This is a genomic window from Caulobacter sp. Root1472 (assembly GCF_001426985.1).
Lineage (GTDB): Bacteria > Pseudomonadota > Alphaproteobacteria > Caulobacterales > Caulobacteraceae > Caulobacter > Caulobacter rhizosphaerae.
The window spans coordinates 1-53,585 of the sequence record NZ_LMFX01000015.1 but is presented as its reverse complement, the minus strand read 5'-3'; the positions used below and the strand labels follow the sequence as shown (position 1 = coordinate 53,585).

Sequence of the window (53,585 nt, the reverse complement as noted above, 5' to 3'; positions counted from 1 at the left end):
GTCAAGTTCGACGTCGAGACCGAGACCCCGGTTCGCGGCCCCAACGGCTGCTGCATCGAGGCCGCGCCCGGCGAGATCGGCGAGTGCATCGGCCATATCGCCAGCGACGCCCGCTCGAACTTCACCGGCTACGCCGACAAGGCGGCCACCGAGAAGAAGATCCTGCACGACGTGTTCGACAAGGGCGACGCCTGGTTCCGCACCGGCGACCTGATGCGCGCCGACGGCGACGGCTACCTCTATTTCGTCGACCGCATCGGCGACACGTTCCGCTGGAAGGGCGAGAACGTCGCCACCAGCGAGGTGTCCGAGCGCCTGTCGGCGGTGGCCGGGGTCAAGGAGGTCAATGTCTACGGCGTGCCCGTGGGCGAGCTGGACGGCAAGGCGGGCATGGCCTCGCTGGTGGTCGGCCCCGAATTCGAGATCGCCGCCCTGGCCGAATATGTCGATCGCGAGCTGCCGGCCTACGCCCGGCCGATCTTCGTGCGCCTGCAGCCCGAGATCGAGACGACCGGCACCTTCAAGTACCGCAAGATCGACCTGGTCCAGGAAGGTTTCGACCCGGCCCGGATCAAGGATCCGCTGTATTTCCGCGATCCGGCCAAGGGCTATGTGAAGCTGACCAAGGCCGTGCACGCCAAGATCCTGGCCGGCGGCTACCGGCTGTAGGGCCTCTTCGGGAAGGCCTGGTCGCCACTTTCCGGCGATCCCCGGCCGGCGCCTATCCAGGGCTGCGGGGCAACGACACGAAAGGCGCCTCAGGGGCTCGTCCATGGTGTGATTAACCTTGGGCGTTCCGGTCGCCAGGCGTAGGATCGGGGTCCTTTCGCGTCTCAGGGCCGAACAGGTGTGACCACGGCCCGGCCGCGCTATGCGCCGATGATCGGAGGTCATCATGCTTGGACAATCCCCACCCACCGACCCCGCAGGGCCGCTTCCGCAGCCCCGTCCGGGCGCGCTCGACGATTTCATGGGCAAGATGGTCGGCGACATGGGAGCGGCGATGTCGGCCGCCCTGGTGCTGCTGGGCGACCATCTGGGGCTCTATCGCGCCCTGGCGGACGGCGGTCCGGCCACCTCGGCGCAACTGGCGGCCCGCACCGGGACGACCGAGCGGTACGTGCGCGAATGGCTGGCCGGCCAGGCCGCCGCCGGCTACGTGACCTATGACGAGGACGAACACCGGTTCTTCCTGGATCCGGTGCAGACCCTGGTGTTCGCCGACGAAGGTGGGCCGGTGTTCCTGGCCGGCGGCTTCGACGTGATCGCCGCCATGTTCCGCGACGAACCGAAGATCGCCGACGCCTTCAGGTCCGGCGAGGGCGTCGGATGGCACGAGCACAACGCCTGCCTCTTCCGCGGGACCGAACGGTTCTTCCGGCCGGGCTACAACGCCAACCTGCTCTCCAGCTGGATACCGGCGCTGGACGGCGTCGAGGCCAAGCTGAGGCAGGGCGCGGTGGTCGCCGACGTGGGCTGCGGCCACGGCGCGTCGACCCTCCTGATGGCCCAGGCCTTCCCCAATTCCCGGTTCTTCGGCTTCGACTATCACGCCGCCTCGGTCGAGCGGGCCCGCGAGACCGCGGAAGCCGCGGGGCTGGGGAGCCGCGCCGTGTTCCAGACCGCCATGGCCAAGACCTTCCCCGGTGATCACTACGACCTGATCTGCATCTTCGACGCGCTGCACGACATGGGCGACCCGGTGGGCGCGGCGGCCCACATCCGCGCCTGCCTCAACCCCGACGGCACGTGGATGCTGGTCGAGCCGTTCGCCAACGACGACCTGACCGACAACCTCAATCCGGTCGGCCGGATGTTCTACGCCGCCTCGACCATGCTGTGCACGCCGGCCTCGCTGAGCCAGGAGGTGGGCCTGGGCCTGGGCGCCCAGGCGGGCGAGGCGCGCCTGCGCGGGGTCTGCCAGGAGGCCGGCTTCACCCGCTTCCGCCGCGTGGCCCAGACCCCGTTCAACCTGGTGTTCGAGGTCCGCCCCTGACCCAGGCGTCGTGGAGGGGCGTCCACCCCTCCGCACGTTCCCTGGGTTCGCGTCCGCGATAAGCGTGTCGGGAGCGGCCGCTTTGTCGCACCGCGATTGAACGCCGTCCGCTTCCTGGCTATATGGCCAGGATTGACTGCGGGTCTGTGTGTGGCGACCCGGGAAATCCCGCGATGGTTCAAGAGGATAAGGGGATATCGCCATGCTGCTGACGATGATGAAGGCCAAGCTTCACCGCGCCACCGTCACCCAGGCCGACCTCGACTACGAGGGCTCGATCGCCATCGACACCGACCTGCTCGAGGCCGCCAACATCCTGCCCAACGAGCAGGTCGACGTGCTGAACATCACCACCGGCGCCCGGTTCACCACCTACGCCATCGCCGCGCCGCGCGGCTCCAAGGTGATCGGCGTGAACGGCGCGGCCGCCCGGCTGGTGCAGAAGAACGACACCGTCATCGTCGTCACCTACTGCCAGATGCCGGCCGAGGAGGCGCGCAACTACGCCCCGACCGTCGTGCTGCTGGAAGACGGCAACCGCATCAAGAAGGCCGCCTGAGCGTGCGGGCTTCCGCCGTTCGGCTGATCGTGGCCGGGCTGGTCCTGGCCGCCTTGGCCGCCTGCTCGCCCAAGCTGCCCAAGGGCGTCGACGAGCAGCAGCTGTCGGAGTCCGTCGGCCGCGCCATCGGCGGGCCCAACACCTGCGTGCTGCTGGCGAACAAGACCGGCAAGGTGGTCTGGACCGGCGGCGGCTACATCACCTGCGCCCGCAACCTGCCCACCTGCGGCGGCACGACCACCACGGCTCAGAGCGTGCTGGAAGGCGCGGTCGGCAAGCCGGCCCGCTTCGCCAGCTGTCCGTCCGGCCCTGGCGCCAACACCGTCGGCTGGGCCATGGGACCCGTGCCGGTCGGCGCGGGCAAGCCGGACCTGGGCCTGTCCTATGTCGCGGTGATGGAGGGCGAGCGCGCCCTGCCGGGCCGCGAGGTCCAGGAGCGGGTCGAAGAGGCGTTCGCCAAGGCGGGGCTCTGAACGATCGGGGACAGGCCCATGGGCCTGTCCCCGGCCCAGCTACTTCACCAGCTCATAGGTCGCCGAGACGTCGACCCGCACCTTCAGTTCGCCGGCCGAGACCGGGCTGCTGCTGTCGGCCATCTCGCGCTTGGCCATGGCGTACATCGGCGTCGGCGGGGCGGGCGTGTAGCCGCCGCCTTCGCCCAGGCTGACCAGGCGGACGATCCTGTAGCCGGTGGCGCGGGCATAGAGGTCGGCCTTGGCCTGCAGGGCCTTGACCGCGTCGAGCCGCGCCGCGTCCTCGGCCGCCTTGGGGTCCTGCAGGCCGAAGCTGATCCCGCCCACATTGGTGGCCCCGGCGTTGACCGTGGCGTCGACGGTCTGGCCCAGCTTGCTCAGGTCGCGCACCTGGATCGTCACCTGGTTGCTGGCCTGGTAGCCGTTCAGCCGGGGCGGCTTGTTCTCGACATAGACGTATTGCGGATTGACGTTGAGCGTCGAGGTCTGGATGTCGCGCTCGGCGATCCCGGCCTTCTTCAGGGCCGCGACGACCTTGGTCATCTGGGCGGCGTTGGCCGACAGGGCCTGGGCGGCGGTCGGGCCGTCGGTCTGGACGCCCAGGGTGATGGTCGCCAGGTCGGGCGTGACCTTGCTCTCGCCGAAGGCCGAGAGGTTCAGCGTCGTGGCGCGGAAGGCCGCGTCGGCCGTCTGGGCCTTGGCGGGCAGGGCGGCCGCGGTCGCCAGCAGGGCGGCCGCCAGGGCGAAGGAAGCCGCCAGGGGAATCGAGGGGCGGGCGGCAGTCAGGGCGGTCATGATGGTCGTTCTCCATGCGGCTTGGGGGACAGGCGCCGCGACCTTGATCGTCCCGTCCGCCGGCTCCGACAAGCGGGACCGACGACGGACGGTGGCATTCCTGACAGGCTCAACCTGAACCGGACCTTTAAGCCGCGTGCAGCCCATGCTAATCGACCCGTCCTCCCGAAAGGGCCGCGCGCCCCTTTCGAGTCTTTGGGGGCCTGTAGCTCAATGGTTAGAGCCGACCGCTCATAACGGTCTGGTTGGGGGTTCGAGTCCCTCCAGGCCTACCAAAACCTCTGCGGATTTCCCGGAAAGTAAACTGGGGATACCCCGATGGACCAAGGCGGGTGGGACCGCACATTCTCGCGGCGATCGCCGATCGCCGGGAAGCCGCATGTCCAGCCAGCCGCAGCCGAAGGCCACTCCAACGCCCCGCGCGGATCGAGCTGCCGCCGACGCCGCCTCTGCCGCAGGTGAGCGAGAAGCCCGACATCGCCTCGGCGCAGTACTCGACCCACCGCACCAAGCTCTCGACGTTCCGGACCTCTCTGTCGGAGCACCGGACCGACCTGTCGACCTACCGGACCGATCTCTCGACCCACCGCACCGAGATGTCGATGCGGCGCACGCGAATGAGCGACGACCGAACGTTGACGTCGATGATTTGCACCTCGCTGTCGCTGATCGGGTTTGGCTTCACGGTCTATCAGACGTTCCAGAAGCTGCATGACGCCGGCACGATCGCCAACCCCAACGCGCCGTGTAATTTCGGCATCATCCTGGTGCTGCTGGGGATCGTCATGCTGGTCGTCGGCATGATCCACCACGTGCTGTTCATGCTGGAGCTGCGCCGTACCCGGGCCGGCATGAAGCGCCAGGGACTGGTTCACGCCGACAGCCGGTTCCCCGTCTCGATCACCTTCATGGTCTCGCTGGGCCTGCTGCTGCTGGCTTCGCGGCGATCGCCAACATGGTCTTCAAGGCGGCGGTGTTCGGGTGACCGGGCTGGACGGCCGGCGGATTAGGACGGGCTGTTCGGCTCGGCCCCGAAATCCTCGTTCGTCAGGCCCGAGGTGAAGCGCAGCAAGGCGCGAAGGTCGGCCTGGCGGAAGGTGCGTCGCGGGGCGCCGCACGCGTCGGCCGCCGCGTCGAAGGCGCGCTGGAGACGGGTCACGGCGGTCTTGGCGGCCAGATTGCGGCGCTCCAGCGAGGTGGCGGGCGAGGGCGTCAGGGGAGGGGTCTTCCGGCACCAGGCGCCGTGAACGTAGACGTGCATGTGGTCATGGGTGCGCCAGGCGCTGATCCCGTTGGCGCCCTGTTCGATCCAGATCCGGCATTCCTCGTGATCTAGTCCCGACAGCGTGCCGTCCCGCGCGCACCACACCGAAAACGGACCGACCTGGCGGGTGTTTTCCGCCCGCGCGCCACGATACGCCTTCTCCTCCGCCCGGATCGCGGAGGCGGCGAGCAGGCCTGTCAGCAGGACGGCGGCGGCGAGACGGTGCGATGGGCGGGGCATGGCGCGAGCTTGCCACGGTTAGGCTCGCGGTCAAGTTGAGGCTTACGGGGCGACGATTTTCGGCAGGCTGGTGATCGGCTCCAGGACGATATCGCGGAAGAAGGTCTCGGCCCCCTCCGACTGCAGCTGGATCGCGCCGTGGGTGAGGGGGGCGCCGTCGGCCTTGAGGTCGCGGACCTCCATGACCGGCACGCCGTTGACCACGTGGACGGCGCGGTCGCCCAGCACGTAGAGGTCCAGGGTGTTCCATTCGCCGGCCGGCTTCTCGGCGTCGCTGTAGGCCTCAATGTTCCAGTCGGCCGTGCCGCCCTTCGTCGTCACAGCGCGGCCGGCGGGCGAGAACCGCAGCTTGGGAGCGATCAGGGTCGAGTCGTCGACGGCGGTGGCGGTGGCGCTGATCGCCTCGCCCACCGGCACGACCATGCCGATCGAGCCCGTCATGATCTCGAACTCCACCGCCTGGCTCCAGGTCCCCCAGACCGCGCCGGGCGCGCCGTGCGAGTGGTAGAGCAGGCCGTTATTGGGCGCCTGGGCCTCGCGCGGCGCCCAGCGGCCCTTGCCCCACTTGTACTGGAGCCGCAGGTGGTAGTCGCGGAAGTCGCCCTTGTGGACCAGGCTGCCCCAGATCTTGCCGTTGACATAGAGGGCGGGGCGGCCGTCCTCGACCACAGCCTTGAAGATCTCGGCGCTCCGGGGACCGGCGCCGATCGGCGCGACCGGCGGGCGCTTGTAGGTCAGGGCCGGGTCGGCATAGCCCAGCCAGGCATCCCAGTCCTTCAGGTCCCTGCCGTTGAACAGCGCGACGGCCGGACCGGCGGCCTTGGGGACGTCGGCGAGCGCCAAGGGCGGGTTCGGGGCGGCCTGGGCGGGTGTGGCAAGAGCGGGGGCGGCGACGGCGAGCGCCAGGGTGAAGGCCAGGGTCTTGAGCATGCGTCCTCCCGCGCCCCCTGCCGGGGCTGCGCGCCAGGGTAGCTGACAGCGTTGTCGGTGCAAGGCTCGGATGGTCGTAGATCGACCCTGGGCCGGCTGGGCGTCAGGCCCCAGCGTAGCGCTCCAGCAGGATCGCGATCGCCGACAGGCTGACGCAGGAGACGGCGGTGGTCAGGGCCACGATTCGCGCCCCGCCGCGCTCGAACACGCTGTAGGCCTTGGTCTGGATGAAGACGTTGACCGCGGTCGGGGTGGCGGCTAGCAGGGTCGCGCCCAGGCGGAAGGGCAGGGGGGCGTCGACCAGACCGGTCGCGAACCAGGCCAGGGTCGGCATGACCATCAGCTTGCCGACGGCGGCGACGATGATCGGCCCCCAGCGCGGGATCGGCGAGGGCTCCTCGTCGGTCGGCTCGCAGGGCACGCCGGCCGCCGGCAGGCCGGTCAGACCCAGGGCGATCCCCAGGGCGACCAGGGCGACGGGGCTGCCCGAGGCGGCCGCCGCGCCCACGGCGCGGTCCAGCACGCCGGGCAGGGACAGGCCGGCCAGGGCCATGACCGAGCCGGTGATCGCCGCCAGCACGATGGGGTTGCGCAGGGCCTGCATCAGCGAGCGCCAGGTCGAGCGGCCGCCGGCCCAGCCCAGCAGGCCCACGCCGATGGCCGCCACGACCACGAAGTCCACCGCCACGACGCCGGCAGAAACCCGCGCGGCCTCGGGACCGAGCACGGCCAGGGCGATGGGCAGGCCGAGGAAGGCGCTGTTGCCCAGGCTGGCCGACAGGGCCCCGCCGGCCCGCTCCTCGCGGGTCCAGCGCAGGGCGATGCCGATCGCCACCATCAGGGCCACCACCAGCAGGGCGCAGGCCCCGTAGGTCAGCAGGCCCAGGGTCAGGGCGTGGTCGGGAACGCCCACCCGCGACAGGGAGTGCACCAGCAGGGCCGGAAAGCCGATCCAGTAGACATAGGTCGACAGCCCTGCCGACATCCGGGCGTCGAACAGCCGCAGCCGGGCCAGGGTCACGCCGCCCGCCACCAGCAGGAAGAACGGCACCACCCGCTGCGGCACATCGAGCAACAGGTCGATCACAGGGTCACCGGCATAGGGCGCAAGCGTGGCGGTCTCCGCCCGAAGGGGCCGACCGTCGATAGCATCGGTCGCGGGCGGCGGTCAAAGTTCGGCCGTTTTCCAGATCCTCGGACCGGCCGCGCCTAGCGTTCGTCCACCGGTAGGCGAATGTGCACCAGCCGCCAGGTGAACAGCTTGTCGCGCCGGAAGGTGAAGATCGTGGTCTTGGCCGGCTGGCCCGGCCGCTTGACCGAGATTCGCACCCGATTGGGATCCCAGTAGGCGATGGCGGGATGCGGGCCGGCCACGGCGGCCTTGAGCTGGTCGAGGGCGGCGGCGGGTTTGGCGGGAGCGGGCGGGGCGCCGCCGGGCGCGTAGCCGCGGGTCAGGGCCGCCAGGCCGGGAACGGTCAGGTAGCGGTCGACCTTGGGCTCGGGCGGGGCGATCGGTTCGATGGCGCGCTTGAAGACGCGCAAGGGATCGCGCCAGAGCGACGGCGGTTCGGCCGGCGCGGCGGCGGCCGGGGTCTCGTCCAGCTCGGCCGTCAGGCTCCTGCGCACCGCGGGGAAGTCCACCAGCTCGCCGATCGCCTGCACGTCCTCGTACTGGGCGGCGGCCTTGAGGGCGCGAAAGGCGAACCAGGGGGCAGTGGCGAAGGCGGCGGCGAAGACCGCGATCGCCAGGACGACCAGGTCCCAAAGCCGCTTTTGAAAGGTCATCGCCGCTCCGCGCGAAGGCTCGGGACCGAAGGACACCCCATTCCGCCGCCAGGGACAAGCCGCTTCTTGCCCAGGACTTGGCCTGCCGCTCAACCTGACGGTCCGACGCCACGCGCGTCGCCTGCGAGCGAACGGCCTTGCCTCATTGGGGAAAACGCGCGTTTCTTAGGGCGCAAGACCCCCGGCGGCCAGTGAGGTGTTCGTGTCCGATAAGTTCCTGTTGGTCGATGCGGATGGGGCGTATGCGCGTTTCGCGGTGGTCGAGGCCGGCGAGCCGCCGGCGACGGTCGAGGCCATGCCGGCCAGCTCCCTGGACGAGCTGATCGAGGTCTTGAGCCAGGCGCTGGCGAAGCTGGGCGGGCCGCGTCTGCACGGGGCGGCCTTCTCGGCGCCGGGCCCGATCTTCGGCAAGACCCTGCAGGTGACCCATGCGGACCTGAAGCTGGACGCGGACGTGCTGTCCGAGCGGCTGGGCGTGGCCGAGGTCCGCCTGGTCAACGACTTCACCGCCCGCGCCATGGCGATGCCGCTGCTGGGGCCCGAAGCCCTGGAGCAGATCGGCGGGGCGCCGCCCAAGGGCCAGGCCCCGGCGGCGGCCCTGGGGCCGAGCACCGGCCTCGGCGTGTCGATCCTCAATCCCGACGGTTTCGTGGGCTGGGTGGCCACGGCCAGCGAAGGCGGACACGCCGCCCTGGCGGCGGGCTCCGCCCGCGAATGCGCCGTCATCGAACACCTGCGGCTGGCCAACCCCTATGTCTCGGCCGATCGGGTGCTGTCCGACGGCGGCCTGCTTGAGGTCGCCGCCGCCATCGCCCAGCTGGACGGCCACGCGCCGCCAGGCGGGGATTTCGGGCAGCTGGTGGCGGCGGCGCGCGCCCAGGACCCGATCGCGCGGGAAGCCTTCGCGCTGTTCTCCAGCTGGCTGGGGTCGGTTTCAGGCGACCTGGCGCTGGTGGCGGGAGCCCGCAGCGGCGTCTACATCTTCAGCCCGATGATGCTGGGCTGGACCGATCTGTTCGACCGCGACCTGTGCCGGACCCGCTTCGAGGCCAAGGGACGGATGGACGTCTATATGAGGGACATCCCGCTCTATCTGGTCCTGGAGGCCGATTGCGGTCTCCTGGGCCTTTCCGCCCTCTACGCGGGGAGCGGTCCCTTCTAAACCGCGTGACGGTAGGGGAGGTTCAACGAGGGGCAGGCCGCCTCGCCGTGGAATTTCGCCGAGACCGGCGCGACGATTGGGCCGCTGAGGAAGGGGGCCTTCAGCCGTCGGCAGAGATCCAGCTCGCGCAAGCTCTGGACCCCGGCGATGCCCTGCCAGACCCTCTTGTTTCGATAAGCGGCGGGGTCGCGCAGGAAGCGGGTGATCGCCGCCCCGCGCTGCCGTTCGTCCTCGCCGCTCAGCACCAGGGTGACGCTGTTCACCGCGCCGGCCTGCAGGCTCTCGATCCGGAAACCTGGGTCCGACACGTGCAGGTCCAGCAGCGAGAAGCGGTCGATCAGCAACGAGCGGACCTTGTTGATCGCGCCGTAGCTGGGTTCGCGGGGCACGTCATAGATGTTGGCCGCCAGCCGGGGCCTCAGGGCGCGGGGCAGCTTCTGGAGGGTGGTTTCATAGCTCCGCTGCAGGCTGGGCTTGATCAGGGCCGAAAAGCAGAAGGGCAGGAACAGGTATCCCGACGGGCCGGATTTCGCCTCGACCAGGGCGGCCTCGTGGCAGGCCTGGTCGCGCTCCACCGCCTCGACGAGGTCGATGACCGGGCTGCCGTTGATCTCGGCCCCCCAGCCCACGCCGCCGCCGACGAACCGCTCCTTGGGCAGATAGTAGATGCCCCACCAGCCGGTGCGCGGCGATTCAACCTGCAGCAGGTCGTCGATGTCGCCCGGCGCGGGCGAAAGGGCCGCCAGTTCCTCGGCCGGCGGGGCCCCTTCCGTCGGACCGTCCGGCGGCGTGAGGCTGACCGCGCCCTCCGGCGTGATCTTGCAGACTCGGCCGGTGAAGGCGCGATCGTCCAGGCCGTCCAGCAAGGTCTTGAGCGCCAGGGCGGGCGTTCCCGCGAACCGCATGACCTCGGCCTGGTCGCCCTCGAGCATCAGCAGGGTGACCTCGCCCGCGCCGTTCTCGCCGAACAGCTTGTATTGCAGGTCCCGGGACATGCGGCACAGCTCCTCGGCGTCCAGGCTGGTGGCCCGGGGATCGGCGAGGACAAAGGAGAACGGGGCCACCAGGCCGTAGCGTCGCGGCCAGGTCCAGTGAGTTTCCAGATAGGCCGAAGCAACCTTGGCGACCACGCTGGCCATGGTGTCCGTGTCGGCGAAGACCAGCTCCTCGCCCACGAAGATCTTCAGACATGCGATCGCGGTCATGCGGGGGCCATAGGGCAAACTTCTCGATCGGGCGCGCCACTTCAGGGTCGTGGAACGCGCGGCACGGGGGCGCGGCGCCCAGAAGAGCCAATTTTTGTTTCCTTGGCGAGGGCCCGAACGCAAAACGCCTCCCCCTTGCGGGAGAGGCGTCGCGAAGGTCCAGGCCTTGTAGCTTAGGCCGCGGCCATGGCCTTCTTCAGGTTCTCGTCGATCTTGTCGAGGAAGCCCTCGGTGGTCAGCCAGGACTGCTTGTCGCCGACCAGCAGGGCCAGGTCCTTGGTCATGAAGCCGCTTTCGACGGTGTCGACGCAGACCTTTTCCAGGGTGTGGGCGAAGGCGGCCAGCTCGGTGTTGTCGTCCAGCTTGGCGCGGTGGGCCAGGCCGCGGGTCCAGGCGAAGATCGAGGCGATCGAGTTGGTCGAGGTCGACTCGCCCTTCTGGTGCTGGCGGTAGTGGCGGGTGACGGTGCCGTGGGCGGCCTCGGCTTCCACGGTCTTGCCGTCCGGCGTCATCAGCACCGAGGTCATCAGGCCCAGCGAGCCGAAGCCCTGGGCGACGATGTCGGACTGCACGTCGCCGTCGTAGTTCTTGCAGGCCCAGACATAGCCGCCCGACCACTTCAGGGCCGAGGCGACCATGTCGTCGATCAGGCGGTGCTCGTAGTGAATGCCGGCCGCCTTGAACTTGTCGGCGTATTCGGCGTCGTAGATCTCCTGGAAGATGTCCTTGAAGCGGCCGTCATAGGCCTTGAGGATCGTGTTCTTCGTCGAGAGATAGACCGGATAGCCGCGGCCCAGGCCGTAGGCGAACGAAGCGTGGGCGAAGTCGCGGATCGACTCGTCGAGATTGTACATGCCCATGGCCACGCCGGCCGACGGGCTCTTGAACACTTCGTGCTCGATGGTGGCGCCGTCTTCGCCGACGAACTTGATCGACAGCGTGCCCTTGCCCGGGAACAGGAAGTCGGTGGCCTTGTACTGGTCGCCGAACGCGTGGCGGCCGACGATGATCGGCTGGGTCCAGCCCGGCACCAGGCGCGGCACGTTCTGGCAGATGATCGGCTCGCGGAAGATCACGCCGCCCAGGATGTTGCGGATCGTGCCGTTCGGCGACTTCCACATCTTCTTCAGATTGAATTCGGTGACGCGCTGTTCGTCGGGGGTGATGGTGGCGCACTTGACGGCCACGCCGTGCTTCTTGGTCGCCTCGGCCGCGTCGATCGTGACCTGGTCGTTGGTGGCGTCGCGGTTCTCGACGCTGAGGTCGAAATAGTCGAGCTCCAGGTCCAGGTACGGGAAGATCAGCTTATCCTTGATGAGCTTCCAGATGATCCGGGTCATTTCATCGCCGTCCATGTCGACGACGGGGTTGGCGACTTTGATCTTGGCCATTGCGGGGTCTTTCCTCTCGCGGTGGCGCGCCTGTGACTCTTTGGCGCACAGGGCCAAGGAGCGGCGCGGACGGCGTGCCTATAGACTGTTGCGAGCCGGGGGGAAAGCCGAGGTGGCCTCGAACCGGCGATGAAGCCCTTTGCGCACGCTAAGTGTTTGATCCGCGTGTAAATCCTTGTTGAGGCTTCTTGGGGTACGAACCAGGCGTGAAGAAGCGGGCCGCCATAGCCGACGTCACTTCGCCGCTCGCGCGGCGGCTGCTGGCGATCGTCGCGATCCTGTCCATCGCCGTGACGGGCGTGGCGACGGCCGTGACCTTCGTCTTCGTGCAGCAAGCGGCCACCGACGCCCAGATGCGTCACCTGACCGAGTACGCCGCCGAGCGGGTCAAGACCGAGGACCGACTGTTCTCCGACCTGGTCAAGGTGCATGAGGCCGCGTCCGACTCCCTGGCGCGCCGGCTGCAGGCGCTGGATCCTCGCACGGTCGAGCGCGCGTTCGACGCCCAGTTTCCCCGGCGCAGCGACGGCACCCGGCGCACGGCCGATGCGCTCTATGACGGCGGGGTGGTCGACGGCGACTATACCTACGGCGTCGGCGGCTACCTGCGGAACGCCGACAAGCTGACCCCCGCGGAGAAGGCCCTGTTCCTGGCCGCGACCCAGGTGGTGTCGCACACCGGCGAGGCCGAACTGAACCGCTACGACAACTTCTACTTCTTCACGCCCAACACCCGGCTGGTGATGTTCGCGCCCCGGCGGCCGGATCGGTTGACCTACTACCGCCACAAGGCCCCGCCGACCTTCGACGTCAGCGGCGAGGAGATGACCCTGCTGACCCTGCCCCAGCAGAACCGCGAGCGGGTGATGAAGTGCACCAAGCTGCGCAAGCTGCTGTCGGACCCCAGCGGCCGGGGGCTGAACTCGGCCTGCATGACGCCCTTCGACTATCATGGCCAGCAGCTGGGGGCCTGGGGCACCAGCCTGTCGCTGGACTCCTACCTGCTGCGGGCCGTCGAGGACGCCCTGCCGGGCGGGCGCAACATGATCGTCTCGTCGGACGGCGAGCTGATCGCCTCGCCAGGGCTGGCCAAGAACGGCGTCGTCGACGCCCAGGCCCTGGTGCGGGCCCAGGCCCAGGAGGGCGTCGCCGACGTCGTCAGCCAGATCCGCGCGCGGGGCGCGGACGTGGGCGCCATCCGCACCGGCGACAGGGTGATCGCTTATGGCCGGCTCAAGGAGCCCGACTGGTACTTCCTGATGAGCTTCCCGTCCGGCGACCTGGTGTGGTCGGCGGTCAAGACGGCGTCGTGGGTGCTGCTGTTCGGCGTGCTGGGGGTGATCATCCAGGTGGCGCTGCTCTACCGGGTGATGCGCCTGACGGTCGAGCGGCCGCTACGGGTGCTGGCCGAGGCGCACCGCACGGGCAATGTCGTCGACGCCGAGCCCATCGAGCATCGCGCCGACGAGATCGGCGCCCTGGCCCGCACCCTGCGCGACCAGCGCGACGGCAATATCGAACTGCTGCGCTCGCTGGAGGAGCGCGTCGCCGAGCGCACGGCCGAGCTTGAGCACGCCAACCAGGCCAAGTCCGTGTTCCTGGCCAACATGTCCCACGAGCTGCGCACGCCGCTGAACGGGGTCATCGCCATCGGCGACCGCCTGGCCAACGAGACCGACCCCGAGCGCCGTCGCGAGCTGGCCGCCCTGGTCACCTCGTCGGGCCGCCTGTTGGAGCAGGTGCTCAGCGACATCCTCGACGTCTCCAAGATCGAGGCGGGCCAGTTCCACCTGACCCCCGCGCCCTTCGACCTGGCCAGCCTGGTCGGCGGCGTGGCCGAGCTGCATCGGGCGTCGGCGCAGGCCAAGGACCTGGAGTTCCGGTGGGCGATCCAGCCCGGCCTGGCTGGCAGCTATCTGGGCGACGCGGGGCGCATCAGCCAGATCCTCAACAACCTGCTGGCCAACGCCGTGAAGTTCACGGCCATCGGCGAGGTGGCGCTGAGCGTCGAAAGCGGGACCGAGGGGCTGAGCTTCATCGTCAGCGACACCGGCGTCGGCTTCGACGACACTGTGCGCCAGCGGCTGTTCAAGCGTTTCGTCCAGGCCGACCAGTCGATCACCCGCCAGTTCGGCGGCTCGGGCCTGGGCTTGTCGATCTGCGCCGCCCTGGCCGAGATGATGGGCGGCCGCATCGACGCCCGCGCGGTGGTGGGCCGCGGGGCGACGTTCCAGGTCGACCTGCCCCTGACCCGCATCCGGGCTGTCGAGGATGCGGCGCCCGGCGACGAGGAAGAGATCTCGCTGGAGGGCCTGCGGGTGCTGGTCGCCGAAGACCATCCCACCAACCAGAAGGTGGTCGAGATCATCCTCCAGCCGTTCGACGTGAACCTGACCATGGTCGAGGACGGCCAGGCGGCGCTGGACGCCTTCGCGCCCGGGGCCTTCGACGCGATCCTGATGGACATGCAGATGCCCGTCATGGACGGCCTGACCGCCACCCGCCTGATCCGCGAGCGCGAAGCCGCCGTCGGGGTGCCGCCGGTGCTGCTGGTCATGCTGACCGCCAACGCCATGGAGGAGCACGTTTCGGCCGCCAGGGCGGCGGGCGCCGACCTCCACCTGGCCAAGCCGGTGCGGCCGGCCCAGCTGCTGGAGGCCCTGGCGCGGGCGCGGCTGGCGCACGCGGCGGGCGAGCTCAGCGTGGCGGATTAAGCCTCGACCGTCCCGCCGGCCGGACGTCGCCGCAGGCGCCAAACACCATCATGGGGCTTGCACCGCGCGGCGGTCCGGCGGCAAAGGGGGACGATGACCTCCAAGCACGCCCCGCCCTGTGTGATCCTGAACCAGCCGCAACTGGCCGAGAACATCGGCGCGGTGGCGCGCGTGATGGCCAATTTCGGCCTGTCGGACCTGCGCCTGGTCAAGCCGCGGGACGGCTGGCCCCAGGAGCGCGCCTGGGCCAGCGCCTCGGGCGCGAATTGGCCGCTGGACGACGCCCGGGTGTTCGACACGCTGGAAGAGGCCATCGCCGACCTTAAGCTTGTCTTCGCCACCACCGCCCGCCCGCGCGAGACCCGCCTGCCGGTCTACACCCCGCGCGAGGCCGCCGCCCACCTGTCGGCCGACGTCGCCCAAGGCCGGGCCGTGGGACTGCTGTTCGGTGGCGAGCGGGCGGGGCTGGAGACCGACGACATCGCCCTGTGCCAGGCCATCGTCTCGATCCCGATCGACGAGCGCTTCCGGTCGCTGAACCTGGCCCAGGCCGTGTCGATCAACGCCTACGAATGGAAGATGACGGTCGACGACCGGCCGTGGTCCAAGTTCGAGTACAACGTCGCCGAGCCCGCCGACCAGTCCAGCCTGCTGGGCCTCTACGGCCAGCTCGAAGACGAGTTGGAGAAGGCCGGCTTCTATCATCCGCCTGAGAAGAAGCCGTCGATGGTTCGCAACCTGCGCGCCCCGCTGGCCCGGGCCCGGCTGACCGAGCAGGAGGTGCGCACCTTCCGCGGCGTGGTCACGGCCCTGTCCAAGGGGCGGGGCCGGGTGCTGGCCAAGCTGGCGGCCCAGAAGGCCGCCAAGGGCGAGACGCCTGACGCCGAAGGCTAGCGCGCCAAGCCGTACGTCCTTCGAGGCTCGGCTGCGCCTCGCACCTCAGGATGAGGAATTCAGCACAGAGCTCCTCATCCTGAGGCGCCCGCGCAGCGGGCCTCGAAGGACGTACGGCTTGGCCGCGCCGCCGTTGAGCCAGACGTCTTCCGCCAGGCCGGCCGTAAGGGCTCGACCCCGCCGCGCCCCAGGGGCAAAGTCCGGCCCGACTCGACACCCGGAGACCTGACCGATGAAGACCCGCGCCGCCGTCGCCTTCGAGGCCAAGAAGCCGCTGGAGATCGTCGAGGTCGATCTGGAAGGCCCCAAGGCCGGCGAGGTGCTGATCGAGATCAAGGCCACCGGCGTCTGCCACACCGACGCCTACACGCTGGACGGCCTGGACAGCGAGGGCCTGTTCCCCTCGATCCTGGGCCACGAGGGCGCGGGCGTGGTGGTCGAGGTCGGGCCCGGCGTCACCAGCCTGGCGGTCGGCGACCACGTGATCCCGCTCTACACGCCCGAATGCCGCCAGTGCAAAAGCTGCCTGTCGGGCAAGACCAACCTCTGCACGGCGATCCGCGCCACCCAGGGCAAGGGCCTGATGCCGGACGGCACCAGCCGCTTCTCCTACAAGGGCCAGACGATCCACCACTACATGGGCTGCTCGACCTTCTCCAACTACACGGTGTTGCCCGAGATCGCCGTGGCGCGGATCCGCAAGGACGCGCCGTTCAAGACCGCCTGCTATTGCGGCTGCGGCGTGACGACCGGCGTCGGGGCGGTGGTCAACACCGCCAAGGTCGAGCCGGGCGCCAACGCCGTGGTGTTCGGCCTGGGCGGCATCGGCCTCAATGTCATCCAAGGCCTGAAGCTGGTGGGCGCCAACATGATCGTCGGGGTCGACCTCAATCCCGACCGCGAGGCCTGGGGCCGTCAGTTCGGCATGACCCACTTCGTCAATCCCAAGACCATCGACGGCGACCTCGTCGCCCACCTGGTGGCCCTGACCGACGGCGGGGCGGACTACACCTTCGACGCCACCGGCAACACCACGGTCATGCGTCAGGCGCTGGAGGCCTGCCATCGCGGCTGGGGCGAAAGCATCATCATCGGCGTGGCCGAGGCCGGCAAGGAGATCGCCACCCGCCCGTTCCAGCTGGTCACCGGCCGGGTCTGGAAGGGCACGGCCTTCGGCGGCGCCCGCGGCCGCACCGACACGCCCAAGATCGTCGACTGGTACATGGACGGCAAGATCCAGATCGACCCGATGATCACCCACGTCCTGCCGCTGGAGCGCATCAACGAGGCGTTCGACCTGATGCACGCCGGCGAGAGCATCCGGACGGTGGTGACGTTCTAGGGGCGGGAAAGCCCCCTCAGTCGCTTCGCGACAGCTCCCCCAGAGGGGGAGCATCTTGGCGCAACAGCTCCTCCCCCTCTGGGGGAGGTGGCCCGGAGGGCCGGAGGGGGACCTTCGGCGCATGACATGTCCAACGTGGAAACCCTCGCCACCCACCGCACCCAGGGCGGGACACTGCGCTACTGCCGGCACGACAGCGCCAGCACCGGCACGCCGATGAAGTTCACCGTCTGGACGCCGGATGGCGAAGGGCCGTTCCCATACCTCGTCTGGCTGTCGGGCCTGACCTGCACCGAGGACAACTTCACCACCAAGTCGGGCGTCTACGCGCACGCGGCCCGGCACCGGGTCGCCATCGTCGCGCCGGACACCTCGCCACGCGGTGAGGGCGTCGCCGACGACCTAGCCTACGACCTGGGGCAGGGGGCGGGCTTCTATGTCGACGCCACGCAAGCGCCATGGGCGCCGCACTTCAAGATGTACTCGTACGTGACGCAGGACCTGCTGGAAGCCGTCGACGCCGCCTTCCCGCTGGACCGGGCTCGGCGCGGGATCTTCGGCCATTCGATGGGCGGCCACGGGGCCCTGACCATCGCCCTGCGCAATCCCGAGCTCTTCAGGTCGGTCAGCGCCTTTTCGCCGATCGTCTCGCCGCTGAACTGCCCGTGGGGCGACAAGGCGATGACCGCCTATCTGGGCCCTGACCGCGCCGCCTGGCGAGCCCATGACGCCACCGCCCTGATCGAGGACGGGGCAGGGGCAGCCTTCGACGAGATCCTGATCGACCAGGGCCTGGCCGACAGCTTCCTGGAAAGCCAGCTGAAGCCGCAGCTGATCGAAGCCGTCGCCGCCAAGGCCGGCCGCAAGGTCACCGTCCGGCGCCAGGACGGCTACGACCACAGCTACTTCTTCATCGCGACGTTCATCGGCGAGCATATGGCATGGCACGCTGAACGGCTGTAGCTTGGCCCTATGATCAACTGGGTTCGAGCCGTCGATTGGATCGCAGGCGACGGGCGCCTGAAAGGAGCGGTTCTGCGCCTTGGGGTCGTGTCGGGCGGCGGTTTCGTCTTGGCGGTCCTGGATGGCGCTCGTCACGGCCGGTCCGTGGTGGAATCCTTGGCGTGGGCCTTCGTGAGCGTGGCCGCCTTGATCGTCGCCTTCGGGGTCTGGCGGTGGAACGACTGGCGTCGCCGCGTGCAACGGCGGGGAAGCCCGCCAGTACGCACCCTCAATCTCGACTAGGCCGAAGGGGCTGGGTGCATGGCGCGACGATTGGCGGGGCGGTTCGAAGCGCGGCCACTGGCGGCGATCAACCTGACGCCGATGGTTCCCGTGTTGCTGGCGCTGTTCGCGGTGGTGGCCGCCGCGCTTTCGTCATCCCGTTCCAGCTTGACGCTGGATGTGTCGCCCCGGGACCCCGGACCGGTGGAAACTCGTCCTGAGGCGGCTTCGCCTTTCATTTCGGTGGGCAAGGGCGGTGAGCTGTCGCTCGATCAGCACTCGGTCGATCCAGCGGAACTCGAGGCTCGCCTCAAGGTCCTTCGCAGCACGGGACTTCGCGGCGTCGCCATCCGGGCCGAGGCGGACGCCGCCTACGGCGACTACATGTCGGCCGTGCGCCTGGTTCGTCGTCAGGGGCTGGAGGTCTATCTGATCAACGAGGACATCCGTTAGCGGTCAGCGCCGTTGACTCCCCGCCGCCCCTCCGCCATAAACCGCCCCTTCTCGCCGCCGGCTCGCCGGACGGCGCGAAAACCGCATGACGGAATGACCCGAAGCCGCCGTTGAGATCGCACCCTCTCGAGGGCGCCGGCCCGGATCGAACTAAAAGAGTGACTTATGTCCAAGCGCCATAGCGCCAAGTACAAGATCGATCGCCGCATGGGCGAAAACCTCTGGGGCCGGCCCAAGTCGCCGGTGAACCAGCGGTCCTACGGCCCCGGCCAGCACGGTCAGCGCCGCAAGCAGAAGGTTTCGGACTTCGGCCTGCAGCTGCGCGCCAAGCAGAAGCTGAAGGGCTACTACGGCAACCTGACCGAGAAGCAATTCTCGCGCACCTACGAGGAAGCCGCCCGCCGCAAGGGCAACACCTCGGAAAACCTGATCGGCCTGCTCGAGTCGCGTCTGGACGCCGTCGTCTACCGCGCCAAGTTCGTGCCGACCCCGTTCGCGGCCCGTCAGTTCGTCAACCACGGCCACGTGCTGGTGAACGGCAAGCGCGTCAACATCGCCTCCTACCGCGTGAAGGCCGGCGACGTGATCAGCGTCCGTGAAAAGTCGCGCAACATGGCGCTGGTGATCGAGGCCCTGGCCTCGTCGGAACGCGATTTCTGCGACTACATCACGGTCGAAGCCAAGTCGATGACCGCCACCTTCGTCCGCGCCCCGGAACTGGCCGAAGTGCCGTATCCGGTGAAGATGGAACCGAACCTCGTCGTCGAATTCTACGCTTCGTAAGCGTCGATCCTCGAAGACGATCGGAAAGGCCCCGGGGAAACCCGGGGCCTTTTTCGTTTTCGTTGCTGCTCCCCCTTTGGGGGAGCTGTCGCGCAGTGACTGAGGGGGATCTCCGGCCAGGCCGAGCTGTCCCCTCCGACCCTCCGGGCCACCGCCCCCACAGGGCGAGGATCTTTTTCCGCACCGCGGCCCTTGAACCGCCCCGACAGCCTCCTAGATCTCATGGGCGGGCCGGGCCCCTCTGGCGAGTGATGCAAGCACTCGTGATGTCGGACCGCATCGGGTGTTCTCGATGTCTGGGTCCGGTTGTCCCTCCCCCCTCCGCCACCGGCTCCAGCTTCGAGGACACCCGTCCATCAACAGGACAGGGATCCGAAATGCCGCTTCTGATGTGCCCCAATTGCGACGCCTCCATGCAGGCCGTGCAGCGCGCCAGCGTCGAGTTCGACATGTGCCCCCAGTGCCGGGGCGTGTGGCTGGACCGCGGTGAACTGGAAAAGCTGATGGCCATGGAGCGGGGCGAGCCCCAGGCCGCGACGCCGCGCCTGCCTGACTACGATCGGCCCCCTGAGCGTTCCGACCCGCGTTCCGATCGCCGCCCGGACTATCGTCACGACGACGAGCGCCGCCACCAGGGCCAGGGCCATTACGGCCACAAGAAGAAGCGTTTCGACCTGTTCGACATCTTCGACTGATCCACCCAGACCACACGATCCAAGCCATGAACCACCTCAAGACCTTCGTCCTGCTGGCTGGCCTGACGGCGCTGTTCGTCGGAGCCGGCTATATGATCGGCGGCCCGACCGGCATGCTGATCGCCCTGGTGTTCGCCCTGGGCATGAACCTGTTCAGCTACTGGAACGCCGACAAGATCGTGCTGCGCATGTATGGCGCGGTCGAGGTCGACGCCGGGCACCCCGAGCCGTTGATCCGCGCCTATGTCGCCGACATCGAGGACCTGGCCCGCCGGGCTGGCCTGCCGCGTCCGCGCATCACGGTGATCGACAGCGAGCAGCCCAACGCCTTCGCCACCGGCCGCGATCCGGCCCACGCCGCCGTGGCCGCCAGCACCGGCCTGCTGAGCCTGCTGGACCGCGACGAGATCCGCGGCGTCATGGCCCACGAGCTGGCGCACGTGAAGAACCGCGACACCCTGACCATGACCGTGACGGCCACCATCGCCGGCGCGATCTCGGCCCTGGCCAACTTCGCGTTCTTCTTCGGCGGCTCGCGCGAGGACGACGAGCGTCCGGGCGGCCTGATCGGGACCATCGTCCTGGCCATACTGGCGCCGATCGCCGCCATGCTGGTGCAGATGGCCATCAGCCGCTCGCGCGAATACGAGGCCGACCGGGTGGGCGCCCAGATCGCCGGCGACGGCCGGGCCCTGGCCCGGGCGCTGGAGAAGATCGAGGCCTACGCCCGCGGCGGCGCGGTCAATGTCGAAGCCGAGCGTAACCCGGCCACGGCGCACCTGTTCATCATCAACCCTTTGTCGGGCCCAAGGGCGAATGGGGGCGGCGACAACCTGTTCTCGACCCACCCGGCCACCCACAACCGGGTCGAGGCCCTGCTGCGGCTGGGCGTCGGCCAGGCCACGCGCGGGCGGGTCGGGACGGCCGTGCCGGTGGGCGACGGAATCGGCGACGGGCGCCGGCTCGGTCCCTGGCGCTGAGATCCGCGACAATCTGTCACCCTGGCCCCGGTTCGCCCCCGGGCCGGGTTTCCGCCAGCCTTAACTATGCGACAAGGCCCCAGGCGCTATCGATTTGAAACGCTTGGGGGAAAGCCATGACCATGACGCTCGAAGTCCAGAAGACCACCGGCATCGTCGGCCTGCTGGAAGCCCTGTCGGCCGAAATGTCGATCGCCGCGGTCTCCTGTGGGCACCTGGACAGCGCCCTGGGCCAGCTGCTTGAAGCCGTGCCGCTGGAGAGCCGGCTGAAGGTGATGCAGGAACTGCACATGGTCGACATGCTGGCCCAGCACATCACCGCCATCACCGACTTCACCGCCGGCCTGGCCAGCTCGATGGCCGCCGAGGGCGCGCCGGATGTCGATGGCGCCCTGTCGCGCATCACCCTGGGCGACGTGGCCGCGCGTCTGCGCGAGACCTTGCACGCCAAGGCGGCCTAAGGCGCCGTCACGGGCAAGGCGCGGCCGTACTCCCAGGCCCAAGGCATCCCCGTTTCGCCCAGCGCCGCCTTGACCAGCGGCGGGAAGATCCGCTGACCCACCTCGCTGTTGGTCAGCAGCACGATGCAGCGCCGACCGCGCTCGACGCAGGCCAGCATATTGTCGGTGATGTCGTTGTGCCCGCCCTTGAAGAAGGCGTGGCCCTGCGGACCGTCGAACACCACGACCCCGATCCCGGCCGCCAGGCCGATCTCGGCGTTGGCCGGCTCGACCTCGGTGTAGGTCGGCGGAAACTGATGCGGATTGGCGATCGGAAAGCTGGCCTTGGTCCGCTCGGCGGTGGCCTTGGCTGACAGGCCCTGGCCCGAGACCATGGCGGCGGCCAGCTTGGCGAGGTCGTCGATCGTGGTGTCCAGCGATCCGGCCGCCTTCACGCTACTGCGCTCGTCATGCGCCTCGAACTTGCCGTCCTGGCGATAGCCGTCGGCCAGGTTGGGGCGGAAGTCGGGCCGCCAGCTCATGGCGCTTCGGGTCATGCCCAGGGGCTGGAAGATCCGACGGTTCATGTCGTCGCCGACCTTCAGGCCCAGGCCCTGCTCGATGACGAACTGCATCAAGTTCAGGCCCTCGCCGGAATAGACGTAGCGCGTGCCGGGATCGGTCTTGATGTCCAGCTTCCCGTCGGGGTTCAGCCATCGGAAGTTGGGGAAGCCCGCCGTGTGGGTCATCAGCATGCGGGGAGTGATCTTCTCCCAGCGTGAATCGGCGGCCAGGTCCTTGTAGGCGTCGTAGTCGGGCAGGGGCTTTTGCAGATAGGTCTTGATCGGGGTGTCCAGGTCCAGCTTGCCATCGTCGACCAGCATCAGCACGTACTGGCCGAAGGCCGCCTTGGTGATCGAGGCCGCGTACATGACCGTATCGGTCTCCAGCGGCCGCCTCTGCTCGATATTGGCCCAGCCCTGAGCGCTGACATGCGCGACCTTGCCGTGCTCGATCACCGCATAGGCCAGGCCGGGGATCTTGCCGGCCGCCATCAGCCGGGCGGCCTCGGCGTCCAGGGCCTTGTAGTCGGCGGGCCTGGCGAGGGCGGGAGACGCGGCGGTCAGGCAGGCGACCGAGACGGCCATCGAAGCAAATTTACCCAGCACTGGATCCTCGTCGGTTGCGTGCGGCGGGGCCGTGGGCAAACTAGGGCCCAGTTTCAGCTTCTTGCCAAGGTTGTACATGGACCCCGATCGACGTCGTCTGCTGGCCGCGGGACTGTTCCTGGCCCTGGGCGGCTGCGCGGGGCGCGGGGGCGTGACCCTGGTCGTGCGGCCCGGGCTGGAGACCGGTGAGCTGGAGACCTTGCGTGGCGCGGTGGCCGGCCCCGCAGCGCTCGTCTTGAAAGTCGAATCGACCGGTTGCACGACCAAGGCCGATTTCGTCTTCTACGTCGGCCATGACGGTCGTGAGAAAACGGTTTCCTTCGCCCGCAAGCGCCTGGATGTTTGCAAGACGGCCCCGAGCGTGACGGAGGTCAGCTTCAGCTACGACGAGTTGGGTCTCGCAGGGGCGGGGAGTGTTCGGCTCCTCAATCCCGTAAACTGAGCCCTTTTCTCTCCGCTCATCCCGGCGAACGCCGGGACCCAGATGGAAGGGCTTCGAGGCTGACGCCAAGACCGCCGAGTCCATCCAATCAGCCACCGAGCTATGGGATCTGGATCCCGGCGTTTGCCGGGATGAGCGGATCTGAGAAGGAGAGGGAGAGGTCCTAGCTCTTCGGCGTGAAGCGCTCGACCATCCAGGGCAGAACCCGCGCCGGGCGCTTGGCGGCGATGTCGATCAGCACCCAGTCGGTGCGGCTCTGGGCGCACATCTCGCCGTCGGGGCCGTCGATGCGGAAGAAGCGTTCGAAGCGCGGCCCCTTCAGTTCGCCCACCCAGGTGTAGCCGGTGGCGATCTCGTGCGGCAGCAGTTCGCGGCGGTAGTCGATCTCGTGGCGGCGGGCCACCCAGCTCCACGGGGCCCGCTCCTCGGGGCTGGCCCAGGCGTCCCAGTGGGCGATGGCCAGGTCCTGGCCCCAGGCCAGATAGACCACGTTGTTGACGTGGCCGTTGGCGTCGATGTCCGACGCCTTCGGTTCGAAGGTCAGCGTGAAGGCGTCGCCTGGCGGGACGAAGAGTCGACTCAAGCCTCGATCAGGCCTTGCTCGGCCAGCAAGGTCTTCAGCTCGCCCGACTGGAACATCTCGCGGACGATGTCGCTGCCGCCGATGAACTCGCCCTTGACGTAGAGCTGGGGAATGGTCGGCCAGTCGGTGAAGGTCTTGACGCCCTGGCGCAGTTCGTCGTCCTGCAGCACGTCGACGCCGACGAACGACACGCCCAGATGGTCGAGGATCTGGACGGTGATCGACGAGAAGCCGCAACGCGGCTGGTCCGGCACGCCCTTCATGAACAGGACCACGGGGTTTTCGGCCACGGTCTTGGCGATGAAGTCGAGGGCGGGGGAGGCGGCGACGTCGGGGGTGGTGGCGGTCATGGAAGGAAATCCTTGGGCGTAGGCTCTCAGCTAGGCGCCGCGCCCCTCCGGGTCAAGCCTTGGCGCGGCCGAAGGTCTCAGGCGCGACGCTTTGCCTTCGCCGCTTCCTGGGCCGAGAAGCGGGCCATCTCGATCTGGGCGGCGCAGCCGGTGGGCAGGTCGCGCTCGGTGATCGCCGCCAGGGCCTCGATCTCGGCGGGCGAGCTGGCCGTGACCTGGACGCTGGCCAGGGACGGCTCGGTCAGGGCGTAGGCCAGGCAGATCTGCTGGGCGTTCCAGCCGGGCGTGTTGCGCAGGAAGTCGTAGCCGCCGACATCGGCCAGCGGATCGGTCTTGCGCCGCCAGAGCGATGGCTTGGGCAGGAAAGTGGCCCTGTGCGCCTCGCGCAGCGTTTCGGGCCAATAGTCCAGCCCGATCACCGCCATCTCGCGGCCCACGGCGGATCGCACGCGGTTGCGCTCCACCCAGCCCGAGGCCAGGTTGAACGGCGTGGTCATGGCCTCGAACTGGCCCGAGGCGACATAGGCGTCGAACTTGTCGCCGGCCCCCGCCACGCCGAGCAGGCGGATCAGCCGCGCGCCGCGCAGGGCCTTCAGCTGTTCCAGGGTTTCGGCGGGAAAGGCGTTGGCGTCCGGGTCGTCCAGGGTGGCCAGGTCCAGGTGGCCCAGGCCGGTGCGGTCCAGGGCCTGGTCGATCATGTCGTGCACGGCCTGGGCCTTCAGCGCCCGGTCCAGCGAGCCCCGCAACCGCCAGCCGATGAACAGCAGGCGCCGCTCGACCGTGGAGAAGGCCTCGGCCGCGCCCTCGATCAGGGCCGAGGAGACGCCGTCGATCTCGAAGCTGTTGATGCCGCTTTCCAGCGCCGCGAAGATCAGCTTGCGCCAGTCGGCCCCGCGCAGGCGCGGCTCATCCTCCAGCCTCAGCGTGATCGCCGAGACCGCTACGCCCGCGCTTCCGAAGGGGCGATAGCGCACGACCCCTACTCCGTCGGCGCGGCGGTTTCGAGCGCCAGGGCGTGCAGCGCGCCGCCCAGCACGTCGGCCAGGGCGCGGTTGACCATCTGGTGCTGCTTGACCCGGTTCAGGCCGCGGAAGGCCGGCGAGACGATCCGCGCCTTGTAGTGGTCGCCGTCGCCAGCCAGGTCGGTCAGCACGATCTCGGCGTCCGGAAAGGCGTCGTGCAGGCGGGCTTCGAGGTCGGGGAAGGACATGGGCACGGGCGAAGACTCCGAATCTCTCAACCTCGGTATGCGGCGTAAACCTTAAGAACGGACATACGGGAAAATGCCTATTCCTGCTGAAATGTTGCTTTCACGCCGACCCTGCGATGGCCGCGTGATTGGCGTCCTGGCGACCAAGGCGAGGCGGACTGGCTTGCCGACCGGGGAATCCGGACGCATTGAAGGGGGCATGACCCTTCGCGCCTTCCGCCACGCCGTCGCCGTCTCGGCCGTCCTCGTCGGCCTGACCGGCCAAGCCCACGCCGCGTCCAAACCCGGGGCCCACGCCTTGGACGACGTCCGCATCTTGTCGGCGGACAATATGGAGGGGCGAGGCGTCGGCACGCCGGGCGGGGCCAAGGCGCGGGCCTATATCATCCAGCGCTTCGGCCAGATCGGGCTGCGGCCACAGGACGGCAAGTTCGAGCGGCCGTTCACCTTCAAGCCCAGGACCTTCGGCAAGGACGTCACCGGCGTGAACCTGGTGGCGCGAATCCAGGGCACGTCCAGCTCCGACAAGGTGCTGGTGGTCTCGGCCCACTATGACCACCTCGGGGTCCGCAAGGGGCAGGTCTATAACGGGGCCGACGACAACGCCTCGGGGATCGCCGGCCTGTTGGCCGTGGCCGAGGCGTTCAAGGCCAGGCCGCCGCGCCACACCGTGCTGATCGTCGCCTTCGACGCCGAAGAAAGCGGGCTGAAGGGCGCCAAGGCCTTCGTCGCCGATCCCGCCGTGCCGCTGGCCAGCATCGGGCTGAACGTCAATTTCGACATGATCAGCAAGAACGCCAAGGGCCAGCTCTATGTCAGCGGCGCCGGTCCCCAGCCGTACCTGAAGCCGGTGCTGGAGGGGGTGGCCAAGACCGCGCCGGTCAAGCTGCTGCTGGGCCACGACACCGACGCCGAGGGCAAGGAGAACAACTGGACGGCGCAGTCGGACCAGGGGGCCTTCGCCGAGAAGGGCGTGCCCTGGGTTTATTTCGGCGTCGAGGACCACCCCGAATACCACCAGCCCACCGACGACTTCGCCACCGTGCCGCAGGACTTCTTCAAGCGGTCCGTGGCGACGGTGGTGAGCGCGACGCGGGCGCTGGATGACGACCTGGACGGGATCAGCAAGGGGGCGGGGCGGTAGGTTATTTGAACCCGCTCATCCCGGGCCCGGCTTGATTTTCCTCATCCTGAGGTGTTCGCCGCTTGCGGCGAGCCTCGAAGGACGCGGAGAGCTGGCCTGACCTGCGTCCTTCGAGGCCCGCTGCGCGGGCGCCTCAGGATGAGGATCTCCTTAGCTTGTCGCTCTGGGCCTTCGGCTGAACGGATCAGTGAAAGGTTCGACTCACCCCGCGCTCTCGTCCACCTCCTCGGTCTCTCCGTCGTCCTCTTCCAAACCGAACACCTCGTCGATGACCTCGACGATCTCCTCCAGGTCATCCAGCGTGACCCGCAGTTTCAGGGTCTGCTCGTCGTCGCCGGTGACGGTCAGGAAGATCCCGTCGGCGGTTTCCTCGAGAATGAACTCGTCCAGGTTGGGAATGACGGCCATGTCGGTCTCCTTGGCTGCCGGGCAAGCGGCTGGGCGCGACGTTCGTTCCCAGGGCGGCCTTCTGCGTTCCGGAGATAGATAGTGTCGCGATGCGCCAGTGTCGTGACGGCCGGGGAGGGGCGGGCCGGATCGATATTCAGCGGGCGGCCGAAAACCTCGTCCTTCGACAAGTTCAGGATGAGGTTTTCTACGGCTCGGTCTGCAAATGGTCCTCATCCTGAGCTTGTCGAAGGACGAGGACCACGCAGGGCTTGAAGGCCGATCAGGCCGGCTCGCCGACCTTGTAGCGATCGGCCGAGCGGTTGCGCGACAGGTTCGGCAGCAGCTTGGTCCGGGCGGCGTCATAGGCCGTGAAATCGGCCGGGTCGGGCAGGGACGGGATGGTGATCAGCTCGCCCTGGCGGAAGCCGGCCAAGGCGGCGTCCACCATGTCGTCGACCTCCATCAAGCCGTTGGGATCCAGCGCCTCGGCGCCGCCGCTGCCCGAGCGGTCCCAGATCTCCGTGCGGGTCGCGCCCGGCAGCACGGCCTGGAGCTGGATGTTGGGCGAGAGCTGCAGGCGCAGGGTCTGGGTGAAGTAGGTCACGTAGGCCTTGGTCGCGCCGTAGACGGCCATCTGCAGCTCCTGGGCCAGGCCGACTACGGACGAGATGTTGACGATCGCGCCGCGGTCGCGGGCGGCGAAGGCCTTGGCGGCGGCGTGGGCCAGGCGGGTGACCGAGACGACGTTCAGCTGGATCATGCTGTCGATCCGCTCCAGGTCCTGGTCGACGAAGGCCCCGGCCAGGGCGGCCCCGGCATTGTTGATCAGGATGTCGATCGCCGCGTCCTCGGCCAGCCGGGCCTCGACCTTGGCCAGGTCGGCCTTGTTGGTCAGGTCGGCGGTGAGGATGTCGATCTTGACGCCCGTGGCGGCGGTCAGCTTGGCGGCCAGGGCTTCCAGCCGGGCGGTGTCGCGGGCCACCAGCACCAGGTCGTGGCCGGCGCGGGCCAGGCGGTCGGCATAGGTGGCGCCGATGCCGCTGGAAGCGCCGGTGATCAGGGCCGCGCCGCGGAGGTCTTGCTTGCTCATCGTCTTCATCCCGTAGGGGTTGGCCAAGGCCCCATGGCCCGGTCGTGGAGCTGAAGTGGTGAGTCACTTCCGAAATGCAAGTCACTCACTTTCGATTTGCTAGCGATTGCCTATATTGAGCCCATGACCCGACGCGCCTTCGATCCTGGACAATGCCCCGTGGGCCGCACGCTGGAACGTGTGGGCGACACCTGGAGCCTGATGATCCTGCGGGACGCCCTGCAGGGCCTGACCCGCTTCGACCAGTTCGAGAAGAGCCTGGGCGTGGCCCCCAACATCCTGACCCGGCGGCTGTCGGCCCTGGTCGAGGACGGGTTCCTGGAACGCCGGCCCTATCAGGAGCGTCCGGTGCGCCATGAGTATGTGCCGACCGACCTGGCGCGCGACTTCGCGCCGGTGATGACGGCGCTGATGGCGTTCGGCAACCGCCACTATGCGGTCGAGGGCGTCGCCAGCCACATGGTCGAGGCGGCCACCGGCTTGCCGGCCGAGCCGGTGCTGGTGGACCGACGCACGGGCAGGCCGATGGACAGCCCAGACTTCGTCTACGCCGCCGGTCCCGCCGCCGGCCCGATCGTGCTGGAGCGGGTCGCCCAGGTGGACCGGGCGCGGCGGGCTTCAGTCTCCGGTGCGGACCGCGAGGCCGCCGGAGGAGCCTAGTCGATGCAGATCGCGCCGGTCGACTTGCCGCCGACGATCTTGGCGTAGCAGCCGAACTGGACGTTGGTCTTCTGGCACTGGCCGGTCGTGGCGCCCTGGGCCTCCAGGTTGCCCTCGGCGATGCAGGCGCCCTGGCAGTCGGCCTTGTCCGAGCAGGTCTTGCCCGCGTCGGCATAGGGCACGACGCAGGTTTGGCGCTGCAGGCGGCCGACCGGCTGCATCGTCCCGCCGCGCGCGGCGCACGAGGCGTCGGCGCTCTGGGCGGCCGGTTGCGGGGCCGGCGCGGGCGCGCAGGCGGCCAGCAGCGACAGGGCGAGGCTGGCGCTCGCCAGGAGGGAGGTCATACGCATACTGAAGGTCCTTTAGGCGACGGCGCCCATGAAGCCCGGCAGCCAGGCCTCGTGGGCCGTGCGCAGGGTTTCCAGCGGGATGCTGAACAGGTCGGTCGAGGCGAAGGCGTCGCCGCCGGCCACGCCGGCCACGATGGCGTGGACGCCGGCTTCCTTGGCCGCGGCCAGCACCGCGTCCGGGTCGGGCGTGGCCAGCAGGTAGCGGGCCTGGTCCTCGCCGAACAGGTAGGGATGGGCGTGGGCGTGGCTGGTGGCGTTCAGGGTGACGCCAACCTTGCTGGCCAGGGCGATGTCGGCCGCGGCGATCAGCAGGCCGCCGTCCGACAGGTCGTGCAGGCCGGCGACCAGGCCGGTGGGGATCAGGCCGCGCACGAAGTCGCCGTTCTTGCGCTCGACGGCCAGGTCGACCGGCGGCGGGGCGCCGTCCTCGCGGCCGAGGATCTCGCGCAGATAGATCGAGGCGCCCAGTTCGCCGTGGGTCTCGCCGATCAGCACCAGGGTGTCGCCCTCTGCGACATTGCCGAAGCCCATGCGCAGGTCGTAGTCGGAGAGCAAGCCGACGGCGCCGACGGTCGGCGTCGGCGGAATGGCGACGCCGTTGGTCTCGTTGTAGAGCGACACGTTCCCGCTCACGACCGGGAAGTCCAGCGCCCGGCAGGCCTCGGCCATGCCGTCGGTGGCGCGGACGATCTGGCCCATGGTCTCGGGCTTTTCGGGGCTGCCGAAGTTGAGGTTGTCGGTGATGGCGATCGGGGTCGAGCCGGCGGCGGTCAGGTTGCGCCAGGCCTCGGCCACGGCCTGCTTGCCACCCTCGTAGGGGTCGTTCTGCACGTAGCGCGGGGTGACGTCGCTGGTCACGGCGATGGCCTTGCCCTTGCCGTGGATGCGCACGATGCCGGCGTCGCAGCCGGTGGCGCTGTCTTCCAGGGTGTCGGCCATCACGTGGCGGTCGTATTGCTCCCACAGCCAGCGTTTGGAGGCCATGTCGGGACTCCCGACCACCTTCAGCACGGCGGCGGACCAGTCGGCCGGGGCGGGGATCTTGCCCGGGTCGAGGTGCGGATGCAGGGTCGGCTGGACCCAGGGGCGGTCGTACAGCGGCGCGTCGTCGAACAGCGGGGCCAGGGGCACGTCGCAGACCGTCTCGCCGTGGTGCTTGAGCACCAGGTGGCCGGTGTCGGTGGTGTAGCCGATGACGGCGGCGTCCAGGCCCCACTTCTCGAAGATAGCGTGGCCGTCCTGCTCGCGGCCGGGCTTCAGCACCGCCAGCATGCGCTCCTGGCTTTCCGAGAGCATCATCTCGTAGGCGCTCATGCCTTCTTCGCGCTGGGGCACCATGTCCATGTTCAGCTCGATGCCGACTCCGCCCTTGCCGGCCATCTCGACCGACGAGGAGGTCAGGCCCGCCGCGCCCATGTCCTGGATGGCGGCGACCGCGCCGGTCGCCATCAACTCCAGCGTGGCCTCGATCAGCAGCTTCTCGGCGAAGGGGTCGCCGACCTGGACGGTGGGACGCTTCTCCTCGGAGTCCTCGGAGAACTCGGCCGACGACATGGTCGCGCCGTGGATGCCGTCGCGGCCGGTCTTGGAGCCGAAATAGACCACGGCCAGGCCAGGGCCCGGGGCGGCCGAGTAGAAGATCTTGTCGGCGTCGGCCAGGCCCACGCACATGGCGTTGACCAGGATGTTGCCGTTGTAGCCCTTGTGGAAGTTGGTTTCGCCGGCGACCGTGGGCACGCCCACGCAGTTGCCGTAGCCCGCGATGCCCGCGACCACGCCGTCGACCAGGCGCTTGGTCTTGGGGTGGTCGGGTTCGCCGAAGCGCAGGGCGTTCAGCAGGGCGATCGGCCGCGCGCCCATGGTGAACACGTCACGCATGATGCCGCCCACGCCCGTCGCCGCGCCCTGGTAGGGCTCGATGTAGGACGGGTGGTTGTGGCTCTCCATCTTGAAGATGATGGCGTCGCCGTCGTCGATGTCGATCACGCCGGCGTTCTCGCCGGGACCGCAGATCACCCGCGGGCCGGTGATCGGGAACTTCTTCAGCTGGTTCTTCGACGACTTGTACGAGCAGTGCTCGGACCACATCACCGAGAACACCCCCAGCTCGACCAGGTTGGGCTCCCGGCCCAGGCGGTCGAGGACGACGGCGTACTCCTCCGGCTTGAGACCGAATTCGGCGGCCGTGTCGGCCATGGACTTCGCGGGGGCGGTCGAGGTGCTCATGGGCGGGCCTTCTAGCGTGGCCCGGGGGATTCCGCTATATTCTAGAAAGATCAAAGGTGTTTCTAGAATGGGCATCAGCATCAAGCGCGCGGAGACCGAGGCGCTGGCTCGCCAGGTCGCGGACGCCACGGGCGAAAGTTTGACCGAAGCGATTCATCAGGCTCTGGTCGAAAAGGTCGCCCGGCTTTCCGAGCCCTATGCTCTGTCGGAGGCCGAAGAGGCGACCAAGCAGGCGTTCTTCGCCGAGCTGGACGCACGCCCAATCCTCGACCCTCGCGATTGGCGCGAGATCGAGGCTGAGCTCTATGACGAGCACGGTCAGCCGATCGGATGATCGTCGACACGTCCGCCCTGCTGGCCATCGCCCTGCGCGAACCGGAACGCGACGCCTTCTACGTCCTGCTGTTGCGCGCCAAGCGTAGGCTGATGTCGGCGGCGTCCTATGTCGAGGCGGCGGAGGTCTATATGCGCCGGACCAGCGCTTTGACCGGAATCGCCTTGCTGAACCGCGACCTTGCCCAACTGAGGATCGAGATCGTCGCGGTGACGGCCGAGCAGGCCTACGCCGCCGCCGAGGCGCGGCGGGTCTATGGAAAGAGCCGCCACGACGCCGATCTGAACTATGGCGACAGCTTCAGCTACGCCCTGGCCAAGTCTCTGGATGAACCCCTGCTGTTCAAGGGAAATGACTTCATCCACACTGACGTGAAGCGAGCCGCCCCATGATCTCCCGCCGCCACCTGCTCGCGCTCGCCGCCGCCCTGCCGCTGACCGCCGCCGGCGCGGGCCCCGTCCGGGTGCGGATGGTCACGGATCTGGGCCCGATCGTCATCGAGCTCTATCCAGACAAGGCGCCGGTCACCGTGGCCAACTTCCTGGCCTATGCGGACCGGCATTTGCTGGACGGCGGGACCTTCTACCGGACCGTCTCGCCGAAGAACGACAACAACCCGGCCACCATCAGCGTCATCCAGGGCGGGCTGAACCGCGACGACAGCCCGCTGCCCGCCATCGCCCACGAGACCACCAAGGTCACGGGGATCGGGCACACCGACGGGGTGATCTCGATGGCGCGGGACAAGCCGGGCACGGCGGGGTCGGAGTTCTTCATCTGCCTGGGCGACAACCCGGCCCTGGACTTCGGCGGGGCCCGCAACAAGGACGGCCAGGGCTTCGCGGCCTTCGGCAAGGTGGTCGAGGGGATGGACGTGGTCCGCAGGATCCACGACGCCCCCACGCTCCGCAAGGCCGACGATCCCTACATGAAAGGCCAAATTCTGGAAAATCCGGTGAAGATTCAAAAGCTAAGCCGGAACTAAGGCAGCTTGGCGCTAGGAACGGGCGGACTCCCGAGCCGTTTTCTTCTCCGTGCGCGATCGGCGCGCTGTCCAAGGAGAAAGCTCATGGGTGACAACAAAACCCGCGGCCCGCAACAGCAGCAGAACGACCCGCAGCGACAGTCCCCGGGCCAGCAGCAGCAGCAGGGCGACCGCGACCGCCAGAACGAGCAGGGCCGCAATCCCGGCGGCCAGGCCAACCAGAAGGATCAGCAGCAACGCTGAAGAAGACCGCTCCGTGAATGTGAAGGAGGGGCCGGCGGTTTACCGCCGGCCCCTTTTCTTAGATCCTCCCCCTATGGGGGGGTGTCGGCGAAGCCGACGGAGGGGGGAGTGATCGGCAGGCGCCGCACCCGGGATCGATGATCCGAAGGCTCCCCTCACCGGCCTTCGGCCGCCTCCCCCACAGGGGGAGGGTTTTGCTGTTACTGCACCACCGGCAGCTCAATGAAGCTGGCTGTGTCGCCCGCGTGGTAGACCCGCTGCGTCGCCTTCACATAGTCGCCGGGTTTGGCGAAGAAGATGTTGGGCGTGAAGGTCTGCGGGTTGCGGTCATAGAGCGGGAACCAGCTGGACTGCACCTGGACCATGATCCGGTGGCCCGGCTGGAAGGTGTAGTTCGCGGTCGGCAGGATGAACTGGTATTTCAGCGGCGTGTTGGGCTTGAGCGCCTTGGGCGCGCTGAAGCTCTCGCGGTAGCGGCCCCGGAAGATGTCCATGCCGACGGCCAGCTGATAGCCGCCTAGCTCAGGCTGGCTGGGAACCTCGTCGGGGAAGACGTCGATCAGCTTGACCACCCAGTCGCTGTCCGTGCCGCTGGTCGAGGCCGTCAGGTTGACCTTGGGCACGCCGGCGATCTTCAGCGGCGCGGTCAGGGGCTCGGAGACGTAGCTCAGCACGTCGGTACGGTCGGCCACGGCGCGCTGGTCGGTCAGCAGCCAGGGCGTCCAGCGGTCGCGGTCGCCGAACTTCATCGGCCGCGGGATGTAGGGCACGGGCTTGGCCGGGTCGGAGACATATTCGTCATAGGCCGCCGCGCCCTTGGCCGGGGCGGGGGCGCTGAACGACAGGCCGCCCTTCTCGGTCAGGTACAGGGGTTTGTCGCCACCCTGCGGCCAGCTCTTGTAGCGGTCCCAGCGGTTCTGGCCGGGGTCGTAGATCAGCACCGGCGGGGTGTCGGCCTTGGGCGCGCCGTCCTTCAGGTACTGGTTGAAGAACGGCAGCAGCACGTCGCGGCGGAACTGCAGGGCGGTGTCGCCGTCCCACTTGAACGCGCCCAGGCTGGAGCCGTCATAGTTCACCTGGCTGTGCCGCCAGGGACCCAGCACCAGGTAGCTCTTGTCGTTGGCCGTGTCCTTGGGCTCGGTGGCGGCGTAGGCGTGCACCGCGCCCCACATGTCCTCCTGGTCCCACAGGCCCTGAATCCACATGGTCGGCACCTTCAGCGGCTGCTCGGCCATGGTCTTGTCCAGCGCCTGCTGGCTCCAGAACGGCGTGTAGGCGGCGTTCTCGGTCAGCTTCTTCCACCAGGGCAGCACGTCCAGCCCGTTGGCCTTGGCGTAGTCTCCAGCCGAACCGGCCCGGCGGAAGTTCTCGTAGTCGTCGGGGCTGCGGCGCACGATGTCGTCGCCGGCGCCGCGCTTGGTGGTCTGGCCGGTGAAGTAGTCGAAGTTCACCTGCCGGAAGGCGCCGAAGTGGAACCAGTCGTCGCCCATCCAGCCGTCGACCATCGGGCTCATCGGCGCGGCCACCTTCAGGGCCGGATGCGGGTTCACCAGGGCCATGACCACGGTGAAGCCCTCGTAGGACGACCCCAGCATGCCAACCTTGCCGTTGCTCTCGGGCACGTTCTTGGTCAGCCACTCGATGGTGTCGTAGGCGTCGGTGGCGTGGTCGACCTCGCTGTTGTTCAGCGGCCCCTTCAGCGGGCGGGTCATCACATAGTCGCCCTCCGAGCCGTACTTGCCGCGGATGTCCTGGATGACCCGGATATAGCCGTCCTTGACGAACACCTCGTCGCCCTGGGACAGGGTGGCCAGCATCGACGGGCTGTCGTTGCGCGCGGTGCGCTTGGCGGCGTTGTAGGGCGTGCGGGTCAGCAGGATCGGCGCGTTCCTGGCGCCCTTGGGCACGACGATCACGGTGTAGAGCTTGGTCCCGTCGCGCATCGGGATCATCACCACGCGCTTGTCGTAGTCGTAGCCGACCTTGGGCGCGACGTACTTGCCGTCGATGTCCGGGGTGAGGGCCGGGGTCTGGGCCCAAGCCTGAAGAGAGCCGGCGGTGGCGAAGGCGGTCAGGGCGGCGGCGGCCAGCAGGCCGGCGCGGAAGGCGGATGCGAGACTCATCGAAAAGCTCCCCAAGGGTTGAGCGCACCTTAGGAGCGGTTTTCGAGGGGCGCTATAGTGTAACACCGGTCGGCGCGGCGACTTGAGCCGGCGACGGCCGCGTGCTCCCTTGCCCGCTGATCGGCGAGTCGGTGGGTGTTTCATGCGTAGCGTTTTCCTGGCGGGCGTCGCCCTGGTGTCCGCCCTGGCCGCCCAGCCCGCGACCGCCGCGCCGGACCTGGATCTTCGCGACAACTACGCCCATCGGCGCTGCCATGGCGGCGAGAACGCCGGGGAAGGGCTGACCGTCGGCGTGCCGGGGCAGGAGGCCAAGGCCATCGCGGCCTCGCAGGGACGGGTCAAGCGCAGCGGCAAGGTGCTGACGCTGGGCAAGGTGCGGCTGAAGACCAGGATGGTCGACGGCGACGGCGATGGTGGCGAGGAGTTCGAATATCTGGGCGGCTGGGCGCGATCTGGCCTCGAGGTGGTGTTCGTGCTGCGCTACGAGGACCTGGCCTGGCGGCTGATCGACCCGCGCAGCGGCCAGTCGATCGAGATGGGCGGCCCGCCGCTGGCCTCGCCGAGCGGCAAGGCGATCGCGGCGGTCGGCGACGACAGCCTGATCAACGAGTTCAACGGCATAGAGATCGTCGATTACAAGGATGGCCGGTTCGAAAGCCAGGCGATCGACGCCGACTACGCCTGCGACCCGGTCTGGCTCAGCGACGAGGTGCTGCAGCTGAAGGTGCTGTCGCCGAAGTACCGCGACAAGAACGGCGAACTGTTGGCCGGCGAACTGCCGCCGTCGGCTTGGAGGACGACCAAGGTCGTGCGCAAGAACGGCGAATGGACGCTGGTTGCGCCGAAGCCGTAGCCTGGATCGACGTTCAGCTCTGGGGGCGAAAACCTCGTCCTTCGATAAGCTCAGGATGAGGTTTTCTGCGCCCTGGGCCTCTAAAGGTCCTCATCCTGAGCTTGTCGAAGGACGAGGACCACGCACGGCCTTGAAGGCCGATTCGCTCTAGATCAGGCCGAGGCGAAGATGCTGCGGAACAGCAGGGCGCCGTCTTCCGAGCCCAGGTCGGGGTCGAACGAGCGGTCGGGGTGGGGCATCAGGCCCAGCACGTTGCCCTTGGCGTTCATGACGCCGGCGATGTCGCGGGCCGAGCCGTTGGGATTGTCCTGGTAGCGGAACACCACCTGGCCCTCGCCCTCGATGCGGTCCAGGGTCTGCTCGTCGGCGAAGAAGTTGCCTTCGCCATTGCCGACCGTCATGACGGCCGAGCGTTGCTCGCCGAAGCTGGCGGTGAAGCGGGTCTGGCTGTTGACCACGTCCAGGGCCACCGGCTTGCAGATGTATTTCAGCTTCTCGTTGCGCAGCAGGGCGCCGGGCAGCAGGCCCGCCTCGCACAGCACCTGGAACCCGTTGCAGATCCCCACGACCGCGACGCCGTCGTCGGCGGCCTTGATCACTTCGCGCATCACCGGGCTCTGGGCGGCCATGGCCCCGCAGCGCAGGTAGTCGCCGTAGGAGAAACCGCCCGGCAGGACGATCAGGTCCAGGTCTTCCGGCAGGGCCGTCTCCTGGTGCCAGACCATCTCGACGCGGGCTCCGGCGGAGCGCTCGATGGCGACCTTGCAGTCACGATCGCAATTGGAACCGGGGAAGACGACGACGGCGGCTTTCATGGCGCGGGCCTGTAGCACCGTTCGTGGGGGTTGTCAGCGCGGAAAGACCCCTCAGTCGCTTCGCGACAGCTCCCCCAGAGGGGGAGCATCTGGCGCGGCGTAGATCCTCCCCCTCTGGGGGAGGTGGCCCGAAGGGCCGGAGGGGGCTCTTCGCGCGGCCCCTACGCGCACTCGTCCAGCACCGGCTCCACGCTGGCCTCGTCGGGCGCGGGGAAGGGGATCTTGAACGTGAAGGCCTCCGGCGTCGGGCCGTGGGCCTCCAGCAGGGCCAGCTTGGCCTTGGCTTCCTCGATGGTCGGACGGTGACCGGCCGGGACCCACCACAGCACCATGTAGAGGTCCATGTGCTCGAACCATTCGCGGCGGCGGCGCATGAACTGCACGTGGCCGCTGCGATAGACATAGGCCCCCAACGACGGGACGTCGGTCCAGACCGACATGTTGATGGCGACCAGGGCGTCGTCGAACGGCTGCAGGTCGGTGGCGTTGTTGCCGTCGCCCGTCAGGCGCCAGACGAAGCCGGGCGAAGCTTCGGCCAGGGCGTTGATCGGGTCGAGATTATCGGCGAAGTCCTTGATCATCGGGTGGTCGATCGGCGCGCGCAGGCGACCGATATTGACCTGGGCCAGGTGAAACTTCGCGCTCATGGATTTCCTCCGATTTCACCGAACATGGGGCGGCGAAGCGGGAGCGGAAGACGCCGCGCAAAGAAAAAGCGCCGCTCCCGGAGGAGGGCGCCTGATCTTGGGTCCGGCCTTGATCGTCAGGCGATCTCGACGCGGTAGCTCTCGATGACCGTATTGGCCAGCAGCTTGTCGCACATGGCCTTGACCTCGGCCTCGGCCTTGGCGGCGTCGGTCTGCGTCAGGTCGAACTCGATGGTGCGGCCCACCCGCACGCCCGACACGTCGGCCCAGCCCAGGCCGTGCAGGGCGGCTTCGACGGCCTTGCCCTGGACGTCGAGGACGCCGGGCTTGAGGAACACTTGAACCTTGGCTTTCATTTTCACTCGCCTAGTGCACGCCGCCTTGGATGACGGTGGGCATTTCCTTCATGATGCCGAGGCGGCGGGCCACCTCGGTATAGCTTTCGATGACATTGCCCAGGTCGCGGCGGAACCGGTCCTTGTCCATCTTCTCGTTGGTGGCCGAGTCCCACAGCCGGCAGCTGTCGGGGCTGATCTCGTCGGCCAGGATCACGCGACTGAAGTCGCCTTCGTAGACGCGGCCGAACTCGATCTTGAAGTCCACCAGGGTGATGCCCACGCCGCTGAACAGGCCCGACAGATAGTCGTTCACCCGCAGGGCCATGGCCATCATGTCGTCGATCTCCTGGGTGGCGGCCCAGTTGAACGCGGTGATGTGCTCCTCGGAGACCATCGGGTCGCCCAGCTTGTCGTCTTTGTAGTAGAACTCGATGATCGAGCGCGGCAGCGGGGTGCCTTCGGTCAGGCCCAGGCGCGTGGCGATCGAGCCGGCGGCGATGTTGCGCACCACCACCTCGAGCGGGATGATCTCGACTTCCTTGATCAGCTGCTCGCGCAGGCTCAGGCGGCGGATGAAGTGGTTCTGCACGCCGATGCCGTTCAGGCGAGTCATGATGTACTCGCTGATGCGGTTGTTGATCACGCCCTTGCCCTCGAGGACCGCCTTCTTCTGGGCGTTGAAGGCGGTCGCGTCGTCCTTGAAGTACTGGATGAGGGTGCCCGGCTCGGGGCCCTCGTACAGGATCTTGGCCTTGCCTTCGTAGATCTTCTTGCGGCGGGTGGTCATGGCTCTCGTCGAGGCCCTTCTGGTTGCGGGCGCGCCCCTGTCCGGAAACCGGTCCGGAAAATCTCCGGAGAAACGAAAAGCGCGCGCGGCGGATAGCTGCGCGCGGCGTTCGACTCAAGGCCGCTCACGAAAAATGTCGTCCCGAAACTAGCCGAACGCGGCCCCTGGCGCAAACAGGCCCGGAGCATCGCGCGGAAAAGCGGACGCCGGTTTTCCGCAAAAAGGGGATGCGAAGGCAAAAAGCTGGAGCAAGCCGCGCAATTCCCGTATCGCGTGGTTTGCTCCAGCCGGATCGGCGCGATTGTGAGCGGATCGGCGCCGCTGCGGCGTTGCTTACGATTGCCCGGCGGCTCGCCAGAGGATATGCAGCCGGCTCAGAGACTATTGGGGCTTTCATGACCACCTTCGACGACCGCGAACAGGGTTTCGAACGCAAGTTCGCGCTGGAGCAGGAACAGGAATTCAAGGCGACCGCGCGCCGCAATCGCCTGCTGGGCGAATGGGCGGCCGAGCTGATGGGCCTGGCGACGGTCGAGGAGTACGCCCGCGCCGTCGTGAAGTCCGATTTCGAACAGCCCGGCGACGAGGACGTGCTGCGCAAGGTCGCCGGCGACCTGAAGGGTTCGGGCGTCAATGTCAGCGAGGGCGAGGTCCGCCGGAAGATGGACGAGTTGCTGGCCCTGGCCCGCGGCCAGATCGCCGCCGGCGAGTAGAGCCCGGCGGCTGTGGCCGCGAATAATTCTAATGAGTGTGCAAGGCCCGGCCGCGCGGTTCACCGCGGCCGGGCCTTGTCCGTTCAGGGGGCGCGCGACGGCCAGACGGGGTCCACGGATCGTTTACGCCTATAGGTAGATAGAAAAAGAGAAAGCTCGCTCAGGTTTCCTTTAGGTGTCGTCGCGTCTCGGATGTATCACTCTCGCAAAGGTCGATCTTATGTCGACCTACAACAGGAGGATGCGTCCATGGCTGACGATGTTGGTACCCTTCATACCCAGAAGGCCGGCGACAAGGTCGGGCTCTATTTCGTCAAGGCGGTGGTCGGCAACGTCGGCACGCCCGGCGCGCCGATCGTCAACCTGGCCCTGACCGTCCAGGCGGCCTCGGGCCATGTCAGCGGCATCGCCGAGGTGAACCAGGCGGTGCTGGGCGGCAACCATCGCTTCCCGGTTACCGGCCAGATCTATCAGACCGGTTTTGGCCCCAACCACCAGCTGGTCTCGCTGAGCGGCGAGTTCGTCTACAGCGTGCCGCCGCCCGCTATCGGCTCGTTCCTCGTCAAGTTCACGGCCGCGCTCTCGGTCGACCAGACCTGGAACGGCTCGGGCGGGTTCAACTACCTGAACACCCACGTCGAGCACGTGCCGGTCAAGCACATCGCCTGATCCGGACGTTTCAAGGCGTAGGCCCGCGTCGCCCGGCCCCCATCGGGCGGCGCGGACTTTTCCGCGTCACCAGACCCGCGAGCGGGCCTCGGGCGCGAGGTAGTAGGCGTCGCCGGGCTTGACCCCGAAGGCGTCGTACCAGGCGTCGACATTGCGGGTGGGGCCGACGACGCGGAACGACGACGGCGCATGCGGGTCCGACGCCATCTGCTGCTTCAGCGAATCGTCGCGGGCCTTTTCCTGCCACGACTGGGCGAAGGCCAGGAACAGGCGCTGGTCGCCGGTCAGCCCGCCGAGCACCGGGGCCGGCTTGCCGCCCAGCGAGGCGTGGTAGGCGTCCAGGGCCACCTGCAGGCCGGCCAGGTCGGCGATGTTCTCGCCCATGGTCAGCTTGCCGTTGATGTGGGCGCCGGGGACCGGCTGGTAGGCGTCGTACTGCTTGCCCAGCACGTCGGCCTGGGCGTCGAAGCGCTTGGCGTCCTCGGCGGTCCACCAGTCGCGCAGCTTGCCTGTGGCGTCGATCTTGCGGCCCTGGTCGTCGAAGCCGTGGCTGATCTCGTGACCGATCACCGCGCCGATCGCCCCGTAGTTCACCGCCGGGTCGGCGGCCGGGTCGAAATAGGGGGCCTGCAGGATGCCGGCCGGGAAGACGATCTTGTTCTCCAGCCCGCCGTTGTAGGCGTTGACGGTCTGCGGGGTCATGCCCCACTTGCCGTGGTCGACCGGCTTGCCCAGGTCGCTCAGCGTATAGGCCCACTCGAAGCGCCGGCTGGCCGCGACATTGCCGTAGAGGTCGCCGGCGTCCAGCTTCAGGCCCGAATAGTCGCGCCACTTGTCGGGATAGCCGACCATCACCTGCATCTTGCTCAGCTTGGTCAGGGCCTCGGCCTTGGTCGCCGGGCTCATCCACGGCGCCTTTTCGATCCGGGCCGCCATGGCCGTCTTCAGGTTGGCGATCAGCTCGACCATCTGGGCCTTGGAGCTGGGCGGGAAGTACTTGGCGACATAGGTCTGGCCGACCATCTCGCCCAGGCTGCCGTCGACCAGCTGCACGCCGCGCTTCCAGCGGGGCCGCAGGGCCGACTGGCCGCTGAGGACCTTGGTGTACTCGAACCGGCTGTCGACGAAGCGCTTGGACAGGTAGGGCGAGGTCTCGGCCACGATGTTGAAGGTCTGCCAGGCTTTCAGAGTCTCCAGCGGCGTCTCGTCATAGATCTTGGCGATGTCGCGCACGGCGGTCTTCTCGCCCAGCACCATCTTGCTCAGGCCCGGCATGCCGGCGGCGGCCAGGTAAGGCGTCCAGGGGAAGGGCGCGAAGGTCGCCAGCTCGGCCGCGGTGGTCGGGTTGTAGGTCTTGTCGATGTCGCGGCGGTCGGCGACCGGCCAGCTGGCCTGGGCGATCTTGGTCTCGAAGGCCACGACGTCGGCGGCGCTCTTTGCCGGGTCCGGATAGCCGGCCATCTTCAGGGCCCGCTCGACGAAGGCCTTATAGGCCGCCAGCTGCGGCTTGAAGCCGTCGGTCAGGTAGTAGTCGCGGTCGGGCAGGCCCAGGCCCGCCTGGCCGACATAGAGGGTGTTGACCTCCGGGTTCTTGGCGTCCGGATAGATGTCCAGCGAGAAGACGCCGCCGCCGAACCCGCCCTGGGCCTGGCCCATGGCGACGGCGAAGTCGGCCTTGGTCTTGATCGCGGCGATCCGCGCCAGGTCCGCCTTCAGCGGCTTGTCGTCGACCGCCTCGACCTTGGCCTCGTCGATGAAGCTCTTGTACAGCGCGCCGATCTGGGTGGACGGCTCGGCCGTCTCGATCAGGGTGCGCAGCTGGTCCTGCGAGCGGTTGTAGACGTCGTAGCCGACCCCGGCCGAGGCCTGGTCGTCGGGGATCTTGGTGCGCGCCGCCCAGGCGCCGTTGGCGTACTTGTCGAAGTCGGCCCCCGGCGAGACGGACTTGTCGCCGGCGGTCAGGTCGACGCCCCAGTCGCCGTACATCGCCTTGGTCGGCGGATCGGCCGCGAGGGCCGCGGCGGGCAGGGTTGTTGACAGGGCGAACGCCGAAACGGCGGCCAGCAGGAACAGGCGCATAGGAAAGGTCTCCCCTCGAAGCGGGCGATGCTGCCCTAGTTCCGGGCGGGGCGCAGATGAAAAACCTGTAATGTCGCGGCGCGGTCCCGATTTGCCTTTCGCGCGTCTTGGCTAACTTACCTCGCTAAGCGGAGCTCTGATGACCGTCAGCCGGCTCTGGTAGGCAGGTAAGCCCGCAGTCCATTCCAGAGCGCGGCCTTCTGCTCGAACGACCGCGCCGCGTGGGCGGGGCTGGAGGAGGGCAGGGCCAGGGTGGCGATGCGGTCGCCGATCAGCCGCCCGCCCAGCCGGGCCGCCGTCCCGCCGTTGAAGGCCACGCGTTGCAGGTTCGGCAGTCTCGTGACCAGCGCGACCAGGTCGTTGGCGGCCGGGTCGCGGATGGCGGCGTCGAGGCTGCCGGGCCGCTCGGCCTCGGCGATCACGTCCCATAGGCCGACGCCGCGCGACAGCAGGGCGGCCAGGCGCGCCTCATAGGCCAGGGCGACCAGCGGGGTGTCGAGCACGCCCTCCATCAGCCGCCAGAAGGCGTTGCGGGGATTGCCGTAATACTGCCGCGCGGCCAGCGAGGCCTCGCCGGGCAGGCTGCCCAGGATCAGCACCCGGGTGCTCGCGTCGACGACGGGAGGAAAGCCGGATTTTCGGGTCATGCCGGATGTCCTGATTTCGCGCCCTTTCATATTAGGGTCGTCATCCCGGGCCTTGTGCCCGGGACCCCTCTGTCCGCCGCAGGTGCGAAAGGGGTGGCGCGCCTGCGCGCCAAGGCGCTTCACCATCAGCTGAACCAGGGGTCCCGGGCACAAGGCCCGGGATGACGATCATATAAAGGTAGGAGCGAGGCCCCCCTCAGCCCTGCTCGCCGAACACCCGCTCGAAGATCACATCGACGTTCTTGGTGTGGTAGCCGTAGTCGAACAGCTCCTCGAGCTCGGCGTCCGACAGGGCCTTCGACACGACCGGGTCGGCCTTCAGGAAGTCGATGAACAGGCCTTCGCCGCGCCACACCTTCATCGAGTTGCCCTGCACGGCGGCATAGGCGTCCTCGCGCGACACGCCCTTCTGGGTCAGGGCCAGCATCACCCGCTGCGAGAACACCAGGCCGCCCAGCTTGTCCAGGTTCTTGGCCATGTTGTCGGGATAGATGTTGAAGCGCTCGATCACCCCGGCCAGGCGGCGCAGGGCGAAGTCGAGGTGGATGGTGGCGTCCGGGCCGATGCCGCGCTCGACCGACGAGTGGCTGATGTCACGCTCGTGCCAGAGGGCGACGTTCTCCATCGCCGGGGTCACGGCCGAGCGCACCAGCCGGGCCAGGCCGGTCAGGTTCTCGGTCAGGATCGGGTTGCGCTTGTGCGGCATGGCCGACGAGCCCTTCTGGCCGGGATCGAACGGCTCCTCGGCCTCCAGCACCTCGGTGCGCTGCAGGTGACGGATCTCGGTCGCCAGGCGCTCGACCGACGAGGCCACCACGCCCAGGGCGGCGAAATAGGCCGCGTGGCGGTCGCGGGGGATCACCTGGGTCGAGACCGGCTCGACCGCCAGGCCCATCTTGTCGGCCACATGCTGCTCGACCCGCGGGTCGACATTGGCGAAGGTGCCGACCGCGCCCGAGATCGCGCAGGTGGCGATCTCGAACTTCGCCATCGCCAGGCGCTCCTTGGCGCGCTGGAACTCGGCGTAGTAGCCGGCCAGCTTCAGGCCGAAGGTGATCGGCTCGGCGTGGATGCCGTGGCTGCGGCCCACGCACACCGTCATCTTGTGTTCCAGGGCCCGGCGCTTCAGGGCCGCCAGGATCAGGTCGACGTCCTCCAGCAGCAGGTCGGTGGCCTTGCTGAGCTGCACGGCGAAGCAGGTGTCCAGCACGTCGCTGCTGGTCATGCCCTGGTGCAGGAAGCGGGCCTCGGGGCCGACGATTTCCGAAACGTGGGTCAGGAAGGCGATGACGTCATGCTTGGTGACGCGCTCGATCTCGTCGATGCGGTCGCTGTCCCAGACCGCGTCGCGGCCCTTTTCCCAGATCGTCTCGGCAGCGAGCTTGGGGATCACCCCCAGCTCGGCCATGGCGTCGGCGGCGTGGGCCTCGATCTCGAACCAGATCTTGTATTTGGTCTGGCTGGACCAGATGGCGGCGGCTTCGGGGCGGGAATAGCGGGTGATCATGAGGCGGGCGTTTGGTCCCGTCCGCCGGGTGAGTCAAGGGAAGGGGATTATTACTTGGGATGAAGGCCTGAGCGTTTCCAGAATGGCGCTTCCCTCCCCCTTGTGGGGAGGGTGGCCCGCGTAGCGGGTCGGGTGGGGAGCGGTGCAGGGCGTCCGGTGGGTTTGCTGGCTGACTCAGCAGCCCCCCACCCGACCCTGGCGCTGCCAGGGCCACCCTCCCCACGAGGGGGAGGGAAAGGACTTATGCTCGGCCTATTGCGAGCAAAGCCCCGCGATTTCAATGCCTTGAACTTTCTCGACCCGATTTGATCCCCACCCCTTCAGACCGCCCTTATCCTGATCCCACCTGAAGGCATGGGGAGGGCGCACGTACGGCGACCGATGCGGCCTTCGGGGGTGGTCGAGCGGGAAGCGTTTGTCGGTGGTCTTGAGTGACGCTTCGGACGTCCTGGGCAGGTTCCTTGCAACACAGGACGAAGCCCTGGCGACGAAGGATCGGCGGACGCAACAGGCCTGGGCTGAAATCGCCCAGGCGGTCCAGGACGCGCCAACGTCCTGCCCGTCGGGGGCCTCCATCGGAGCGGGTTAAAAATCCGCGACCCGAAGGCTTCCGGATAACGGCCGCGCGAAGCGCTCGTCTTCGTCGAAACGGTACAAAACATCAAGCTACTCCGGGCGAGGCCCGGGCGCTTCGCACCCTTCCCATCAAGCTCAGCGGTTTTCGCGTGAGGCGGCGAAGCCGCGTCCGCGATCGGGGACAGGCGCATGCGCCTGTCCCCAGCCCGGCCTTAAGCCTGGGCCGCCGCCCGCTCCCGCATGTGCTTGACCATGCCGATGGCGGCCAGGGCGTAGTGCAGGGCGGCCCAGGCGTAGAAGCACAGGAGGACAATGATGCCCTGCTGCGTCGAGCGGGCCATGGCGCCCTTGCAGAGCGCGGCCAGGTCGGCGGGCGAGCCCTTGGGGGCCAGGCCGCCCGGGCACTGGGCGGTGAAGCTGGCCGCGCCGGGCTCGGTGAACGCGCCGCCTAGGGCGTGGAAGATGCCGGTCGACCCCGGATGGTTGAAGTTGAACTGGGCCAGATGGTCGATCAGCCAGCCCGTGAACCACGGCCCGCCGCCCAGGGCGATCAAGTTGAGGAAGAAGAACAGCAGGGCCGTGGCGGTGGCGCGGCGGCGCGGCTCGACCGAGTTCTGGACGACGCCGAAGGTCGGGGCCAGGTAGGTATAGTGGAAGATCCCCGGAACCAGCAGGATCAGGGCCAGCATCTTCCAGTCGGTCTGCAGATAGGCGGTGATGTAGATCGGCGTGCAGATCAAAAGACCGAGGGCCGGCACCAGGGCGTACCACTTGGCGCTGCGCTTGCCCGACCAGTCGGTCAGGAAGCCGCCGACCAGGGTTCCGACCCCGGCCGAGAAGCCGCCGATCAGGCCGACGATCAGGCCGACCTCGGCCAGGCCCAGGCCGAAGCCGCGGACGAAATAGGGCGGCACGAACGCCCCCGAGCCGTACGAGCCGAACGAGGCGATGGTCACGCCCAGCATCATGTGCAGCACGGGCCACTTGCCGAACAGCACGGCCATGACCGCGCCCAGCTCCTTGAATTCGTTGACCAGCGAGAACGGCGGCTTGGCCGGCTCGATGACGACGTCCTCGGCTTCCAGGGGCCGTTCCTTGACCTCCGAATGGCCGCGCGGCGGTTCCTTGACGACCAGCTTGACCAGCACGGCCAGCAGGATGCCGGGCAGGCCGACGATCACGAAGGCCACGCGCCAGCTGAACTCCTGGGCCAGCCAGCCGCCGGCCACCGCCCCGAACATCGTGCCCAGGGGAATGCCGAACGAATAGATCGACAGGGCCGAGGCGCGCTTCTTGGGCTCGTAATAGTCGCTGATCAGCGAATGGCTGGGCGGCGAGCAGCCGGCCTCGCCGACCCCGACGCCGAAGCGGTAGAGGGCCAGTTGGGCGAAGCTGGAGGCGCTGCCGCACAGGGCCGTGAAGCCCGACCAGATCACCAGCGACACCGAGATGATCGTCACCCGGTTCCAGCGCTCGGCCATCCGGGCGATCGGGATGCCCAGCAGGGTGTAGAGCAGGGCGAAGTACAGGCCGCCCAGCAGGCCCAGCTGGGTGTCGGTCAGCTTGAGGTCGACCTTGATGGCCTGGCCGATGGTGGCGATGATCGTGCGGTCGATGAAGTTGAAGGTGTAGGTGGCCAGCAGCAGCCCCAGCACCGCGGCCTTGTAGCCGTTCGAATACAGCGGCGGTCCGCCGGCTTGCGAAAATGGCGGCTTCGCGCCGCTCGGCGTCTTCGCCTGCGCCATCCTGGGCCTCTCCCTTCAAACATTTGTTCTAATCGTTTGGCCGACTGTAGACGTAACGGAAGCGCCAAGGCCAGAGGGGAAATCCGGGCGGTTTGGCGGCCGCTGGATGAACGCCGGACAACGAGGGCGCCCGGGCTCGTTCAGGCGCGAGAGTCTTCAATGGGCGCACGGCCGCGACAGACGGTCTTGCAGGAGGTCCGCCATGTACGCCTTGCCCCGTCCGCAACCCGCGCCGACCGCCCGGTCCGCCGAGATCGTTCCCGTCGAGGAACTGAACCGCGCCCGGACGCTCCGCGCCCTGGCCCGCGATCCTGGCCCGCCCGCCGAGCCGTGTCCCTGGGCCTACGTCTTTCCACGGCCGCCGGCCGGCGAAAACGACTAGGCGACAGCTGGCGGCGTTGTCCCGGACGAGCGCTCGGGCTAAGCCCAGGGCTCCCCCCGTTCGCCAAGGAGGCTCGCCATGGAAATCGTCGTCGGCACCAAGAAGTGGTCCAGCTGGTCGCTGCGCCCCTGGCTGGCGCTGAAGCGCACGGGCCAACCGTTCAAGGAAACGGTGATCGAGCTGCGCCAGGCCGGAGCCTCCGAGGCCGAGATCGCCAAGCACTCGCCCAGCCATCTGGTGCCGGCGCTCAAGGACGGCGACCTGGTGGTCTGGGATTCGCTGGCGATCTGCGAATATCTGGCCGAGACGTTCCCGACCGCCAAGCTGTGGCCGCAGGACGCCGCGTTGCGGGCCCTGGGCCGGTCGGCGGCGGCCGAGATGCATTCGGGCTTCACCTCGCTGCGCGGCGAATGCCCGATGGCGCTGGAAGTCGCCCCCGCCGCCGTGGCGATCTCCGAGGCCACCCAGAAGGATGTGCGCAAGATCGTCGAGCGCTGGAACCAGCTGCTCAAGCGCTCGGGCGGGCCGTTCCTGCTGGGCGACTGGTCGATCGCCGACGCCTTCTACACCCCGGTGGCGACCCGCTTCCGCACCTATGGGATCCACCTGTCGGACTATGGCGACACCGGCGCGGCCGGCGCCTATTGCGAGCGCCTGCTGCAGACGCCAGAGTTCCTGGCCTGGGAGGCGGACAGCCTAGCCTGAGGAGGCCAAGCCGCCCATCCGGCCCTGGAAACCTCGTCCTCCGGCAGGCTCAGGATGAGGTTTTCTACCGCCGCGGCCCGCACAATGGTCCTCATCCTGGGCTTGCCGAAGGACGAGGACCACGCACTGGGCTCGAAGGCCGGTTCGCCCAAAGGTCAGTCCCCGGTCGGGAACATCGCGAAATAGGGTTCGGCCTCCTGCAGCACCCGCGCGAACGACGGACGGGCCAGCAGGCGGTCGAGATAGGCCGAGACGGTGGGATGGCTCCCGCCCAGCGGCGCCACCTTGTTGGCGTAGAACAGGGCGGGGGCCGCCGCGCAGTCGGCCAGGCTGAAGGCCTCGCCCGCCGCCCAGGTCCGTCCCGCCAACTGGCCTTCCAGCAGGTCGTAGGCCATGGCCAGCTGCGCGCGGGCGTGGGCCACGCCATGCGAGTCCTTGGCGTCGGCCGGCCGTATCCGGTCGCCGACGATCTTCTGCATCGACTCCTGGACATAGTTGTCGAACAGGCGGTCCAGCAGCCGCACCCGCAACGCACCCTCGGCGTCGTCGGGGATGAACCGCACCGGACCGGGATAGGCCGTCTGCAGGTATTCGATGATGATCGAGGTTTCCGGGACCGTACGGTCGCGCGCCTTGTCGACCAGCAGCGGCATCTTGGCCGTCGGCCACAGCGTCTTGAACGCGGCCACGACCGCGGGGTCGCTCAGGTCGACCAGACGGGCCTCGAACGGGGTGTCGTTCTCGTAGAGGGCGATCAGCACCTTCCAGCAGTACGAGGCCAGCGGGTGCATGTGCAGGGTCAGGGACATGGGAACTCCGGAAAGGGGGGCGGGGACACGTTTACGGGCGTGTCCCCGGCTCGTGGCGCGGCGTCAGGCGTCTTCGCCCTGGCGCTCCAGCTCGACCGCCAGCTTTTCGTAGAGGTCGCGGCACCCGGCCTCGCGCTGGGCGGGGATGTCGTAGCCGTCCAGGAACGCGCCCTGTTCGGTGTAGGTCAGGCGCGTGCCCTTGCCCTCCGGCTTCAGCTCGATCGTGGCGACCGACACCGAGATGCGGTTGCCGTCGATGTCCATGGCGTAGGCGCTGATGATCCGCTGGTCCGGAACGATGTCCCAGTAGGTGGTCTCGTTCAGGACGATCATCTTGCCGTCGGGGCTGAAGCGGCCGTGCTCCTGGCCGCCGACCCGGAAATCGTAGGTGTATTCGGCCACCGGCCAGCCCTCCGACTTCACGAACCAGCGGTCGCGCGCCTCGGAATTTGAGAACGCCTTGAACACCCGGGCCGGCGAGGCGTCGTAGACCCGGTTGATGACGAAGGTGGCGTGGACAACGGAGCGTTCGGTCATGGTCGTATCCTCTTTGCGTGTGTTGAAGGTCAGTTGTCTTCGTCGCCGGCCGTGGCGCGCAGGTACTCCCCCAGGCGGTCGAGCTTGCGTTCCATGAGCACGCGGCGTTCGTTGATCCAGGTCTCGGCGGCGCTGAGGGCCTCCGGTTCCAGGCGGCAGGTCCGCACCCGTCCCACTTTCTCCGAGCGGATCAGGCCGCTGCCCTCCAGCAGCTGCAGGTGCTGCATCACCGAGGGCAGGGACATCGCCAGGGGCTGGGCCAGTTCGCTGACCGAGGCCGGGCCGGCGCAGAGCCGCTCGACGATGCTGCGCCGGCTGGGATCGGCCAGCGCCTGGAACATCAGGTCGAGCGAGGGTTGTTGGTTAGTCATGTGCCTAAGTATCTTCGCGCCGCGCCTAGCGTCAACAGATAGTTTGGCAATTACCTAAGTATTTTGGTCCGCCCGACGAAAAACGCCCCGGACGCAAGGTCCGGGGCGTTCGACGCGAGCAGGCCCGCGGGGCCGAAAGGGGAGGATCGGCGCCGGGCCGCTCGACGCTAGAACCGCGTGGACAGGGCGACGAACCCCTGGCGCGGCGGGATCGGGAAGGTCGAATAGCTGCCGGCCGGCTGCGAGACGGTGACGTTCAGGTCGCCCTTCTTCTGGCCGAGATTGGTGATGTTGGCGCTGAGTTTCAGGTTGTCGATCGGCCAGTTGGCTGGGGTCTGGAAGTCGTAGCTGACCTGCAGGCTCAGCAGCAGGTAGCTGTCCACCTTCAGGTCGTTGGTGTAGGTCGCGAACCGTTCGCCGACATAGTCGCCGATCAGCTGGGCCTCGAACGCGCCGAAATTGGCGCTGGCCACGAACTTGTTCATCCATTCGGGGCTGCCGGGGACCTTCTTGCCGGCGATGCGCACGACCGTCGGGGTGATGACGCCGCCGACCGTGGTCGAGCCGCTGGTATAGTCGTCCTGATAGACCGACCGGTTGTAGGAGACCGCGTCGTAGAACGAGAAGTGATCGCCCAGCTGCAGGGTCAGGGCCAGGTCGACCCCGTCGGTCTTCACCGCGCCGACATTCTGGACAATGGCCGCGCCGCCGATGATCGAGATCGCCGCCGCCGACGGCGCCACGCCCAGCAGGCGGTTGCTGAAGTCGGTGTGATAGACGCTCAGCTGGCCGTCGATGCCGGTGATCGGCCCGAAGGCGACCTCGCGCTTGCCCCGCACGCCGGCCTCGTAGGTCCAGGCGGTTTCAGGTTCGGCGGTCCGCTTGAACTGGTCGAAAGCCGCCTGGCTGCCCAGGCTGAACGGCGACAGGCCGCCGCCGCCATAGGTCTGGAAGTGGCGCAGGTTCTTCTGGACGTTGACGAAGGCCTCCATGCCGCCGTCCAGAGTCCAGACCGCGCCCAGCTGGGGCAGGAACCACTCCTTGGTCTTGATATTGCCCACCGGCAGGCCGGTGGAATTGACCAGGGAGCCGACGATCGGCTGCACCGGCACCGCGCCCGTGGCGTCCTGCACGCTGCTCTTGAAGCCGCCCTGCAGCACCAGGTTCTCGCGGATGCGCCACTGGTCCTGGATGTGGAACTGGTAGACCTTGTTGTCGATCTCGCTGCCGTACTGGGTGATCAGCCAGCCGGTCGGCACGTCGTAGGGCGTGGTCGGGTGGTTGACGTCGAACGGGTACCAGCGGCGATAGGCCGACGACTTGTTGTGCTCATACCAGAAGCCGGCCTCGATCTGGTGTTCGCCGATCGTGGCGCTCAGGGTCGAGATCCCGCCCAGGCGATCGATCTGGTACTCGGTGGTGCGGGTCGCATAACCCGAATTGCCGAACACCTTCTTCAGGTCCTGATTGGGGAAATAGAAGTTGAACAGGGCCGGCAGGCCCGCCACCCGGATCGGGCCCGCGACGATGCCGCGGCCGTGGTCATCGTGATAGTAGACCTGGTTCGACCAGGTGACGTTGTCGGCCAGCTTGGCGTCGTATTTCAGATAGCTCAGATAGTCGGTGCGCTGGGCGGCGCTGAAGTAGTTGCGGTAGTTCTCGCCTTCCGAGACGGGGTAGTTGCCGGCCGCGTCCAGATAGTCCAGCGCCGCGTGGAAGTCCGGATAGAAGAACGGGCGGGTGTAGGGCTGGTAGCTGTCATAGGGCTTGCCGGCGCGGCCCGGGATGTAGCGGGTGGTGCCGTCCTCGTTCGGCTCGATCTTGTCGGAATAGGACAGGTAGAACGTCAGCTTGCCGGCCTCGCCGTCGCGCACGTATTTCAGGTTGGCCTGGTCGCCGCCCTGGTGGCCGCGGAAGTCCCAGGCCCGGGCGTCCTGGTGGGCGTAGGCGAAATAGGCGGTGTTGTTGCCGCCGAACGTGCCGGTGTCGACGCGCAGGAAGGTGCGGGTGGTCGCGTAGCTGCCGACCGTTTCGTTCAGCTGGCCGCCGAACTGGGCGCGCGGATCGCTGGTGAAGGTCTCGACGGCGCCGCCCAGATTGCTGGTCGAAGCGGTGCCCAGCGAGCCGGCGCCCGACGACAGGATGACCTTGCCGACCGCTTCGCTGATCACCGCGCGCTGCGGCGACAGGCCGTTGTAGTTGCCGTAGCTCTGGTCGCCCAGCGGCACGCCGTCCAGGGTGTAGCCCAGCTGCTGGCCGTTGAAGCCGTGGATGAACAGCGAGGTGTTCTGCTCGTTGTTGCCCCAGGGGTCGGCGGTCACGTAGAGCACGCCCGGCAGGGTCTGGATCGCCTTCAGTGGCGAAAGGCCCGGCAGGATCTTCTGCATTTCCGAACCGCTGAGCTGCACGGCCGAGCGGGTGGCGGACAGGCTGGTGACCAGCAGTTGCTCGACCGCGTCGGCGGGTTCGGCGGGTTCGGCGGCCGGCTCGACCGCGGCCGAGAGCGGGACGTCCGCCGCCTGGGCGACCGAGGCGATCGCCAGCACGCCGAACGCGCTGGCCGCCAGCAGGACGTGGCGAGCAGATTTGATGAGCATGGAACCCTCCGACCTCCGCCCCTGTCGGGCGTTTCAAGGTCCGGGGTGTTAGGGCAAGCGCGCGACGCTTCGACGAGGGTTTGGCGACGGGTTCATGACGCCGCCTCAGCCCGCCGCCGGATGGGCCTTTTTCCAGGCGGCGTAGGCGTCCAGCGCCTTTTTTGGGCTGGTGTTGAACCAGGCGTAGCCATTGCGGCGCTCCAGGCTCAGCGCGTTGACGTCGTCATGGATGGTCTTGTCGCGGTCGCCGAACACAGGGGTGTTGGTGGCCTTGGCGTAGTAGCGGGCCCACAGCGGGCCGGCGCCCGGCTTGGGCGTCAGCCGACGGCCGCCCTCGGTGTCGCGTCCTCCCGCCCAGGCCTGGTTGTAGATCGCGTGGGCGGCCAGGTAGTCGGCGCCGGCGTGGACGGCTTTCACCAGGGTTGGCGACGGGTTGGGCAGGCTCATCAGATAGAGCAGCAGGTCGGCGCTTTCTTCGGTCGACAGCTCGGCCGGTTCGAAGTTGCGGCCCGCCACCGGCTTCAGGGTCAAGGCGTCGTGTTGCTGGGCCCAGATCGTGCGCTTGCCGTCGACGATGACCTGGGTGGCCAGGACGCAGGTCACCGCCCGGTCGGCGGCCGAAGCGGCTTGCTTGCGAAGCTCGGCCGGTGCGAAGGCGTAGTCGCCCTGGCCGTTGGCGACGTCGGTCAGCAGGGACGCGGCCTCGGTGACGGCGTCGTCGTTATAGGTGATGGCGTCGTGATACCCGCCTTCCAGCGGCCAGACCTGAGGCCAGCCGCCGTTCGGGAACTGGGCCGCCAGCAGGTAGCGCACGCCCCGCAGGAAGCTGGCCCGCCAGGCCTCGCCCGCCGGCCCCGGCGCCTGTCCGGCGACCCGGGCCAGGAAGCGCAGCTCGGTGATGGTGGCGTCGTTGTCCAGGGTGCCGACATAGTTCCAGCGCGGATCGCGCGGGGTGTCGAAGTCGTCCACGCCCAGATGCTTGGAGACGTTGTCGGCGGCGTAGGGCTGGCCCGGCTGGCGCAGGGCGCCGGTGCGCGGCTGGTTCTTGCTCCAGCCGCCAGCCGGAGTCTGGAAGCTGACGATGACGTCGGCGATGTGGCGAGCCTCGGGCGTGGCGTACCAGGCCGCGTCGCGGTCAAGCGGCATGGCCTTGGGACCGCCGGGACCTTCTTCAGGCGGCGGCGGGGGCGGCTGGTCCGGTTTCAGCTCGGCGGCCAGGGCCGCCCGATCGGCCAGGTTCTGCTGCTCGGAGCGCGCCAGGTAGGCCTTCCAGGCGCCGCGGTCCTGGGCGGGCAGGGCGTCGATGCGCGCGGCGCTTATGGACTGGGCGGGCGTGTTGGTTCCGATCACGGCGGCTTGAGCCAGGGGCGCTGCGCTGCACAGCAGGGCAGCGCTCAGCGCCGCGGCGGGGAAGGGACGGAAAGTCATGGGCGGGTCCGACGATGGGCCGAGCTCGGCCGTTGCAGAACGGTCCGCCCAAAGCGATCGGAACGCACCCCATTTTTCGGCGCGCGAAGGGCCCGCTTTACGAAGGCGCGACGGGCGGCTTTGATCCGCTCCAGGCAGGAGGATGAGCGGTGACGCCAGGCGCGGCCGAGATCTTGGCCAGTGAGTTCGCCGACCCGTTGGTCGGCCGCATCGTCGCGTTCCTGCGCCAGGTTGGCATCCCGGTCGAGGTCTCGGCTCTGGAGGGCGAGACCTTCCTGCCGGGCGTGGCGGTGACGGGCGACGGTCTGCAAGTGGATCCGGCGCGCCTGGCCTGGCCGGGCGACCTGCTGCACGAAGCCGGCCACGTGGCGGTGAGCGATCCGGGCCGACCTGACGAGGGCGTCTCCGACGATCCCGGCGAGGAGATGGCCGCCCTGGCCTGGTCCTTCGCCGCCGCGACGCACATGGGGCTGGACGCCTCGGTGCCGTTCCACGACGGCGGCTATCGCGGCGGCGGCAAGGCTCTGGCCGAGATGTTCAGCCAGGGCGGCTATGTCGGCGTGCCGATGCTGGCCATGTGGGGCCTGACGGTCGAACCCCACCGCGCCAAGGCCGCCGGTGCGAGGCCCTTCCCGCACATGCTCGCCTGGCGGCGGACCTAGGTGTCGTTTCCAAGAAGGTTGTTCACACGCTGCCAGGGTGTGAGACCTTTGATGCCGGCGTGTGGGCGGGCAAGGTTGTAGGCGTCGGTCCACG

The 53,585-nt window shown here is 68.3% G+C and carries 59 protein-coding genes, 1 tRNA gene and 2 pseudogenes (1 of these 62 running past the window's edge); 31 read left to right on the top strand and 31 right to left on the bottom strand.

The annotated features are described in order from the left end of the window. From ASD47_RS12085 to ASD47_RS12070, 4 genes are all read left to right on the top strand, one after another. Positions 1-669, top strand: the 3' end of a protein-coding gene (locus ASD47_RS12085) for a long-chain-acyl-CoA synthetase (RefSeq protein WP_056756455.1). The gene continues 1,122 nt to the left of window position 1, outside the view; the window shows 669 of its 1,791 coding nt (coding positions 1,123-1,791); the start codon falls outside the window, past its left edge; the stop codon is at positions 667-669. 226 nt (positions 670-895) lie between these two features. Continuing rightward, positions 896-1,996, top strand: coding sequence for a class I SAM-dependent methyltransferase (locus ASD47_RS12080; protein ID WP_082564592.1), 1,101 nt, complete (start codon positions 896-898; stop codon positions 1,994-1,996). A gap of 202 nt (positions 1,997-2,198) precedes the next feature. After that, positions 2,199-2,555 carry an aspartate 1-decarboxylase gene (gene panD, locus ASD47_RS12075; protein WP_056756452.1) on the top strand — a complete coding sequence of 119 codons (357 nt, stop codon included), beginning with the start codon at positions 2,199-2,201 and terminating at the stop codon, positions 2,553-2,555. A 2-nt stretch (positions 2,556-2,557) separates the two neighbouring features. Beyond that, the gene (locus ASD47_RS12070) at positions 2,558-3,028 is read left to right on the top strand and encodes a hypothetical protein (protein ID WP_056756448.1); all 471 of its coding nucleotides are present in this window, start codon (positions 2,558-2,560) and stop codon (positions 3,026-3,028) included. Between the two features lie 39 nt (positions 3,029-3,067). Here the strand turns inward: ASD47_RS12070 and ASD47_RS12065 are convergent, their stop codons facing one another. After that, positions 3,068-3,823, bottom strand: coding sequence for an SIMPL domain-containing protein (locus tag ASD47_RS12065; protein ID WP_056756443.1), 756 nt, complete (start codon positions 3,821-3,823; stop codon positions 3,068-3,070). 199 nt (positions 3,824-4,022) lie between these two features. Between ASD47_RS12065 and ASD47_RS12060 the strand changes: the two genes are divergently transcribed. After that, positions 4,023-4,098, top strand: a tRNA-Ile gene (locus ASD47_RS12060). Between the two features lie 183 nt (positions 4,099-4,281). Beyond that, the gene (locus ASD47_RS12055) at positions 4,282-4,833 is read left to right on the top strand and encodes a YidH family protein (protein WP_200945256.1); all 552 of its coding nucleotides are present in this window, start codon (positions 4,282-4,284) and stop codon (positions 4,831-4,833) included. On the opposite strand, the gene ASD47_RS12050 is transcribed toward ASD47_RS12055, so the two are convergent. The 4 genes from ASD47_RS12050 to ASD47_RS12035 all read right to left on the bottom strand — a co-directional run bounded on the left by ASD47_RS12050 (position 4,830) and on the right by ASD47_RS12035 (position 8,042). Then, a complete protein-coding gene (locus ASD47_RS12050; protein WP_056756440.1) occupies positions 4,830-5,327 on the bottom strand; it encodes a hypothetical protein in 498 nt (165 codons plus the stop codon). The genes ASD47_RS12055 and ASD47_RS12050 overlap by 4 nt on opposite strands. Positions 5,328-5,369: 42 nt before the next feature. Next, positions 5,370-6,257 carry a DUF1080 domain-containing protein gene (locus ASD47_RS12045; protein ID WP_056756435.1) on the bottom strand — a complete coding sequence of 296 codons (888 nt, stop codon included), beginning with the start codon at positions 6,255-6,257 and terminating at the stop codon, positions 5,370-5,372. A gap of 103 nt (positions 6,258-6,360) precedes the next feature. After that, complete coding sequence (locus ASD47_RS12040) at positions 6,361-7,344, bottom strand: AEC family transporter (RefSeq protein ID WP_056756433.1); 984 nt, start codon at positions 7,342-7,344, stop codon at positions 6,361-6,363. A gap of 122 nt (positions 7,345-7,466) precedes the next feature. Next, complete coding sequence (locus ASD47_RS12035; protein ID WP_056756430.1) at positions 7,467-8,042, bottom strand: DUF2939 domain-containing protein; 576 nt, start codon at positions 8,040-8,042, stop codon at positions 7,467-7,469. 202 nt (positions 8,043-8,244) lie between these two features. Here ASD47_RS12035 and ASD47_RS12030 point away from each other — a divergent pair, with 202 nt between their 5' ends. Then, positions 8,245-9,204, top strand: coding sequence for a glucokinase (locus ASD47_RS12030; RefSeq protein WP_230983658.1), 960 nt, complete (start codon positions 8,245-8,247; stop codon positions 9,202-9,204). On the opposite strand, the gene ASD47_RS12025 is transcribed toward ASD47_RS12030, so the two are convergent. Together ASD47_RS12025 and ASD47_RS12020 are read right to left on the bottom strand one after the other, a co-directional pair. Continuing rightward, on the bottom strand, positions 9,201-10,409 hold the full coding sequence (locus ASD47_RS12025; protein ID WP_056756423.1) for a hypothetical protein: 1,209 nt from the start codon (positions 10,407-10,409) through the stop codon (positions 9,201-9,203). The genes ASD47_RS12030 and ASD47_RS12025 overlap by 4 nt on opposite strands. A gap of 173 nt (positions 10,410-10,582) precedes the next feature. Then, complete coding sequence (locus ASD47_RS12020; protein ID WP_056756420.1) at positions 10,583-11,800, bottom strand: NADP-dependent isocitrate dehydrogenase; 1,218 nt, start codon at positions 11,798-11,800, stop codon at positions 10,583-10,585. A gap of 206 nt (positions 11,801-12,006) precedes the next feature. Here ASD47_RS12020 and ASD47_RS12015 point away from each other — a divergent pair, with 206 nt between their 5' ends. From ASD47_RS12015 to ASD47_RS11970, 11 genes and pseudogenes are all read left to right on the top strand, one after another. Further along, positions 12,007-14,514 carry an ATP-binding protein gene (locus ASD47_RS12015; protein WP_082564591.1) on the top strand — a complete coding sequence of 836 codons (2,508 nt, stop codon included), beginning with the start codon at positions 12,007-12,009 and terminating at the stop codon, positions 14,512-14,514. Between the two features lie 93 nt (positions 14,515-14,607). Then, entirely contained in the window at positions 14,608-15,408 is an 801-nt protein-coding gene (locus ASD47_RS12010) for an RNA methyltransferase (protein ID WP_056756415.1), read from the top strand. After that, a pseudogene (locus ASD47_RS27595) lies at positions 15,392-15,519 on the top strand (hypothetical protein); the annotation flags it as partial. The gene ASD47_RS12010 and the pseudogene ASD47_RS27595, both read left to right, overlap by 17 nt. A 121-nt stretch (positions 15,520-15,640) precedes the next feature. Then, complete coding sequence (locus ASD47_RS12005; protein ID WP_056756411.1) at positions 15,641-16,750, top strand: S-(hydroxymethyl)glutathione dehydrogenase/class III alcohol dehydrogenase; 1,110 nt, start codon at positions 15,641-15,643, stop codon at positions 16,748-16,750. Between the two features lie 126 nt (positions 16,751-16,876). Continuing rightward, entirely contained in the window at positions 16,877-17,713 is an 837-nt protein-coding gene (gene fghA, locus ASD47_RS12000; RefSeq protein ID WP_056756408.1) for an S-formylglutathione hydrolase, read from the top strand. A gap of 9 nt (positions 17,714-17,722) precedes the next feature. After that, entirely contained in the window at positions 17,723-17,995 is a 273-nt protein-coding gene (locus ASD47_RS11995) for a hypothetical protein (RefSeq protein WP_056756404.1), read from the top strand. An 18-nt stretch (positions 17,996-18,013) separates the two neighbouring features. Further along, complete coding sequence (locus ASD47_RS11990; RefSeq protein ID WP_082564590.1) at positions 18,014-18,427, top strand: biopolymer transporter ExbD; 414 nt, start codon at positions 18,014-18,016, stop codon at positions 18,425-18,427. A 165-nt stretch (positions 18,428-18,592) separates the two neighbouring features. Beyond that, on the top strand, positions 18,593-19,210 hold the full coding sequence (gene rpsD / locus ASD47_RS11985; RefSeq protein ID WP_056756396.1) for a 30S ribosomal protein S4: 618 nt from the start codon (positions 18,593-18,595) through the stop codon (positions 19,208-19,210). A gap of 377 nt (positions 19,211-19,587) precedes the next feature. Then, positions 19,588-19,905 (top strand): zf-TFIIB domain-containing protein, encoded by a 318-nt coding sequence (locus ASD47_RS11980; protein ID WP_056756392.1) that lies wholly within the window; start codon positions 19,588-19,590, stop codon positions 19,903-19,905. 26 nt (positions 19,906-19,931) lie between these two features. Further along, positions 19,932-20,885: a zinc metalloprotease HtpX gene (gene htpX, locus ASD47_RS11975; protein ID WP_056756389.1), complete on the top strand. Its 954-nt coding sequence runs from the start codon at positions 19,932-19,934 to the stop codon at positions 20,883-20,885. Between the two features lie 116 nt (positions 20,886-21,001). Then, positions 21,002-21,346: a hypothetical protein gene (locus ASD47_RS11970; protein WP_082564589.1), complete on the top strand. Its 345-nt coding sequence runs from the start codon at positions 21,002-21,004 to the stop codon at positions 21,344-21,346. On the opposite strand, the gene ASD47_RS11965 is transcribed toward ASD47_RS11970, so the two are convergent. Beyond that, the gene (locus ASD47_RS11965) at positions 21,343-22,494 is read right to left on the bottom strand and encodes a serine hydrolase (protein WP_156402222.1); all 1,152 of its coding nucleotides are present in this window, start codon (positions 22,492-22,494) and stop codon (positions 21,343-21,345) included. The two genes, ASD47_RS11970 and ASD47_RS11965, sit on opposite strands and share 4 nt — an antisense overlap. A gap of 76 nt (positions 22,495-22,570) precedes the next feature. On the opposite strand from ASD47_RS11965, the gene ASD47_RS11960 reads away from it, so the two are divergent. Further along, positions 22,571-22,936 carry a hypothetical protein gene (locus ASD47_RS11960; protein ID WP_056756382.1) on the top strand — a complete coding sequence of 122 codons (366 nt, stop codon included), beginning with the start codon at positions 22,571-22,573 and terminating at the stop codon, positions 22,934-22,936. 163 nt (positions 22,937-23,099) lie between these two features. Here ASD47_RS11960 and ASD47_RS11955 read toward each other — a convergent pair whose 3' ends face one another. From ASD47_RS11955 to ASD47_RS11940, 4 genes are all read right to left on the bottom strand, one after another. Beyond that, on the bottom strand, positions 23,100-23,519 hold the full coding sequence (locus ASD47_RS11955; protein ID WP_056756380.1) for a thioesterase family protein: 420 nt from the start codon (positions 23,517-23,519) through the stop codon (positions 23,100-23,102). Next, complete coding sequence (grxD, locus tag ASD47_RS11950) at positions 23,516-23,869, bottom strand: Grx4 family monothiol glutaredoxin (protein WP_056756377.1); 354 nt, start codon at positions 23,867-23,869, stop codon at positions 23,516-23,518. Before grxD ends, ASD47_RS11955 begins: the two co-directional genes overlap by 4 nt. Before the next feature lie 77 nt (positions 23,870-23,946). Next, positions 23,947-24,843: an aldo/keto reductase gene (locus tag ASD47_RS11945; protein ID WP_056756374.1), complete on the bottom strand. Its 897-nt coding sequence runs from the start codon at positions 24,841-24,843 to the stop codon at positions 23,947-23,949. 5 nt (positions 24,844-24,848) lie between these two features. Then, positions 24,849-25,085, bottom strand: a complete 237-nt coding sequence (locus ASD47_RS11940) for a BolA/IbaG family iron-sulfur metabolism protein (RefSeq protein ID WP_012287488.1) — start codon at positions 25,083-25,085, stop codon at positions 24,849-24,851. A 193-nt stretch (positions 25,086-25,278) separates the two neighbouring features. Here ASD47_RS11940 and ASD47_RS11935 point away from each other — a divergent pair, with 193 nt between their 5' ends. Then, positions 25,279-26,223, top strand: coding sequence for a M20/M25/M40 family metallo-hydrolase (locus ASD47_RS11935; RefSeq protein WP_056756371.1), 945 nt, complete (start codon positions 25,279-25,281; stop codon positions 26,221-26,223). Positions 26,224-26,424: 201 nt separating this feature from the next. Here the strand turns inward: ASD47_RS11935 and ASD47_RS11930 are convergent, their stop codons facing one another. The 3 genes and pseudogenes from ASD47_RS11930 to ASD47_RS11925 all read right to left on the bottom strand — a co-directional run bounded on the left by ASD47_RS11930 (position 26,425) and on the right by ASD47_RS11925 (position 27,703). Beyond that, on the bottom strand, positions 26,425-26,631 hold the full coding sequence (locus ASD47_RS11930; RefSeq protein WP_056756368.1) for a hypothetical protein: 207 nt from the start codon (positions 26,629-26,631) through the stop codon (positions 26,425-26,427). A gap of 153 nt (positions 26,632-26,784) precedes the next feature. Further along, a pseudogene (locus ASD47_RS27590) lies at positions 26,785-26,875 on the bottom strand (hypothetical protein); the annotation flags it as partial. Positions 26,876-26,893: 18 nt separating this feature from the next. Further along, a complete protein-coding gene (locus tag ASD47_RS11925) occupies positions 26,894-27,703 on the bottom strand; it encodes an SDR family oxidoreductase (RefSeq protein ID WP_156402221.1) in 810 nt (269 codons plus the stop codon). Positions 27,704-27,862: 159 nt separating this feature from the next. Here ASD47_RS11925 and ASD47_RS11920 point away from each other — a divergent pair, with 159 nt between their 5' ends. Then, on the top strand, positions 27,863-28,363 hold the full coding sequence (locus ASD47_RS11920; RefSeq protein ID WP_235525865.1) for a helix-turn-helix domain-containing protein: 501 nt from the start codon (positions 27,863-27,865) through the stop codon (positions 28,361-28,363). Here ASD47_RS11920 and ASD47_RS11915 read toward each other — a convergent pair. Both ASD47_RS11915 and purL read right to left on the bottom strand, forming a co-directional pair. Beyond that, complete coding sequence (locus tag ASD47_RS11915; RefSeq protein ID WP_156402220.1) at positions 28,360-28,713, bottom strand: hypothetical protein; 354 nt, start codon at positions 28,711-28,713, stop codon at positions 28,360-28,362. The genes ASD47_RS11920 and ASD47_RS11915 overlap by 4 nt on opposite strands. Before the next feature lie 12 nt (positions 28,714-28,725). Next, entirely contained in the window at positions 28,726-30,939 is a 2,214-nt protein-coding gene (purL, locus tag ASD47_RS11910; RefSeq protein ID WP_056756357.1) for a phosphoribosylformylglycinamidine synthase subunit PurL, read from the bottom strand. A 67-nt stretch (positions 30,940-31,006) separates the two neighbouring features. On the opposite strand from purL, the gene ASD47_RS11905 reads away from it, so the two are divergent. The 4 genes from ASD47_RS11905 to ASD47_RS27140 all read left to right on the top strand — a co-directional run bounded on the left by ASD47_RS11905 (position 31,007) and on the right by ASD47_RS27140 (position 32,501). Then, positions 31,007-31,273 (top strand): type II toxin-antitoxin system VapB family antitoxin, encoded by a 267-nt coding sequence (locus ASD47_RS11905; RefSeq protein ID WP_056756354.1) that lies wholly within the window; start codon positions 31,007-31,009, stop codon positions 31,271-31,273. Then, complete coding sequence (locus tag ASD47_RS11900; RefSeq protein WP_056756352.1) at positions 31,270-31,665, top strand: type II toxin-antitoxin system VapC family toxin; 396 nt, start codon at positions 31,270-31,272, stop codon at positions 31,663-31,665. Before ASD47_RS11905 ends, ASD47_RS11900 begins: the two co-directional genes overlap by 4 nt. Then, on the top strand, positions 31,662-32,258 hold the full coding sequence (locus tag ASD47_RS11895) for a peptidylprolyl isomerase (protein ID WP_056756349.1): 597 nt from the start codon (positions 31,662-31,664) through the stop codon (positions 32,256-32,258). Before ASD47_RS11900 ends, ASD47_RS11895 begins: the two co-directional genes overlap by 4 nt. A gap of 84 nt (positions 32,259-32,342) precedes the next feature. Continuing rightward, positions 32,343-32,501, top strand: coding sequence for a hypothetical protein (locus tag ASD47_RS27140; RefSeq protein ID WP_163232014.1), 159 nt, complete (start codon positions 32,343-32,345; stop codon positions 32,499-32,501). Positions 32,502-32,701: 200 nt separating this feature from the next. Here ASD47_RS27140 and ASD47_RS11890 read toward each other — a convergent pair whose 3' ends face one another. Continuing rightward, positions 32,702-34,624 carry a CocE/NonD family hydrolase gene (locus ASD47_RS11890; protein WP_056756346.1) on the bottom strand — a complete coding sequence of 641 codons (1,923 nt, stop codon included), beginning with the start codon at positions 34,622-34,624 and terminating at the stop codon, positions 32,702-32,704. A gap of 142 nt (positions 34,625-34,766) precedes the next feature. Here ASD47_RS11890 and ASD47_RS11885 point away from each other — a divergent pair, with 142 nt between their 5' ends. After that, positions 34,767-35,477, top strand: a complete 711-nt coding sequence (locus ASD47_RS11885; protein WP_056756343.1) for a hypothetical protein — start codon at positions 34,767-34,769, stop codon at positions 35,475-35,477. Positions 35,478-35,629: 152 nt separating this feature from the next. Here ASD47_RS11885 and purQ read toward each other — a convergent pair whose 3' ends face one another. From purQ to purC, 4 genes are all read right to left on the bottom strand, one after another. Then, the gene (gene purQ / locus ASD47_RS11880; RefSeq protein ID WP_056756340.1) at positions 35,630-36,292 is read right to left on the bottom strand and encodes a phosphoribosylformylglycinamidine synthase subunit PurQ; all 663 of its coding nucleotides are present in this window, start codon (positions 36,290-36,292) and stop codon (positions 35,630-35,632) included. A 161-nt stretch (positions 36,293-36,453) separates the two neighbouring features. After that, positions 36,454-36,939, bottom strand: a complete 486-nt coding sequence (locus ASD47_RS11875; protein WP_056756336.1) for a DUF3291 domain-containing protein — start codon at positions 36,937-36,939, stop codon at positions 36,454-36,456. A gap of 116 nt (positions 36,940-37,055) precedes the next feature. Continuing rightward, positions 37,056-37,295, bottom strand: coding sequence for a phosphoribosylformylglycinamidine synthase subunit PurS (purS, locus tag ASD47_RS11870; protein WP_056756332.1), 240 nt, complete (start codon positions 37,293-37,295; stop codon positions 37,056-37,058). 10 nt (positions 37,296-37,305) lie between these two features. Continuing rightward, on the bottom strand, positions 37,306-38,064 hold the full coding sequence (gene purC, locus ASD47_RS11865) for a phosphoribosylaminoimidazolesuccinocarboxamide synthase (protein ID WP_035070989.1): 759 nt from the start codon (positions 38,062-38,064) through the stop codon (positions 37,306-37,308). A 395-nt stretch (positions 38,065-38,459) separates the two neighbouring features. On the opposite strand from purC, the gene ASD47_RS11860 reads away from it, so the two are divergent. Continuing rightward, positions 38,460-38,777: a DUF1476 domain-containing protein gene (locus ASD47_RS11860; protein WP_012287466.1), complete on the top strand. Its 318-nt coding sequence runs from the start codon at positions 38,460-38,462 to the stop codon at positions 38,775-38,777. A 249-nt stretch (positions 38,778-39,026) separates the two neighbouring features. Continuing rightward, complete coding sequence (locus tag ASD47_RS11855; protein ID WP_056756328.1) at positions 39,027-39,446, top strand: DUF1842 domain-containing protein; 420 nt, start codon at positions 39,027-39,029, stop codon at positions 39,444-39,446. A gap of 66 nt (positions 39,447-39,512) precedes the next feature. Here the strand turns inward: ASD47_RS11855 and ASD47_RS11850 are convergent, their stop codons facing one another. The 4 genes from ASD47_RS11850 to ASD47_RS11835 form a co-directional block, all read right to left on the bottom strand. Continuing rightward, positions 39,513-41,525 carry a M13 family metallopeptidase gene (locus ASD47_RS11850; RefSeq protein WP_056756324.1) on the bottom strand — a complete coding sequence of 671 codons (2,013 nt, stop codon included), beginning with the start codon at positions 41,523-41,525 and terminating at the stop codon, positions 39,513-39,515. A gap of 146 nt (positions 41,526-41,671) precedes the next feature. Beyond that, positions 41,672-42,172, bottom strand: a complete 501-nt coding sequence (locus tag ASD47_RS11845) for a DNA-deoxyinosine glycosylase (RefSeq protein ID WP_056756319.1) — start codon at positions 42,170-42,172, stop codon at positions 41,672-41,674. A gap of 196 nt (positions 42,173-42,368) precedes the next feature. After that, the gene (gene purB / locus ASD47_RS11840) at positions 42,369-43,679 is read right to left on the bottom strand and encodes an adenylosuccinate lyase (RefSeq protein ID WP_056756315.1); all 1,311 of its coding nucleotides are present in this window, start codon (positions 43,677-43,679) and stop codon (positions 42,369-42,371) included. A gap of 788 nt (positions 43,680-44,467) precedes the next feature. Further along, positions 44,468-46,000 (bottom strand): MFS transporter, encoded by a 1,533-nt coding sequence (locus tag ASD47_RS11835; RefSeq protein ID WP_056756312.1) that lies wholly within the window; start codon positions 45,998-46,000, stop codon positions 44,468-44,470. Positions 46,001-46,202: 202 nt separating this feature from the next. Here ASD47_RS11835 and ASD47_RS11830 point away from each other — a divergent pair, with 202 nt between their 5' ends. Together ASD47_RS11830 and ASD47_RS11825 are read left to right on the top strand one after the other, a co-directional pair. Then, positions 46,203-46,382, top strand: coding sequence for a hypothetical protein (locus tag ASD47_RS11830; RefSeq protein WP_056756310.1), 180 nt, complete (start codon positions 46,203-46,205; stop codon positions 46,380-46,382). Positions 46,383-46,460: 78 nt separating this feature from the next. Then, positions 46,461-47,087 carry a glutathione S-transferase family protein gene (locus tag ASD47_RS11825; protein ID WP_056756307.1) on the top strand — a complete coding sequence of 209 codons (627 nt, stop codon included), beginning with the start codon at positions 46,461-46,463 and terminating at the stop codon, positions 47,085-47,087. A gap of 155 nt (positions 47,088-47,242) precedes the next feature. Here ASD47_RS11825 and ASD47_RS11820 read toward each other — a convergent pair whose 3' ends face one another. The 5 genes from ASD47_RS11820 to pelA all read right to left on the bottom strand — a co-directional run bounded on the left by ASD47_RS11820 (position 47,243) and on the right by pelA (position 52,829). Further along, entirely contained in the window at positions 47,243-47,896 is a 654-nt protein-coding gene (locus ASD47_RS11820; RefSeq protein ID WP_056756303.1) for a glutathione S-transferase family protein, read from the bottom strand. 63 nt (positions 47,897-47,959) lie between these two features. After that, positions 47,960-48,433, bottom strand: a complete 474-nt coding sequence (locus tag ASD47_RS11815; RefSeq protein WP_056756300.1) for an SRPBCC family protein — start codon at positions 48,431-48,433, stop codon at positions 47,960-47,962. Positions 48,434-48,462: 29 nt separating this feature from the next. Then, the gene (locus tag ASD47_RS11810) at positions 48,463-48,804 is read right to left on the bottom strand and encodes a helix-turn-helix transcriptional regulator (protein ID WP_056756297.1); all 342 of its coding nucleotides are present in this window, start codon (positions 48,802-48,804) and stop codon (positions 48,463-48,465) included. 167 nt (positions 48,805-48,971) lie between these two features. Beyond that, positions 48,972-51,401, bottom strand: coding sequence for a TonB-dependent receptor (locus ASD47_RS11805; RefSeq protein ID WP_056756295.1), 2,430 nt, complete (start codon positions 51,399-51,401; stop codon positions 48,972-48,974). 105 nt (positions 51,402-51,506) lie between these two features. Then, positions 51,507-52,829, bottom strand: a complete 1,323-nt coding sequence (gene pelA, locus ASD47_RS11800; protein WP_056756292.1) for a pectate lyase — start codon at positions 52,827-52,829, stop codon at positions 51,507-51,509. A gap of 149 nt (positions 52,830-52,978) precedes the next feature. Here pelA and ASD47_RS11795 point away from each other — a divergent pair, with 149 nt between their 5' ends. After that, a complete protein-coding gene (locus tag ASD47_RS11795) occupies positions 52,979-53,491 on the top strand; it encodes a hypothetical protein (protein WP_056756289.1) in 513 nt (170 codons plus the stop codon). The last annotated feature ends 94 nt before the right edge of the window (positions 53,492-53,585 follow it).

Bases quoted from the DNA above. Each gene is read 5' to 3' on its own strand.
- ASD47_RS12080 (WP_082564592.1), top strand. From the start codon at position 896: ATGCTTGGACAATCCCCACCCACCGACCCCGCAGGGCCGCTTCCGCAG.
- panD (WP_056756452.1), top strand. From the start codon at position 2,199: ATGCTGCTGACGATGATGAAGGCCAAGCTTCACCGCGCCACCGTCACC.
- ASD47_RS12065 (WP_056756443.1), bottom strand. From the start codon at position 3,823: ATGACCGCCCTGACTGCCGCCCGCCCCTCGATTCCCCTGGCGGCTTCC.
- ASD47_RS12050 (WP_056756440.1), bottom strand. From the start codon at position 5,327: ATGCCCCGCCCATCGCACCGTCTCGCCGCCGCCGTCCTGCTGACAGGC.
- ASD47_RS12045 (WP_056756435.1), bottom strand. From the start codon at position 6,257: ATGCTCAAGACCCTGGCCTTCACCCTGGCGCTCGCCGTCGCCGCCCCC.
- ASD47_RS12035 (WP_056756430.1), bottom strand. From the start codon at position 8,042: ATGACCTTTCAAAAGCGGCTTTGGGACCTGGTCGTCCTGGCGATCGCG.
- ASD47_RS12025 (WP_056756423.1), bottom strand. From the start codon at position 10,409: ATGACCGCGATCGCATGTCTGAAGATCTTCGTGGGCGAGGAGCTGGTC.
- ASD47_RS12020 (WP_056756420.1), bottom strand. From the start codon at position 11,800: ATGGCCAAGATCAAAGTCGCCAACCCCGTCGTCGACATGGACGGCGAT.
- ASD47_RS12010 (WP_056756415.1), top strand. From the start codon at position 14,608: ATGACCTCCAAGCACGCCCCGCCCTGTGTGATCCTGAACCAGCCGCAA.
- ASD47_RS12005 (WP_056756411.1), top strand. From the start codon at position 15,641: ATGAAGACCCGCGCCGCCGTCGCCTTCGAGGCCAAGAAGCCGCTGGAG.
- fghA (WP_056756408.1), top strand. From the start codon at position 16,877: ATGTCCAACGTGGAAACCCTCGCCACCCACCGCACCCAGGGCGGGACA.
- ASD47_RS11995 (WP_056756404.1), top strand. From the start codon at position 17,723: ATGATCAACTGGGTTCGAGCCGTCGATTGGATCGCAGGCGACGGGCGC.
- ASD47_RS11990 (WP_082564590.1), top strand. From the start codon at position 18,014: ATGGCGCGACGATTGGCGGGGCGGTTCGAAGCGCGGCCACTGGCGGCG.
- rpsD (WP_056756396.1), top strand. From the start codon at position 18,593: ATGTCCAAGCGCCATAGCGCCAAGTACAAGATCGATCGCCGCATGGGC.
- ASD47_RS11980 (WP_056756392.1), top strand. From the start codon at position 19,588: ATGCCGCTTCTGATGTGCCCCAATTGCGACGCCTCCATGCAGGCCGTG.
- htpX (WP_056756389.1), top strand. From the start codon at position 19,932: ATGAACCACCTCAAGACCTTCGTCCTGCTGGCTGGCCTGACGGCGCTG.
- ASD47_RS11970 (WP_082564589.1), top strand. From the start codon at position 21,002: ATGACCATGACGCTCGAAGTCCAGAAGACCACCGGCATCGTCGGCCTG.
- ASD47_RS11960 (WP_056756382.1), top strand. From the start codon at position 22,571: ATGGACCCCGATCGACGTCGTCTGCTGGCCGCGGGACTGTTCCTGGCC.
- grxD (WP_056756377.1), bottom strand. From the start codon at position 23,869: ATGACCGCCACCACCCCCGACGTCGCCGCCTCCCCCGCCCTCGACTTC.
- ASD47_RS11935 (WP_056756371.1), top strand. From the start codon at position 25,279: ATGACCCTTCGCGCCTTCCGCCACGCCGTCGCCGTCTCGGCCGTCCTC.
- ASD47_RS11930 (WP_056756368.1), bottom strand. From the start codon at position 26,631: ATGGCCGTCATTCCCAACCTGGACGAGTTCATTCTCGAGGAAACCGCC.
- ASD47_RS11925 (WP_156402221.1), bottom strand. From the start codon at position 27,703: ATGAGCAAGCAAGACCTCCGCGGCGCGGCCCTGATCACCGGCGCTTCC.
- ASD47_RS11915 (WP_156402220.1), bottom strand. From the start codon at position 28,713: ATGCGTATGACCTCCCTCCTGGCGAGCGCCAGCCTCGCCCTGTCGCTG.
- purL (WP_056756357.1), bottom strand. From the start codon at position 30,939: ATGAGCACCTCGACCGCCCCCGCGAAGTCCATGGCCGACACGGCCGCC.
- ASD47_RS11905 (WP_056756354.1), top strand. From the start codon at position 31,007: ATGGGCATCAGCATCAAGCGCGCGGAGACCGAGGCGCTGGCTCGCCAG.
- ASD47_RS11900 (WP_056756352.1), top strand. From the start codon at position 31,270: ATGATCGTCGACACGTCCGCCCTGCTGGCCATCGCCCTGCGCGAACCG.
- ASD47_RS11895 (WP_056756349.1), top strand. From the start codon at position 31,662: ATGATCTCCCGCCGCCACCTGCTCGCGCTCGCCGCCGCCCTGCCGCTG.
- ASD47_RS27140 (WP_163232014.1), top strand. From the start codon at position 32,343: ATGGGTGACAACAAAACCCGCGGCCCGCAACAGCAGCAGAACGACCCG.
- ASD47_RS11890 (WP_056756346.1), bottom strand. From the start codon at position 34,624: ATGAGTCTCGCATCCGCCTTCCGCGCCGGCCTGCTGGCCGCCGCCGCC.
- ASD47_RS11885 (WP_056756343.1), top strand. From the start codon at position 34,767: ATGCGTAGCGTTTTCCTGGCGGGCGTCGCCCTGGTGTCCGCCCTGGCC.
- purQ (WP_056756340.1), bottom strand. From the start codon at position 36,292: ATGAAAGCCGCCGTCGTCGTCTTCCCCGGTTCCAATTGCGATCGTGAC.
- ASD47_RS11875 (WP_056756336.1), bottom strand. From the start codon at position 36,939: ATGAGCGCGAAGTTTCACCTGGCCCAGGTCAATATCGGTCGCCTGCGC.
- purS (WP_056756332.1), bottom strand. From the start codon at position 37,295: ATGAAAGCCAAGGTTCAAGTGTTCCTCAAGCCCGGCGTCCTCGACGTC.
- purC (WP_035070989.1), bottom strand. From the start codon at position 38,064: ATGACCACCCGCCGCAAGAAGATCTACGAAGGCAAGGCCAAGATCCTG.
- ASD47_RS11860 (WP_012287466.1), top strand. From the start codon at position 38,460: ATGACCACCTTCGACGACCGCGAACAGGGTTTCGAACGCAAGTTCGCG.
- ASD47_RS11855 (WP_056756328.1), top strand. From the start codon at position 39,027: ATGGCTGACGATGTTGGTACCCTTCATACCCAGAAGGCCGGCGACAAG.
- ASD47_RS11850 (WP_056756324.1), bottom strand. From the start codon at position 41,525: ATGCGCCTGTTCCTGCTGGCCGCCGTTTCGGCGTTCGCCCTGTCAACA.
- ASD47_RS11845 (WP_056756319.1), bottom strand. From the start codon at position 42,172: ATGACCCGAAAATCCGGCTTTCCTCCCGTCGTCGACGCGAGCACCCGG.
- purB (WP_056756315.1), bottom strand. From the start codon at position 43,679: ATGATCACCCGCTATTCCCGCCCCGAAGCCGCCGCCATCTGGTCCAGC.
- ASD47_RS11835 (WP_056756312.1), bottom strand. From the start codon at position 46,000: ATGGCGCAGGCGAAGACGCCGAGCGGCGCGAAGCCGCCATTTTCGCAA.
- ASD47_RS11830 (WP_056756310.1), top strand. From the start codon at position 46,203: ATGTACGCCTTGCCCCGTCCGCAACCCGCGCCGACCGCCCGGTCCGCC.
- ASD47_RS11825 (WP_056756307.1), top strand. From the start codon at position 46,461: ATGGAAATCGTCGTCGGCACCAAGAAGTGGTCCAGCTGGTCGCTGCGC.
- ASD47_RS11820 (WP_056756303.1), bottom strand. From the start codon at position 47,896: ATGTCCCTGACCCTGCACATGCACCCGCTGGCCTCGTACTGCTGGAAG.
- ASD47_RS11815 (WP_056756300.1), bottom strand. From the start codon at position 48,433: ATGACCGAACGCTCCGTTGTCCACGCCACCTTCGTCATCAACCGGGTC.
- ASD47_RS11810 (WP_056756297.1), bottom strand. From the start codon at position 48,804: ATGACTAACCAACAACCCTCGCTCGACCTGATGTTCCAGGCGCTGGCC.
- ASD47_RS11805 (WP_056756295.1), bottom strand. From the start codon at position 51,401: ATGCTCATCAAATCTGCTCGCCACGTCCTGCTGGCGGCCAGCGCGTTC.
- pelA (WP_056756292.1), bottom strand. From the start codon at position 52,829: ATGACTTTCCGTCCCTTCCCCGCCGCGGCGCTGAGCGCTGCCCTGCTG.